Origin of the sequence: Modicisalibacter radicis, from assembly GCF_900961225.1 — a bacterium.
Lineage (GTDB): Bacteria > Pseudomonadota > Gammaproteobacteria > Pseudomonadales > Halomonadaceae > Modicisalibacter.
The window spans coordinates 1-57671 of the sequence record NZ_CAAHFN010000060.1 but is presented as its reverse complement, the minus strand read 5'-3'; the positions used below and the strand labels follow the sequence as shown (position 1 = coordinate 57671).

50 protein-coding genes, 4 tRNA genes and 1 riboswitch (1 of these 55 running past the window's edge) are annotated in these 57671 nt (G+C 65.9%); of the genes, 23 read left to right on the top strand and 31 right to left on the bottom strand.

The features are described from left to right. On the top strand, nt 1-1547 hold the 3' portion of the coding sequence (locus tag HR9077_RS09685; protein WP_136066804.1) for an electron transfer flavoprotein-ubiquinone oxidoreductase. The gene continues 97 nt to the left of window position 1, outside the view; 1547 of the gene's 1644 nt are visible here — the last part of the coding sequence; its start codon lies beyond the left edge, outside the window; its stop codon occupies nt 1545-1547. Nucleotides 1548-1565: 18 nt separating this feature from the next. Here HR9077_RS09685 and HR9077_RS09680 read toward each other — a convergent pair whose 3' ends face one another. The 15 genes from HR9077_RS09680 to HR9077_RS09610 form a co-directional block, all read right to left on the bottom strand. Then, entirely contained in the window at nt 1566-3788 is a 2223-nt protein-coding gene (locus HR9077_RS09680) for an ATP-dependent helicase (protein ID WP_136066802.1), read from the bottom strand. Next, entirely contained in the window at nt 3785-4351 is a 567-nt protein-coding gene (locus HR9077_RS09675) for a DUF1285 domain-containing protein (protein WP_136066801.1), read from the bottom strand. Before HR9077_RS09675 ends, HR9077_RS09680 begins: the two co-directional genes overlap by 4 nt. A 44-nt stretch (nt 4352-4395) precedes the next feature. Continuing rightward, nucleotides 4396-5235, bottom strand: a complete 840-nt coding sequence (locus HR9077_RS09670) for a TatD family hydrolase (RefSeq protein WP_136066800.1) — start codon at nt 5233-5235, stop codon at nt 4396-4398. Nucleotides 5236-5286: 51 nt separating this feature from the next. Further along, nucleotides 5287-5622, bottom strand: coding sequence for a PilZ domain-containing protein (locus HR9077_RS09665; protein ID WP_136066799.1), 336 nt, complete (start codon nt 5620-5622; stop codon nt 5287-5289). A 28-nt stretch (nt 5623-5650) separates the two neighbouring features. Beyond that, on the bottom strand, nt 5651-6637 hold the full coding sequence (locus HR9077_RS09660; protein ID WP_136066798.1) for a DNA polymerase III subunit delta': 987 nt from the start codon (nt 6635-6637) through the stop codon (nt 5651-5653). Next, entirely contained in the window at nt 6625-7269 is a 645-nt protein-coding gene (gene tmk / locus HR9077_RS09655; RefSeq protein ID WP_136066797.1) for a dTMP kinase, read from the bottom strand. The genes HR9077_RS09660 and tmk overlap by 13 nt, the downstream gene beginning before the upstream one ends. Nucleotides 7270-7281: 12 nt before the next feature. Beyond that, entirely contained in the window at nt 7282-8283 is a 1002-nt protein-coding gene (gene mltG, locus HR9077_RS09650) for an endolytic transglycosylase MltG (protein ID WP_136066796.1), read from the bottom strand. Between the two features lie 46 nt (nt 8284-8329). Then, entirely contained in the window at nt 8330-9148 is an 819-nt protein-coding gene (pabC, locus tag HR9077_RS09645; RefSeq protein ID WP_136066795.1) for an aminodeoxychorismate lyase, read from the bottom strand. Further along, the gene (gene fabF, locus HR9077_RS09640) at nt 9141-10379 is read right to left on the bottom strand and encodes a beta-ketoacyl-ACP synthase II (protein ID WP_136066794.1); all 1239 of its coding nucleotides are present in this window, start codon (nt 10377-10379) and stop codon (nt 9141-9143) included. The genes pabC and fabF overlap by 8 nt, the downstream gene beginning before the upstream one ends. A 207-nt stretch (nt 10380-10586) precedes the next feature. Continuing rightward, nucleotides 10587-10820 (bottom strand): acyl carrier protein, encoded by a 234-nt coding sequence (acpP, locus tag HR9077_RS09635; protein WP_031383713.1) that lies wholly within the window; start codon nt 10818-10820, stop codon nt 10587-10589. 100 nt (nt 10821-10920) lie between these two features. Continuing rightward, nucleotides 10921-11664 (bottom strand): 3-oxoacyl-ACP reductase FabG, encoded by a 744-nt coding sequence (gene fabG / locus HR9077_RS09630; protein WP_136066793.1) that lies wholly within the window; start codon nt 11662-11664, stop codon nt 10921-10923. 13 nt (nt 11665-11677) lie between these two features. Next, entirely contained in the window at nt 11678-12643 is a 966-nt protein-coding gene (gene fabD, locus HR9077_RS09625) for an ACP S-malonyltransferase (protein ID WP_136066792.1), read from the bottom strand. A 5-nt stretch (nt 12644-12648) separates the two neighbouring features. Continuing rightward, complete coding sequence (gene plsX, locus HR9077_RS09620; RefSeq protein WP_136066791.1) at nt 12649-13740, bottom strand: phosphate acyltransferase PlsX; 1092 nt, start codon at nt 13738-13740, stop codon at nt 12649-12651. 33 nt (nt 13741-13773) lie between these two features. Then, entirely contained in the window at nt 13774-13944 is a 171-nt protein-coding gene (rpmF, locus tag HR9077_RS09615; protein ID WP_136066790.1) for a 50S ribosomal protein L32, read from the bottom strand. 32 nt (nt 13945-13976) lie between these two features. Further along, nucleotides 13977-14504, bottom strand: coding sequence for a YceD family protein (locus tag HR9077_RS09610; protein ID WP_136066789.1), 528 nt, complete (start codon nt 14502-14504; stop codon nt 13977-13979). Nucleotides 14505-14622: 118 nt separating this feature from the next. On the opposite strand from HR9077_RS09610, the gene HR9077_RS09605 reads away from it, so the two are divergent. Then, nucleotides 14623-15210, top strand: coding sequence for a Maf family protein (locus HR9077_RS09605; protein ID WP_136066788.1), 588 nt, complete (start codon nt 14623-14625; stop codon nt 15208-15210). A gap of 106 nt (nt 15211-15316) precedes the next feature. Here HR9077_RS09605 and sppA read toward each other — a convergent pair whose 3' ends face one another. Genes sppA through HR9077_RS09590 form a run of 3 tightly spaced genes read right to left on the bottom strand, consistent with a single transcriptional unit; the run spans nt 15317 to nt 18083 of the window. Beyond that, nucleotides 15317-16393 carry a signal peptide peptidase SppA gene (gene sppA / locus HR9077_RS09600; RefSeq protein WP_136066787.1) on the bottom strand — a complete coding sequence of 359 codons (1077 nt, stop codon included), beginning with the start codon at nt 16391-16393 and terminating at the stop codon, nt 15317-15319. Next, nucleotides 16390-17091, bottom strand: a complete 702-nt coding sequence (locus tag HR9077_RS09595) for an HAD family hydrolase (RefSeq protein WP_136066786.1) — start codon at nt 17089-17091, stop codon at nt 16390-16392. Before HR9077_RS09595 ends, sppA begins: the two co-directional genes overlap by 4 nt. A gap of 35 nt (nt 17092-17126) precedes the next feature. Further along, complete coding sequence (locus HR9077_RS09590) at nt 17127-18083, bottom strand: RluA family pseudouridine synthase (RefSeq protein WP_136066785.1); 957 nt, start codon at nt 18081-18083, stop codon at nt 17127-17129. 706 nt (nt 18084-18789) lie between these two features. Between HR9077_RS09590 and rne the strand changes: the two genes are divergently transcribed. Continuing rightward, nucleotides 18790-22254: a ribonuclease E gene (gene rne / locus HR9077_RS09585; protein ID WP_136066784.1), complete on the top strand. Its 3465-nt coding sequence runs from the start codon at nt 18790-18792 to the stop codon at nt 22252-22254. Between the two features lie 106 nt (nt 22255-22360). Here rne and HR9077_RS09580 read toward each other — a convergent pair whose 3' ends face one another. Next, nucleotides 22361-23659: a M18 family aminopeptidase gene (locus HR9077_RS09580; protein ID WP_136066783.1), complete on the bottom strand. Its 1299-nt coding sequence runs from the start codon at nt 23657-23659 to the stop codon at nt 22361-22363. A 128-nt stretch (nt 23660-23787) separates the two neighbouring features. On the opposite strand from HR9077_RS09580, the gene HR9077_RS09575 reads away from it, so the two are divergent. After that, nucleotides 23788-25866, top strand: a complete 2079-nt coding sequence (locus tag HR9077_RS09575; RefSeq protein WP_136066782.1) for a carboxy terminal-processing peptidase — start codon at nt 23788-23790, stop codon at nt 25864-25866. Between the two features lie 88 nt (nt 25867-25954). Beyond that, nucleotides 25955-27700 (top strand): NAD-dependent DNA ligase LigB, encoded by a 1746-nt coding sequence (ligB, locus tag HR9077_RS09570; RefSeq protein ID WP_136066781.1) that lies wholly within the window; start codon nt 25955-25957, stop codon nt 27698-27700. A 56-nt stretch (nt 27701-27756) separates the two neighbouring features. On the opposite strand, the gene folE is transcribed toward ligB, so the two are convergent. Next, the gene (folE, locus tag HR9077_RS09565; RefSeq protein ID WP_136066780.1) at nt 27757-28359 is read right to left on the bottom strand and encodes a GTP cyclohydrolase I FolE; all 603 of its coding nucleotides are present in this window, start codon (nt 28357-28359) and stop codon (nt 27757-27759) included. 208 nt (nt 28360-28567) lie between these two features. Between folE and folK the strand changes: the two genes are divergently transcribed. Further along, nucleotides 28568-29005 carry a 2-amino-4-hydroxy-6-hydroxymethyldihydropteridine diphosphokinase gene (gene folK, locus HR9077_RS09560; RefSeq protein WP_136066779.1) on the top strand — a complete coding sequence of 146 codons (438 nt, stop codon included), beginning with the start codon at nt 28568-28570 and terminating at the stop codon, nt 29003-29005. 148 nt (nt 29006-29153) lie between these two features. Here folK and HR9077_RS09555 read toward each other — a convergent pair. The 5 genes from HR9077_RS09555 to HR9077_RS09535 form a co-directional block, all read right to left on the bottom strand. Next, nucleotides 29154-29229 (bottom strand) — tRNA-Asn (locus HR9077_RS09555). 28 nt (nt 29230-29257) lie between these two features. Then, nucleotides 29258-29333: transfer RNA gene (locus HR9077_RS09550), tRNA-Asn, on the bottom strand. A 28-nt stretch (nt 29334-29361) separates the two neighbouring features. Continuing rightward, a tRNA-Asn gene (locus HR9077_RS09545) sits at nt 29362-29437 on the bottom strand. Nucleotides 29438-29583: 146 nt separating this feature from the next. Further along, nucleotides 29584-29660, bottom strand: a tRNA-Met gene (locus HR9077_RS09540). Nucleotides 29661-29759: 99 nt separating this feature from the next. Next, complete coding sequence (locus HR9077_RS09535) at nt 29760-30713, bottom strand: choline ABC transporter substrate-binding protein (protein WP_136066778.1); 954 nt, start codon at nt 30711-30713, stop codon at nt 29760-29762. 226 nt (nt 30714-30939) lie between these two features. On the opposite strand from HR9077_RS09535, the gene betI reads away from it, so the two are divergent. The 4 genes from betI to HR9077_RS09515 all read left to right on the top strand — a co-directional run bounded on the left by betI (nt 30940) and on the right by HR9077_RS09515 (nt 37465). Continuing rightward, nucleotides 30940-31539 (top strand): transcriptional regulator BetI, encoded by a 600-nt coding sequence (gene betI, locus HR9077_RS09530; RefSeq protein ID WP_210725902.1) that lies wholly within the window; start codon nt 30940-30942, stop codon nt 31537-31539. A 48-nt stretch (nt 31540-31587) separates the two neighbouring features. Beyond that, the gene (gene betB / locus HR9077_RS09525; protein ID WP_136066777.1) at nt 31588-33057 is read left to right on the top strand and encodes a betaine-aldehyde dehydrogenase; all 1470 of its coding nucleotides are present in this window, start codon (nt 31588-31590) and stop codon (nt 33055-33057) included. Between the two features lie 84 nt (nt 33058-33141). After that, nucleotides 33142-34830: a choline dehydrogenase gene (gene betA / locus HR9077_RS09520; protein ID WP_136066776.1), complete on the top strand. Its 1689-nt coding sequence runs from the start codon at nt 33142-33144 to the stop codon at nt 34828-34830. 184 nt (nt 34831-35014) lie between these two features. Further along, complete coding sequence (locus HR9077_RS09515) at nt 35015-37465, top strand: acyl-CoA dehydrogenase (protein WP_136066775.1); 2451 nt, start codon at nt 35015-35017, stop codon at nt 37463-37465. Nucleotides 37466-37547: 82 nt separating this feature from the next. On the opposite strand, the gene HR9077_RS09510 is transcribed toward HR9077_RS09515, so the two are convergent. From HR9077_RS09510 to HR9077_RS09500, 3 genes are all read right to left on the bottom strand, one after another. Then, nucleotides 37548-37898: a septal ring lytic transglycosylase RlpA family protein gene (locus HR9077_RS09510; protein ID WP_136066774.1), complete on the bottom strand. Its 351-nt coding sequence runs from the start codon at nt 37896-37898 to the stop codon at nt 37548-37550. Between the two features lie 83 nt (nt 37899-37981). Continuing rightward, nucleotides 37982-38959 (bottom strand): NADPH:quinone reductase, encoded by a 978-nt coding sequence (locus HR9077_RS09505; protein WP_136066773.1) that lies wholly within the window; start codon nt 38957-38959, stop codon nt 37982-37984. An 84-nt stretch (nt 38960-39043) separates the two neighbouring features. Beyond that, entirely contained in the window at nt 39044-39616 is a 573-nt protein-coding gene (locus HR9077_RS09500; protein ID WP_136066772.1) for a hypothetical protein, read from the bottom strand. A gap of 273 nt (nt 39617-39889) precedes the next feature. Here HR9077_RS09500 and HR9077_RS09495 point away from each other — a divergent pair, with 273 nt between their 5' ends. From HR9077_RS09495 to HR9077_RS09465, 7 genes are all read left to right on the top strand, one after another. Further along, complete coding sequence (locus HR9077_RS09495; RefSeq protein ID WP_136066771.1) at nt 39890-40708, top strand: glycerophosphodiester phosphodiesterase family protein; 819 nt, start codon at nt 39890-39892, stop codon at nt 40706-40708. 68 nt (nt 40709-40776) lie between these two features. Beyond that, the gene (locus HR9077_RS09490) at nt 40777-41598 is read left to right on the top strand and encodes a motility protein A (protein WP_136066770.1); all 822 of its coding nucleotides are present in this window, start codon (nt 40777-40779) and stop codon (nt 41596-41598) included. Next, the gene (locus tag HR9077_RS09485) at nt 41591-42253 is read left to right on the top strand and encodes an OmpA/MotB family protein (RefSeq protein WP_136066769.1); all 663 of its coding nucleotides are present in this window, start codon (nt 41591-41593) and stop codon (nt 42251-42253) included. The genes HR9077_RS09490 and HR9077_RS09485 overlap by 8 nt, the downstream gene beginning before the upstream one ends. A 236-nt stretch (nt 42254-42489) precedes the next feature. After that, nucleotides 42490-42741: riboswitch (cobalamin riboswitch) on the top strand. A gap of 145 nt (nt 42742-42886) precedes the next feature. Then, on the top strand, nt 42887-44758 hold the full coding sequence (locus HR9077_RS09480; RefSeq protein ID WP_136066768.1) for a TonB-dependent receptor domain-containing protein: 1872 nt from the start codon (nt 42887-42889) through the stop codon (nt 44756-44758). Between the two features lie 202 nt (nt 44759-44960). Further along, complete coding sequence (locus tag HR9077_RS09475; protein ID WP_136066767.1) at nt 44961-46571, top strand: glucan biosynthesis protein; 1611 nt, start codon at nt 44961-44963, stop codon at nt 46569-46571. A gap of 85 nt (nt 46572-46656) precedes the next feature. Beyond that, the gene (locus HR9077_RS09470; RefSeq protein ID WP_136066766.1) at nt 46657-47730 is read left to right on the top strand and encodes a PA0069 family radical SAM protein; all 1074 of its coding nucleotides are present in this window, start codon (nt 46657-46659) and stop codon (nt 47728-47730) included. 32 nt (nt 47731-47762) lie between these two features. Next, entirely contained in the window at nt 47763-48056 is a 294-nt protein-coding gene (locus tag HR9077_RS09465) for a winged helix-turn-helix domain-containing protein (RefSeq protein WP_136066765.1), read from the top strand. Here HR9077_RS09465 and HR9077_RS09460 read toward each other — a convergent pair. Next, complete coding sequence (locus tag HR9077_RS09460; RefSeq protein WP_136066764.1) at nt 47974-49548, bottom strand: sensor domain-containing diguanylate cyclase; 1575 nt, start codon at nt 49546-49548, stop codon at nt 47974-47976. The two genes, HR9077_RS09465 and HR9077_RS09460, sit on opposite strands and share 83 nt — an antisense overlap. 387 nt (nt 49549-49935) lie before the next feature. Here HR9077_RS09460 and cobO point away from each other — a divergent pair, with 387 nt between their 5' ends. Then, the gene (gene cobO / locus HR9077_RS09450) at nt 49936-50535 is read left to right on the top strand and encodes a cob(I)yrinic acid a,c-diamide adenosyltransferase (RefSeq protein ID WP_136066762.1); all 600 of its coding nucleotides are present in this window, start codon (nt 49936-49938) and stop codon (nt 50533-50535) included. A 13-nt stretch (nt 50536-50548) separates the two neighbouring features. Here cobO and HR9077_RS09445 read toward each other — a convergent pair whose 3' ends face one another. Next, a complete protein-coding gene (locus HR9077_RS09445) occupies nt 50549-51436 on the bottom strand; it encodes a cobalamin-binding protein (RefSeq protein ID WP_136066761.1) in 888 nt (295 codons plus the stop codon). 180 nt (nt 51437-51616) lie between these two features. Between HR9077_RS09445 and HR9077_RS09440 the strand changes: the two genes are divergently transcribed. Next, complete coding sequence (locus HR9077_RS09440) at nt 51617-52420, top strand: SIMPL domain-containing protein (RefSeq protein ID WP_136066760.1); 804 nt, start codon at nt 51617-51619, stop codon at nt 52418-52420. A gap of 72 nt (nt 52421-52492) precedes the next feature. Here the strand turns inward: HR9077_RS09440 and serS are convergent, their stop codons facing one another. Beyond that, nucleotides 52493-53770: a serine--tRNA ligase gene (gene serS, locus HR9077_RS09435; protein ID WP_136066759.1), complete on the bottom strand. Its 1278-nt coding sequence runs from the start codon at nt 53768-53770 to the stop codon at nt 52493-52495. A 293-nt stretch (nt 53771-54063) separates the two neighbouring features. Here serS and HR9077_RS09430 point away from each other — a divergent pair, with 293 nt between their 5' ends. From HR9077_RS09430 to HR9077_RS09415, 4 genes are read left to right on the top strand one after another with little or no spacing between them, the layout of a single operon-like run. Continuing rightward, a complete protein-coding gene (locus tag HR9077_RS09430; RefSeq protein WP_136066758.1) occupies nt 54064-55062 on the top strand; it encodes a TRAP transporter substrate-binding protein in 999 nt (332 codons plus the stop codon). 50 nt (nt 55063-55112) lie between these two features. Then, on the top strand, nt 55113-55613 hold the full coding sequence (locus HR9077_RS09425) for a TRAP transporter small permease (protein ID WP_136066757.1): 501 nt from the start codon (nt 55113-55115) through the stop codon (nt 55611-55613). Next, entirely contained in the window at nt 55606-56886 is a 1281-nt protein-coding gene (locus tag HR9077_RS09420; RefSeq protein WP_136066756.1) for a TRAP transporter large permease, read from the top strand. Before HR9077_RS09425 ends, HR9077_RS09420 begins: the two co-directional genes overlap by 8 nt. After that, nucleotides 56883-57614 (top strand): FadR/GntR family transcriptional regulator, encoded by a 732-nt coding sequence (locus tag HR9077_RS09415; RefSeq protein ID WP_168380924.1) that lies wholly within the window; start codon nt 56883-56885, stop codon nt 57612-57614. The genes HR9077_RS09420 and HR9077_RS09415 overlap by 4 nt, the downstream gene beginning before the upstream one ends. Nucleotides 57615-57671 lie beyond the last annotated feature (57 nt).

The window sequence follows — 57671 nt, the reverse complement described above, 5'->3', positions numbered from 1 at the left end:
GCGTCTGCGTAGTCGAGAAAGGCTCCGAGGTCGGCGCCCACATCCTTTCCGGGGCAGTCTTCGAGACCCGCGCGCTGGACGAACTGTTCCCCGACTGGTCCGAGCGCGGCGCACCGCTGACGACGCCGGCAACCCACGACGACGTCTACCTGCTCAAGGATGGCGAGTCGGCGCAGAAGCTGCCCAACGCGCTGGTACCCAAGAGCATGCATAACACCGGGGGCAGCTCGCCGAATTACGTGATCAGCGCCGGCAACCTGTGCCGCTGGCTGGGCGAACAGGCCGAGCAACTCGGCGTCGAGATCTTCCCCGGCTTCGCCGCCCAGGAAGTGCTTTATGACGCCGATGGCGGCGTACGCGGCATCATCACCGGCGACATGGGCGTGGCCGCCGACGGCAGCGAGAAGAGCGGCCACATGCCGGGCATGGAGCTGCGCGCCAAGTACACGCTGTTCTCGGAGGGTTCGCGCGGCCATCTCGGCAAGCGCCTGATCGAGCGCTTCGACCTGGCCGCCGGCAAGGATGCGCAACACTACGGCATCGGCCTCAAGGAACTCTGGGACGTGCCCGCCGACAAGCATCGGCCGGGCCTGGTGGTGCATGGTTCGGGCTGGCCGCTGCCCAAGGACACCCAGGGCGGCTTCTTCCTCTATCACGCCGAGAATCAACAGGTCGTGGTGGGCCTGATCGTCGATCTGGCCTATGCCAATCCCTACCTCTCGCCGTTCGATGAATTCCAGCGCATGAAGCATCATCCGCTGATCAAGCAGTACCTGGACGGCGGTTCGCGGGTCGCCTACGGCGCCCGGGCGATTACCAAGGGCGGTCTCAACTGCCTACCCAGGATGGTCTTACCCGGCGGGCTGTTGATCGGCTGCGATGCCGGCACGCTCAACTTCGCCAAGATCAAGGGCCTGCACACGGCGATGAAATCGGGCCTGATCGCCGCCGAGACGGTCTTCGAGGCGATCGCCGACGGCGACGAAGGCGGCCGGGAGCTGAGCCACTTCATGACCCGCTGGGAGCAGAGCTGGGCCTACGCGGAACTCGAGGAAACCGCCAGCTTCGGCCCGGCGATCCACAAGTACGGCACCCTGCTCGGCGGCGCCTACAACTTCGCCGATCAGCTACTCGGCGGCAAATTGCCCAGGGTCCACGACACCACCCCCGACCATGCCCGGCTCAAGACCCGCGATCAGGCCACACCGATCGATTACCCCAAGCCGGACGGCAAGCTGTCCTTCGACAAGCCTTCCTCGGTGTTCCTGTCGAATACCAATCACGAGGAGGACCAGCCCTGCCACCTGAAGCTCGCCGATCCGGAGATCCCGATCCGCGACAACCTGCCGAAGTTCGACGAACCGGCGCAGCGCTACTGCCCGGTGGGCGTCTATGAGGTGGTCGAGGACGAGGCCGGCCAGCCGCGCTTCCAGATCAATTTCCAGAACTGCATCCACTGCAAGACCTGCGACATCAAGGATCCGGCGCAGAACATCACCTGGGTCGCCCCGGAAGGCGGTGGCGGACCCAACTACCCCAACATGTAAAGGAAAAGCCCCGGCCGGTCAGGCACGCTCGCCTGCCAGCCGCTCGAGCGGGGCGCGCGCGGCGATCAGGCGACGCCGCCCCGCCTGCTCGAAACGCACCTCGAGCACCGGACTGCGCGGATCGCCCTCGACGACGACGATCTCGCCCGGACCGAACACCGCATGCCGGACCCGTTCGCCGACGGCGAAGCCCATGCCCTGCACTGACGCGCCATATTCCGCGCCGGGGCTGGCGACCCGCGTGGCCGGTTCGACGCTCAGCGCCCGGTCCGCGCCGATGCGCTGCAGGTAACGCGTCACCAGGCTCGGATCGCCCACCTCGAGAGCGGTTTGCCCAGCGTCTTCTTTCGCCAGCGCGTCGGCGACGCGCTGGCAGTCCCGCCACGCGCTCTCCGCCAGAAAGCGGCTGGGGCGATGCTCGCCGCCGTCGTGAAGCATGAGCAGGCGCTCCTGAGCGCGGGTCATCGCCACGTAGAACAGCCGGCGCTCCTCCTCGAGGCGCTCGTCATCGATGGGGTTGTCGCGGCTGTAATGCGGAAAATCCTCTTCGTTGAGCCCCCATAGCGCCACCAGCGGCCATTCGAGCCCCTTGGCGCCATGTACTGTGGTGATCAACACACCGTCCTCGGCGCCTTCGACCCGGCGATCCAGCAGTTCCAGGAAGGCATCCGGCGCCTGGGTCAGTTCCTCGGCCTGCTCGATCAGGATATCCAGCAGCCGCACGTCCTCCTCGCCCTTCTCGCGCCGCGCCGCCGCCCGCTTGAGAACCTTCTCGGCGTCGAGTCGCTCGACCACCAGTTCAAGCAGCCGCGACGCCGGCATGTTGCCCAGCCGCGGCAATTCGCAGAGCAGCTCCCAGCGCTTCTTCAGATTTCGCCGCTGGATCGGCTTGAGCTCGGTCAGCAGCGGATCGTGACGCTCCGGCCAGCGCTGGCGCTCAGCGAGCTGCACGACCAGCGCCTGCAGGCGCTCGCGGGCGACGAACGGCGTCGGTTGCGAGAACAGCAACAACAGATGTTCGGGATCGTTGAGCAGCCGTGGTTGGCGGGCCAGGCGCAGATAGCCGGCCAAGGCCTGGACCAGCGGCAGCCGGAACACGAAGCGATCGTCCCGCGACAGGCGAAACGGGATGCCGGCACGCAGCAATTGCAACTGCACCGAGACCGACAGCGCCCAGCTGCGCACCAACACACAGCCCTCGGCGAGCGTGCGCCCCTCGCGCTGCCAGTCCTGCAGTGCCTCGACCAACCGCGCGCCGCCCTGGCCCACCGCCAGCGAGGTAGGCGGATTGCCCGGTGCGGCCAGGCACAGTTGATCGGGGCGCCGCCGATTGGCGCGAACGGCGTGGTTGGCGGACAGCGCCAGGGCATGGCCGTGGCGAAACGTGGTCGACAACGGATAATCGGTGGCTTCGCCGAAACTCGCGGTAAAGCGCTCGAGCATATAGTCCGGGCGCGCGCCGCGCCATTCGTAGATGCACTGGTTGGCGTCGCCGACCGCCATCACCGCCGCCCGGTTTCCGGCGAGCAGCGCCAGCAGGCGTTGCTGGGCCAGATTGATGTCCTGATACTCGTCGATGATCACATGATCGAGAAAGCCCTCGACCCGCGCGCGGGACTCGGCATCGCTTTCCAGGCAGCGCAGCGGCCGATACAGCAGGTCGGCGTAGGTCATGCCGCCGTGCTGCTCGAGCAATTCCTCCATCTGGCGAAAGGCTTCGACGAAGTGACCGGTATGCTCGCCCAGTTCGAGGCGTTCCCTGAGCACCTCCGGCGCTTCGAGTTCGGCCTTGACCATCTCGCAGAAATGCCCCAGGGCTTCGATGCGTTCGGGGTCGAGCGCGGCTTCGCGGGTCGAGGGATCGACGCCTTCGAGCGAGCGCATGGCAGCCTGGCGCAGCAGCTTCTCGCGCTGCCAGTCGGCGGCCAGCAACTGGCGTGGCGCGAGCCGCCCCCAGCGCGTCAGCGATTGCGTAAGACGGTGGCCGATGGAATGAAAGGTGCGCACCTCGGGCAACGCCTGGCCGGCGGGCGCCAGGGCCACCAGCTTGGCCGTGAAGTCCTCGCGCGCCGCGCGGTTGAACATCAGCACCAGCATGCGTCGCGCCGGAACGCCCGTGCCCAGCAGGTGCAGCACGCGCGCGACCAGCGTCGTCGTCTTGCCGGCGCCGGCCACCGCGGCGACCCGCGCATGGCCACCGGCGTGCTCGACGACCGCGCGCTGTTCGGCAGTCAGTCTCACGGCATCGCCTCGTCGAGCCAGCCGAGCGACTGCCAGACACCGCCACTGGTCAGTCCCAGGGCGATACCGCCGGACTGGCTACGCTGTTCGGCCCGCGCGATCAGACGATAATAGACGTTGCGGTTCAGGCGCGCGGCGAGCCCGAAGCGGATCGCGACTTCGGGCACCGGCTCGCCACGCGGTGTCTCGCTGAGCACGAGGCGGTGCTCGCCGCCGAGCGCGACCCGGTCGCCGACATTGGTCAGCATGTGCCAGACCGGCGTTGGTGCGTCGGTTTCGCTGCTCGCATCGGCATCGACGACCAGAAACGGCCGGTCCTCGACGCGAATGCGCCACTTCTCGACCGGCGTGACCAGGTAATGATCGCCATCCGCCTCGCGCCGCAGGATCGTCGACAGCAGGCGCACCAGCCGCGGCCGGCGGATCGGCTCGCCGTCGTGCAGCCACACGCCATCGGCACGTATCAGCAGATCCATGTCGCCGCTCAGCGCCGGCTGCCAACGCGCCAGCGGCGGTATCGCCCCCTCGCCATCGATATGATCGAACAGTGCATCCAGCGACATTCAACTACCTCCTTGCCGGGCCGGTTTGCGACGGGTCGGGGCTCTCAGCCATCGGCGCCGATCAGCTGCGCGTCGGTCAGCATCTGACGCACGTCCTCCGGCGCCTGGGGCACCGCGCCGCGAAACAGCCGGTAGAAGTTGGCGGTGGTCTGCATGGCGACTTCGTCGACGCTGATGCCCCGCTCGGCGGCGATGCACTCGGCGACTTCCACCACCCACTGGGGCTCGTTGGGCTTGCCGCGATGGGGCACCGGTGCCAGGTAGGGGCTGTCGGTCTCGATCAGCAGCCGGTCGAGGGGTATACGCCGCGCCAGTTCGCGCACCGCGCTGGCGTTGCGAAACGTCACGATGCCCGACAGCGAGATATAGAAGCCGTGGCGGACCGCCTCGCGGGCCATGTCGAGCTCCTCGGTGAAACAGTGCAATACGCCGCCCACCGCCGGATCGGTGTGACGCCGGATCAGCGCCAGCGTGTCCTCACGCGCCTCGCGGGTGTGCACGACGACCGGCAGCTCGAGCTCCCGGGCGGCGATCAGGTGATTCTCGAAGCGCGCCCGCTGCGCTACTTGGCTGACGCCCTGATAATGATAATCCAGCCCGGTTTCGCCGATCGCGACCGCCGCGTGACGCTCGGCGCAGGCCTTGATCGCGGCGACATCGGGTTCATTGTCGACCTGGTGCAGCGGATGCACGCCCGCGGCGATCGCCACGTCGGCGTGTTCGCGTGCCAGCGCCGCCAGGCCGGGGACGTCGTCGAGCGTCACCGCGATCGCCAGGAACTGGCGGACGCTGCGCCCGCGCGCGGCATCCAGCGCGGCGTTCAAGTCGCCCGCGTGGGCGTCGAGGTCGAGGCGATCGAGATGGCAGTGGGAATCGACGAACATGCAGAATTACTCGAAGCGGATGAAACGGAAATGTCAGCCGGTAGCCAACGTTCAGAGGGTGTAGGTCGGCGTGCCCTTGTCGAGCATCCCCGCCAGATGATTCTCGACGCGATCGCGCACGCGTTGATCGTCGGGGCTGAAATGCACACCGATGCCCGGGACCCGACGCCCGGACACGCCCGGCGGCGAGATCCACACGACCTGGCCGGTGACCGGCAAACGCTCGCTCTCGCCGGGCATGGTCAGCAATAGATAGACCGTCTGGCCCAGCACGTAACGGTCGCGAGTCGGCACGAACATGCCGCCCCGCTCGAGGGTCGGCATGTAGGCCGACAGCAGGGTCGACCTGTCCTTGAAAGTCAGTGAAAGCGCTTTCTGTTCGGCCATCGTCTCGAGCCTCCCGTGGCCCGTTGCATCAGGAACGCAACAGGGCGGACCAACGAACCAGCCAGGCTTCCAGCACCAGCTGCGGATTGGGGTTGCCGCCGGCGATCAGCAGCCGTTGCTGCTCACGGGCATAATCGAGCAGCCGGAACCAGTCACGGACGCGGGCATTCTTGACCGCCTGGCGATACAGCGGCAGCAGGTCGGGGTTGCGAACCTGGGCGGTATCGCCGGACAGACCCAGGCGAATCAGGTCCTCCAACCAGGCGATACCGTACCACAGGATGCGCTCGACGGCCTGGCGATCGAGCCGCGCGGCTTCGGCGATCGGTTCGCCACCGCGTACCAGCGAGTCGAACAGTTCCTGCAGGTCCTGGCGCAATCCGCGCGCCTCGCCGCCCGCCAGCTCGGCGGCCAGCAGTGGCAACCCACCGGCGACACGCATCCAGAAATCGCCATCCTGACCTTCGCCGAGGGTCTCCTCGAGCCACGCCAGGCTCAGGGTGCGCTCGGGAACGCCCAGCGCCCAGTGCTGACAGCGCGAACGAATGGTCGCCAGCATACGCGACGGGATGTCGGCGAGCAGGATGAACAGGGTACGCTCACCAGGCTCCTCGAGGCTCTTGAGCAGCGCGTTGGCGGCGGCCACGTTCATCGCCTCGGCGGGCTGCAGGACGATGACCCGCGCCCCGCCCTGCTGGGCGGTCTGGGCGACGAAGGAATTGACCTCGCGAATCGGGTCGATGCGAATCTGGCGCCGATTGTCGGCCGGTGCGACCCGCAGCAGGTCGGGATGATAACCGGAGGCCAGCATCCGGCAACTGTGGCACTCGCCGCAGGCGACGGCCCCCGGGCGGCGACACAGCGTGCGCGCCACCAGGGCGTCGGCGAGCTGCTGCTTGCCGATACCGTGCGGTCCGGACAGCAGCAGCGCATGCGGCAGGCGGCCATCGTCCTGCATGCCGCACAGGCGCTTCCAGATGGCGGCGTGCCAGGGCAGCGGCGTCAGGTGTTCCATAGCGACCACCTGGCCTGCAGCCGCTGGCGAATCTCGGCCTGCACCGCCTCCAGCGGCCGCGCGGCGTCGATGATCTCGAAACGCCGCGGCGCCGCGGCAGCACGCGCGTGATAAGCCTGGCGCACCGCCTCGAAAAACGTGCCGCGCTCACGCTCGAAACGATCGGGAGCGTTGCCGCGCGCGACCACGCGCTCCCGGGCCGCCGTCACCGGCATGTCGAGCAACAGCGTCAAATCCGGCTGCAGCGCACCCTGCACAAGCGCTTCGAGGCTGCCGATGCGCTGTCGATCGATGCCTCGGCCACCGCCCTGATAGGCGAAGGTGGCATCGGTGAAACGGTCGCAGACCACCCAGGCCCCGCGCTCGAGCGCGGGACGTATCAGCCGGGCGAGATGCTGTGCACGGGCAGCAAAGATCAACAGCAGTTCGGCGTCTTCGTCGAGCGGTTCGAGTTCATCGGGGTCCAGCAACAGCTCGCGGATCGCCTCGCCCCGCGGCGTACCGCCGGGCTCCCGGGTCGCCACGACCTCGAGACCTCGTTCGCGCAGAAACTCGCAGACCAGCGTGGTATTGGTGCTCTTGCCGACCCCCTCGCCGCCTTCGAGGGTGATGAAGCGTCCGCGTGGGTGCATTGGCACTCGCCCTCAGCGATTGAGAATGTAGCGCCGCACGGCGGCGTTGTGTTCGTCGAGCGTCTTCGAGAAATGGTGGCTGCCATCGCCCTTGGCGACGAAATACAGCGTCTCGCCCTCGGCCGGATGCACCGCCGCCTCGAGCGCGGCGCGTCCGGGCATGGCGATCGGCGTCGGCGGCAGCCCCTCGATCAGATAGGTATTGTAGGGCGAGTCGCGACGCAGATCCGCCCGGGTGATGTTGCCGTCGTAGTCCTCGCCCAGCCCGTAGATCACCGTGGGGTCGGTCTGCAGACGCATGCCCTTGGCCAGGCGCCGCGTGAACACCCCGGCGATCTCGCGGCGCTCGCCGTCGATGCCGGTCTCGCGTTCGATCAGGGAGGCCATTATCAGCGCCTGATAGGGTGACTCCAGCGCCAGGTTCTCGTCTCGCTGCGCCCATACCCTGTCCAGGGTGCGCTGCATGCGCCGATAGGCCTGGTCGAGGATCTCCAGGTCGCTGATTCCCTTGTGATAACGATAGGTGTCGGGGAAGAAACGCCCTTCGGGATGCTGGTCGGGGTGGCCCAGCTCGGCCATCACCTCGGCGTCGCTCAGGCCATCGGTGCGATGGGCCAGCTTGGCGGCGGAAGCCAACGCGTCGCGCATCTGCACGAAGGTCCAGCCCTCGGGAATGGTCAGCGTGTAGGTCACGACGTCGTCGCTGCCGAGCAGCCTCATCGCCTCGCGAACGCTCATGCCCGGCTCGAGCCGGAATTCGCCGGCTCGCAGCGCGGGCAGCTCCTGGGGATCGACCCGCTTGAGCAGCCGCAATGACCAGGTTTCGGCAATGACCCCGCGCTCGGCCAGATCGTAGACCACCTGGTTGAAGCCGGCCCCGCGAGGGACTTCGTAGACCACCGGCGCATCGATCGACAGCGGGCGGTCGAGCCGGGTCTGCCAATAGCGAAAGCCGGCGAATCCGGCCACCACCAGCACGACGGCCAGAACCAGGATGATTTTCAGCAAGCGCATAGAGAATCCTTAGTCGGCAAGCGGACGCTGCCCGGCGATCGGGCCGTCAGAAACGGGCGGGATAGCCGAGCAGCGCGTGGGCTTCCTGCTGCATGGCGCGAAATTCGTTGGTGATGGCCCACCGGCCGAGGGGTTCGCCCGATGCGCTTTGCAGCGCGACAACCGGCCAGAGGCCCTGCACCGAATTGCCCAGGCAGAACGCTTCGACCGTCGCCAGCGCCGCCGGCTCGAGCTCGACCTCGTCGATGGCGAACCGATCCAGCAGCGCGGCACGCAGCGTGCCGGCCACGCCGCAACGCTCGAGGCGCGGCGTCTGCCAACAGCCGTCGCGGCGCCAGAAGACATTCATGCTGGTGGCCTCGACCAACCTTCCGCCCACGCTCGTGAGCAGGCCTTCGGCGATGTCGGGGGATGTCCACTCGCGCCTTGCCAGCACGTTCTCGAGCCGGTTGAGGTGCTTGATGCCCGCCAGAGCCGGCTGTTCGGCAAGCCGCAGTCGACAGTGGCGAACCGTCACGCCGCGCTGCCAGCGCTCGAGACGCGGCTCGAACCTCGACAGATGCCAACGCAGACGCGGTTCGGACTCGACCGGCGGTTGATAGCCACGCCCGCCGCTGCCCCGGGTAAGGATCACCTTGAGCACCGCAAGTCCCGCCCCGGCTTCGGCGGGCAATGCCGCCAGCGTCCGCGTGTCGGGGACGGCCATGCCGAGCGCCTGACAACCGCGTTGCAGCCTTGCCAGGTGGTAGTCCCACAACAGCGGCCGGCCGTCACGCACCAGCACGGTCTCGAAGAGCCCGTCACCATAGGCCAGGCCGCGGTCGTCGAGCGGCACCCCGGCATCATGAGGGCCTGCGTCAGACACGCGAGAAGATCAGCGATCCGTTGGTCCCGCCGAAACCGAACGAGTTCGACAGGGTGTTCTTGAGGGTCATGTCACGCGCGGTATGCGGCACGTAGTCGAGAACGCAGCCTTCCTGGGGGTTGTCGAGGTTGATGGTCGGCGGCGCCACCTGGTCACGCAGCGCGAGGATGCTGAATACCGCCTCGACGGCGCCTGCCGCCCCGAGCAGATGACCGATCATCGATTTCGTCGAACTGACCGCGACCCTGGCGGCCGCATCGCCCATGACGCGCTCGACGGCGCGACTCTCGGCCAGGTCGCCGGTCGCCGTGGAGGTGCCGTGGGCGTTGATGTAATCGATCTGCGCGGGATCCATCTGGGCATCGCGAATCGCGTTGGCCATCGCCTGCGCCGCGCCGCGCCCATCCTCCGGTGGAGCCGTCATGTGATGGGCATCGTCGCTCATCCCGAACCCCTTGAGCTCGGCGTAGATGGTCGCGCCACGCTGCTTGGCCCGTTCATACTCCTCGAGCACCACGACCCCCGCCCCATCGGAGAGCACGAAGCCGTCGCGGTCGCGATCCCAGGGCCGACTGGCCGCGGCGGGGTCGTCGTTGCGCGTGGACAGCGCCCTGGCTGCGGAAAAACCGCCCAGGCCCAACGGCGTGGTCGCCATCTCGGCGCCACCACAGACCATCACGTCGGCATCGCCATAGGCGATCGTGCGCGCGCCATAGCCGATGTTGTGGGTGCCCGTGGTGCAAGCCGTGGTGATGGCGATGTTGGGGCCCTGGAAACCGAACTTGATGGCCAGGTTGCCGGCGATCATGTTGATGATCGAGCCCGGCACGAAGAATGGCGAGATGCGCCGCGCGCCGCCCTTGCGCAGGGTGTCGTGGTTATGCTCGATCATCGGCAGGCCCCCGATGCCGGAGCCTATCGCCACGCCGATGCGATGAGCATTGTCGTCATGGCATTCGATCCCCGCATCGGTGACCGCCTGGGAGGCTGCGGCGATGCCGTACTGGATGAACAGGTCCATCTTGCGCGCTTCCTTGGGGTTCAGGTAAGGACTGATGTCGAAGTCCTTGATAGACCCACCGAAGCGCGTATTGAAGCCGCTGGTATCGAAATGCCCGATCGAGGCTATGCCGCTCTTGCCTGCCAGGATATTGTCCCAGCTCTCCTTGACGGTGTTACCGACCGGCGTCACCAGACCCAGCCCGGTCACCACGACCCTTCTACGAGGCATCAGCTCTCCTCCAGATGTCCATAATGGGCACGCCTGCGTTTACCTGCCAGCGCTGCGCGCAAGTATACCCGAAGGCCATCGGCTATGCTGCCCATAAACGCGAAAGCCGCTCTGTTTCCAGAACGGCTTCCTCACGCGCAGGCGGTCGAAACCGCGCGTCACTTTCTCATACTGACTCTTTCATGCCGACTTGCTCATGCCACTTGCTTACTGATGAGCAACGACGTAATCGATCGCTTCCTGCACCGTGGTGATCTTCTCGGCCTCTTCGTCGGGAATTTCGGTGTCAAATTCCTCTTCGAGCGCCATCACCAGTTCGACGGTATCCAGCGAGTCCGCACCGAGGTCCTCGGTGAAGGAGGACGAGTTCTGGATGTCCTCTTCCTTGACGTTCAGGCGCTCGGCCACAACCTTCTTCACGCGCTCTTCGATGGTGCTCATTATGTCGTTACTCCTAGTGGTACATATCCGCCAGCTGGAAAACTGCCGGGTAGTTTATAGACGGCCCCCAATCGACGCAACCAAGGCATCGACAGCGACCTCAACGCATGTTCATGCCGCCATTGACCTGCAACGTCTCGCCGGTAATGTAGCCGGCGGCATCGCTGGTCAGAAAGCCCACCGCGGCCGCGATCTCCTCTGGCTGGCCCAGGCGGGACAGCGGAATCTGCTCGAGCAGCGCCTGATGCTGCGACTCGGGCAGCGACTCTGTCATGTCGGTGGCGATGAACCCTGGCGCCACGGCATTGACGGTGATCGCGCGCGAGGCGACTTCGCGGGCCAATGCTCGGGAAAACCCCTCCATGCCCGCCTTGGCGGCAGCATAGTTGGTCTGCCCCAGATTGCCCATGGTCGCCACCACGGAACTGATGCTGACAATGCGCCCGAAACGCGCCTTGGTCATGCCGCGGATACACGCCTTGCTGACACGGTAGACCGACTTGAGATTGGTATCGAGCACCGAGTCCCATTCGTCTTCCTTCATCCGCATCAACAGATTGTCACGGGTGATGCCGGCGTTGTTGACCAGGATCGTCGGCGCACCGAACTCGTCGCCGATCGCCTTGATCAAGGCGTCGACACTCGCCTGATCGGTGACGTCGAGACACCTTCCGGCGCCTTCGATCCCCTGTTCGCGGAGATCCGCATCGATGCGCTCGGCACCGGCATCGCTGGTGGCCGTTCCGACCACGATCCGCCCCTGACGCCCCAGTTCATGCGCGATGGCCCGGCCGATGCCGCGGCTGGCGCCGGTGACCAGGGCGATTCTGCGTTCGCTCGTCATAGTCGTTCCTGAATCAGTCATTGACTTGCTGGCCAGCCCTGTCGCGAGCCAGCTCGAGGGCCGCGCTCAGGCTATCGGGATCGTTGACCGCCAGCCCCTTGGCCCCCTTGGCGACGCGCTTGTTGAGCCCCGTCAGTACCTTGCCCGGGCCGCACTCGACGATAACCTCGGCACCCAGACCGGTCATTGCCTCGACACAAGCGGTCCAGCGCACCGGCTGGTACAGCTGTTCGATCAGTCGCGTGCGCAGGGTCTCGACATCGGCGTGGGCGTGGGCATCGACGTTCTGAATCACCGTGTAGCGCGGCGTCTTCAGCTCGATGTCCTTCATCGCCTCGGCGAGTCGCTCCGCGGCCGGCCTCATCAGCGCGCAATGCGAGGGCACCGAAACCGGCAGCGGCAAGGCACGCTTGGCGCCGGCCTCCTGACACAGCGCCACTGCCCGATCGACCGCCGCCTTGTTGCCGGCAATCACCACCTGCCCCGGCGCATTGTAGTTGACCGCCGACACCACGGCGCCCTGAGCGGCATCGGCGCAGGCCTGCTCGACCGCGGCATCGTCAAGGCCCAGGACCGCCGCCATCGCCCCCTCACCGGCCGGCACGGCCTGCTGCATCGCCTCGCCGCGAAGGCGCACCAGGCGCACGCCTTCGGCAAAGCTCAGCGCGCCGCCACAGACCAGGGCGCTGTATTCGCCCAGGCTATGCCCTGACATGACCAGCGGGCGCGGACCTTCCAGCTCCTGCCAGACTCGCCAGATCGCCACGCTCGAGGTGAGCAGCGCCGGCTGTGTGCAGGCCGTGGCATTGAGCGCTTCTTCGGGCCCCTCCTGCACCACGTGCCAGAGATCGTACCCCAAGGCCTCCGAGGCTTCTTCGAAGGTCGTTCTTACCACGCTGTAACGTTCGGCCAGCTCTCTCAGCATGCCCAGATGCTGGGAGCCCTGCCCCGGAAACACGAGGGCCAGGGATTGAGTCATGGCATTCACCTTTGAGGGTTGTATTCGTCGGGTATCGAACGGGTTGCCAACCCGCTATCCCCTGGACCGCACGCGGCCGACGGGATAGCGGACTGCTGCAGTTCATGAGCCAGTTGCGCGGGCAGATTGATACGCACCTCCTGCGCGGCTCGCGATACGGCAAAGGCAAAGCCCTGAGCATTGGCGCGGCCGTGACTCTTGATCACGATCCCCGACAAGCCCAACAGACTGGCCCCATTGTAGCGCACCGGATCGAGTTGGCGTCTGACCCGCAGCAAGGCCGGCCGGGCCAGAAGCGACACCAGACGACTTCCCCAATGGGCCGCAAACGTATCCTGGAAGCGATCGACGAGCATGCGCGCCAGCCCCTCGCTGGCCTTGAGCACGATATTGCCGACGAATCCGTCGCAGACCACGACGTCGGCGGCGCCCGTGAACAAGGCATCGCCCTCGACGAAACCGATGTAATTGAGCGTGGGCATGGCCCGCAGGACGGCATCCGCCTCGCGCACGCTGTCCGGGCCCTTGGTCGCCTCGACGCCGACATTGAGCAGCGCCACGCGCGGGCGCTCTATGGCGTCGACATGACGCGCCATGACATCACCCATGCGCGCAAAATCGACGAGCCGGCGTGCCGGCGCCTCGACGTTGGCACCCATGTCGACGACGTAGCAGCGACCCCCCTTGCCACTCGGGATCGCCGTGCTGATCGCCGGCCTGGGGATATCGGCCACCATGCCCAGCGCGCGACGCGCCAGTGCCATCAACGCCCCGGTATTGCCGGCGCTGACGCCCGCCTCGGCACGCCCCGAGGCGACCGCCTCGAGCATCATCGCCAAGCTGGAATCGGCGCCGCGACGCAGGGCCTGCGCTATCGGCGTCGACTGAGAGATCACCCCCGGCGCATGGCATAGTGTCAAGCGCCCGCCCAGCCCCTGCAGACGGCGCGGCAGGCGCTCGATCACCGCCTCGAGCTCGTCCCGGACCCCGTAGAGGTCGACACTGAGCCCGGGATCGTCACGCAGCGCTTCGACCGTTCCCAGAACGACAGCGCGGGGACCCAGATCCCCGCCCATTGCATCGATGGCGATACGCACGGCTACGCGAATGTCGCCGGGATGCGCTTCGTCTTAAACTTCGACGATCTTGCGGCCGCGGTAGAAACCGTCGGGCGCGATGTGGTGACGACGGTGGGTCGTTCCGGTTTCCTTGTCCTGAGCCAGGGTCGGTGCGGACAGGGCGTCGTGGCTGCGGCGCATGCCGCGCTTGGAACGAGTCTTGCGGTTCTTTTGAACTGCCATGGGGTAATACTCCAGAGCGTATCGAGGTTGATTCAGTGTTTGTCCTTCAACGTGCGCAGCACGTCGAAGGGGCTCGCGGGCGCCGATTGCGAAACTTCGGCGGCGTCACCGCTGACCAGCTGGTCCCGCGAGACGGCGCAGTGCGCCTCGTCGTGGTAGACCACCTGCGGCAGACTGAGGATGATTTCGTCCTCGAGTACGGGCAGCAAGTTGAGCTGTTCGTCTTCCACCAGCACCGGCTCGTAATCGCCGGGCAGCTTTGCCGCCAGCGAATCGCTGGTGACCATGCCCAGCAGCCAGTGGCTGTCGATGGCGACCGGCATCGGCTCGAGGCAGCGGCGGCAGGCGAGCTGCACGCCGGCTTCGAGCCAGCCTTCGATGTAGCGCCGGCCCTGGGCGTCGAGGCCGAACTGCAGGGTCACTTCGCAGTCGCCCTGCTGAGCCCCCGCCTCCTCGGCGAGGCGCGGCATCGCTGCCAGCGACACCAGCCCCTCGAGGCGTTGTCCGCTGGCGGCCAGCCGATAGGGTTCGACCTGCGTGGGAAGTCTAGTGGTCATCATAGGCGCGCAATAATAGGGATTCCCCCGGTGGCTGTCAAAGCGCGCATCGCGCTTGTGTACAGCATGCCGTACGACGCGGCAGACTAGCGACTCGAGCCCGTCACGACAAGGAGTTGCCATGACCCGCCTGGTTCTCGCTTCCGGTTCGCGCTGGCGGCGCCAGCTGCTCGACCGGCTCGGCCTCGCCTATACCTGGGAGAGCCCCGACATCGACGAGCGGCGCCAACCCGGCGAAAGCGCCGAGGCGCTCGTCCACCGGCTGGCGCTGGGCAAGGCCGAACGCGTCGCCGAGCGTCACCCCGACCACCTGATCATCGGCTGCGATCAGGTGGCGCTATTTGCAGGCGATATCCTCGGCAAGCCCGGCGACGCGGCCACCGCGCGCACCAACCTGGCTCGCTTCTCCGGCAATCGAGTAGGCTTTCTCGTCGGGCTGGCACTGCTCGATACGCGCCAGGCGAAGCACTGGGTCTGCCACGAACGTTACGACGTCGTCTTCCGCTCGCTCAGCGAGACCGAGATCGCCCACTACGTCGCACGCGAGCAGCCTCTCGACAGCGCCGGCAGCTTCCGCATGGAAGGGCTGGGCATCACGCTGTTCGAACGCCTCGAGGGCGACGACCCCAACACTCTGGTCGGCCTGCCGCTGATTCGCCTGTGCGCGCTGCTGCGCGAAGCGGGCCTCGACCCGCTCGGCGAGCCGTGAGCCGCCAAGAGCCCACGGAACCGACCGACGACGCTCTTCTATTGCGCCGCCATCGCAAGCCGGGTCGCTGATGATATTGGCGAAACCCGGCTCCTGGCGACGCCTCCTAAGGGGCCAGCTGATAGCGAACTGGCGAGGCGGCGCCGGACAGCCCCAGCCACTGCGCGGCGACACGCCCGAACTGGCGCGACAGGCGCTCGAAAGGATCCAGCCCGGGCGTATAGTCCTCCACCCGCACGTCGCCGAAGCGCTCGCGGGATAGATCATCGACGCTCATCAGGCCATCGATCAGCCCCAGCCGCTCGGCCTGTTCGCCGGTCCAGATCAACCCGGAGAACAACCGCGGGTCGTCGGCCAGGCGCTCGCCGCGACCGGCTTCGACGTCGTCGATGAACTGCTGATGGGTGGTCTCGAGCACCTGTTGCCAGAAGCGCCGCTGGTCGGGCTCTATACGAGTGAAGGGATCGAGGAAGGCCTTGTTCTCGCCGGCGGTGAACACCCGCCGCTCGACGCCAAGCCTGTCGATCGCCTCCTGCAGGCCGAAGCCGGCGTGGATCACGCCGATCGAACCGACCAGGCTGGCCGGCGCGGCGTAGATGTCACTGGCGGCGGCGGCGATGTAATAGGCGCCGCTCGCGCCGATGTCCTCGATCACCGCGTAGATCGGCTTGGCGCCCTGCTGCTGCAACCGACGCAGCTCGGCGTAGATGCGCTGCGACTGCACCGGACTGCCCCCGGGACTGTTGATCTCCAGCACCACCGCACTGACGGCGGGGTCCTCCCAGGCCCGGCGCACGCCCTCGAGGACACGCTCGGCGCTCGCCTCGCCGTGGGCATCGATGACGCCCTCGACGCGCACCACGCCCAGGTGCGGCCCGGCCGGGGCCGGCTTGTCGGCGGCGAAGAACAGTCCATAGACCGTCAGCGACAACGAGGCCAGGATCAGCGCCGCAAAAAAGAAGCGGAAGAACAGCTTCCAGCGCCGCGATCGGCGCTGCTCGACGAGCACGCCGGTCATCCAGCGATCCATCATTTCCAGCTGCTGCAGGCGCTGGCGCTCGCGCAAGGCCTCGGCGTCCTCGCCCTCTCCCGCTCCCTGCGGCCGCTCGTTCGCCCGGTGTCGCTGGCCCGGCGGAATCTCGGGGCCCTGGGTCCATTCGTCGTAGCGCTCGTCGTCGCTCATCTCACGCTCCCGTTTCCATCCATTGCACACGAACCGACCGACGGGGCGCCCGCATACAGCCAATCGATGACCTCGGCGAAACACGTCGCCGTATGAACCGGCTCACAAGCCGCCAGGCGCTCACGGGCATGCACGCCGTAGGTCACGGCCAGACCATCGATGCCCAGCGCACGCGCCATCTGCATGTCGTATTCCGTATCGCCGACCATTAGCGCCGCGCCTGGCGCGACCCCGAGCTCACCGAGCAGCTCTTCGAGCATCCGCGGGTCGGGCTTGGAACGCGTCTCGTCGGCGGTGCGGGTGGCGTGGAACCAATCGCGACTGCCCGTCGACGCCAATGCCCGCTCGAGCCCGCGCCGGCTCTTGCCGGTCGCCACGGCCAGCCGCGGCCCCTCGGCACCGCGCAGGCGGGCGATCCCCGCCTCGACATCCGGGAAGAACGCCGTGGGCACCTGGTCGGCGCTGACGAAGTGCTCCGAGTAACGCCGCCGCAGCGCTTCGGCCTGGTCCGCCGACATTCCCGGACACAATCGAGCGATCGCTTCCGGCAGCCCCAGGCCGATGATGTCGCGAACACTGTCGCGACTCAACGGCGACCACCCCACGTCACGCGCGGCAGCCTGCATGCAGGCGACGATGCGTGCCTCGGAATCCACCAGCGTGCCGTCCCAATCGAAAATCACCAGCTGATAGCGCAAGCCATGCCTCCCCCACTTTCGTTGCCGGTTGCCGGTCACCGGTCGTCGACCTGGGCGCGCGCCCGTGCGAGCACGCTTTCGAGATCGTCGCCCAGCGGCGCGCGGATACGCACCGGCCGGCCGCTATTGGGCTCGGGGAACTCCAGCGAGGCGGCGTGAAGAAACAGCCTCTCGAGCCCCAGACGGGTCGCCAACTGATGGCTCTGGCGACTGCCGTACTTGTCGTCGCCGAGCAGCGGGTAACCGGCGTGCGCGGCGTGCACGCGAATCTGGTGGGTGCGCCCGGTCACCGGCTCGGCCTCGACCAGCGTCACGCCCGGCAGGGCCTCACGCACCGCGAAACGCGTGCGCGCCACCTTGCCGTCGGGGTCGACCCGCACCCGCCGCTCGCCGTTGCCGGCGTCGAAACGGTCGAGTCGGGCACTGACGAAATCGCGCCTGACCGGCCAGCGCCCCTGGACCAGCGCCAGATAACGCTTGTCCATCTTGTGCTGCTTGAGCGCCGCATTGAGCGTGAGCAACGCCGGACGCGACTTGGCCAACAGCAGGCAGCCGGAGGTGTCGCGATCGAGACGATGCACCAGTTCGAGAAACTCAAGATCGTCGCGCACCTGGCGCAGCGCCTCGATCAAGCCGATCTTGACCCCGCTGCCGCCGTGAACGGGCAGCCCCGAGGGCTTGTTGATCACCAGCCAGTCCGGCCCCTCGACGAGCACGCTGCCGGCCAGCAGGTTGCGCAGGTTGTCGCTGACCTCGCGCACGGCCTCCTCGGGCGCCATGCGCAACGGCGGAATACGCACCAGGTCGCCCTCCGCCAGGCGGTAGTCGGCCTTGATGCGCTTCTTGTTGACCCGCACCTCGCCCTTGCGAACGATACGGTAGACCAGGGTGCGCGGGACCCCCTTGAGGCGCGTATGCAGGAAATTGTCGATGCGCTGCCCCGCGTGGGCCGCGGTTATCTCGACCCATTGAATGTCACGCCCTTCGGCCATTCGGCCCCCTCATGTCATCGCCCATCGTGGCCGGCCGGCAGTCATGCGGCCCGCCGCAAAAGCCGCCATTCTAACCCAACGACGCCGGCTCGGGGTCAATTGCTGCCCTGTCGCTTTACTGTTATATTCCAGAATCGCTCGAACAGGCTGACAGGCCTGTTTTCAGCGCCTGCACGACCCACACGCAGGCCGGAGCGGCAAACACGGCGACCAAGGCCACGCCTTCCGCCAAAGCAGTGAAAGCGAAAAGACGACGCCACGCCCGAGCCCGGGTCGATCCCACCAAGATAGGGACGGCCGCGCGCCACGGGGATTACCAACACCGTGCCGGAGGCCGGCGTCGGCGAATCGAACAATGCCAGGTGTCTGGCGGTTGTCCGCAGGGCCGGAAGGGAAGCATCAACGACCCACCGAGACATGTCCTGTCGCCGCCGCGTACTCAACATGATCTTGCAGCGACGATTCATCATCGCTGACGACGCATACTCGACATGCGCTGAGCACAGCACGAGCAAGAAGCGGTTCGCCGTCGCCGACGCACAAGGAATCGCTGGCTAGATAGACGTGTGGCAGGCCGTGCGCCGCGTACCACGCCGAGGCAGGGAGCCAACCCCCTCCCGGCGCGCGTCGCGGCCGAACCGCACCGACATTGCAGCAGCGTTGTCCCCAGGCCCGCCTACCGGTGCGAGCCAACTAGCGAGACAACATGAAACGGATGCTCATCAATGCGACCCAGCCCGAAGAGCTGCGCGTCGCGCTTGTCGATGGACAACGCCTGTACGACCTGGATATCGAATCCGGCGCCAGAGAACAGAAGAAAGCCAACATCTATCGCGGCAAGATCACCCGCGTCGAGCCCTCCCTCGAAGCCGCCTTCGTCGATTTCGGCGCCGAGCGTCACGGTTTCCTGCCGCTCAAGGAAATTTCCCGCGAGTATTTCAGCAAGGATCCATCCGGTCGCCCCAATATCAAGGAGGTGATCAAGGAGGGTCAGGAAGTCATCGTCCAGGTCGACAAGGAGGAGCGCGGCAACAAGGGCGCCGCCCTGACCACCTTCATCAGCCTGGCCGGGCGATTCCTGGTGCTGATGCCCAACAACCCGCGTGCCGGCGGCATCTCGCGGCGCATCGAGGGGGAGGAGCGCGCCCAGCTCAAGGACGCCATGGCGGACCTCACGCTCCCCGACAAGATGGGCGTGATCGTTCGCACCGCGGGCATCGGCCGCAGTGCCGAAGAGCTGCAATGGGACCTCGATTATCTCGTGCAGGTCTGGGAAGCGATCACCGAGGAAGCCGTCAAGCGCAGCGCGCCCTTTCTGATCTACCGGGAATCCAACGTCATCATCCGCGCCATGCGCGACTACCTGCGCCAGGATATCGGCGAGGTGCTGATCGACAGCCCCGAGATCCATCAGGAGGCACTGGGTTTCATCCGCCAGGTGATGCCCTCCTACCAGCAGAAGATCAAGCTCTACGCCGATGACGTGCCCCTGTTCTCGCGCTTCCAGATCGAGAGCCAGATCGAGACCGCCTATCAGCGCGAGGTCAAGCTGCCATCGGGCGGCTCGGTGGTCATCGACCATACCGAGGCGCTGGTGTCCATCGACATCAATTCGGCACGCGCCACCCGTGGCAGCGATATCGAAGAAACCGCGCTGCAGACCAATTCCGAGGCCGCCGACGAGATCGCCCGCCAATTGCGCCTGCGCGACATCGGCGGCCTGGTGGTCATCGACTTCATCGACATGGGGCCTGCGCGCAACCAGCGCGAAGTCGAAAACCGCATGCGCGACGCCCTCAAGCTCGACCGTGCGCGGGTGCAGATCGGCCGCATTTCGCGCTTCGGCCTGATGGAGATGTCGCGTCAGCGCCTGCGCCCCTCGCTGGGCGAGACCAGCGGCGTGGTCTGCCCGCGCTGCGACGGTCAGGGCACCATCCGCGACGTGCGCTCGATGTCGCTGTCGATCATGCGCCTGATCGAAGAGGAGGCGATGAAGGAGCGCAGCGCGCAGATTCGCGCCATCCTGCCGGTACCGGTCGCCACCTACCTGCTCAACGAAAAGCGCAGCACCCTCGCCGACATCGAGAAGCGTCAGGAGGTCAAGGTGGTGCTGCTGCCCAGCCCCGACATGGACACGCCGCACTACGATGTCCAGCGTCTGCGCGACGACCATCTCGAGGACGGCGACGAGGCCAAGTCGAGTTTCGAGCTCTCCACCGAGACCGAGGTCGGCAAGGAGCCCGACCTGTCGCTCGCTCAGCCCGTCCAGCGTACCGAGGCGGCCGTCAAGTCCGTGGCCCATACCGCCCCGGCGCCCTCCTCGCTGCAGCAGCCGCAGGAAAATGCCGACCCAGCGACGCCGGCACCGACGCCGACGCCGACCAGGACACCCGTCGAGGCGGCTCCCACCGGACTCGTGTCACGCTTTTTCAAGGGCCTCGGCAAGCTGATCGGCACGCCCGAGGAAGACACCGCCACCGTTCGCGGCCAGGCCCGGCCCGAGCCCCGCAGCGATGCCCGCGGCGAAAAGAGCGCCGCTCAACAGCGCGGCGCGGCGGATAGCGACGACAGCGATTCGAGCAACCAGCGTCGCGGCAACGGCAATCGCCGGCGCCGCTCGGAAGGCGGCGATAATCGCAACGACACACGCGGCGACAAGAGCGGCGCGCGCGCGGCGGCGACGGACAACGGCAACGAGCGCAGCGCTAGTGACGCCAGAAGCGGCAACCGCAAGCCGGCGGCACGCCAGGAACGCACCAGCGGCGACGACGCCGGCTCCCGGCGCGGTGACAAGCCCGACGGCAGGCGCAGGAACGAGACCAAGGGCGACAACCGTACCCGCGGCGACAAGCCGAGTGATGCCAAGAGCCGCGACAATGCCAAGGCCGGCGAGGACAGCGGCAAGCGCGGCAGCGCCACCAAGCCGGGGCAGAACGACAAGCCGAACGATGCCGGCAAATCCGCCGATGGCGACCAGCGCGGCAGTGACGCCGCCCGCCGCGAGGATGCGGCAGAGAAAGCCGCGGCTGATGACAAGCCCAAGCGCACCCGCAACAACCCGCGCCAGCGCAGCCGCAAGCACGCCCTGAATCCGGCCGCGGTCGCCGAACAGGAACGCCTGCAGGCCGAGGCTCAAGCGCAGGCAGCCTCGCCCGGCAGCGCCGATGACCAGGGCGCCGCGCCGGCAGCTCAGGCCGGCGACGCGACCCCGACGCCACAGGCAACGGCTGCAAGCAGCGAGGGTGCCGAGGGAGCCAGCAACCCCGAGGTGACCGAGCAACCGGCAGCGGCCGGCGATCCGCAAGCCTCCCGGTCTGCACAAGGCGAGCAAGCCAGCGCCGAGCGAGCGACGTCCGAGGGCGCCGAGGCGTCCACCCCTCCGGTGCGGGAAGATGACGCCAAGGAGGACGAGGCCAAGGGTGGCGAACCCAAGCGTGCGAAATCCGGACGCGCCCGGCGCTCGACAAAGCCCGGGACAACCGGGTCGAACCATCAAGGCGACGGCGAACCGGCTACCGACGGCTCACCCGCCACCCTCGACACGACGCCGCTCCCCGCCGATACAGGGGAAACGGCCGGGCAAGCCGGAGAGGACCCGCAGAGCGAGCCGTCCGAGGCAGCAATCCGGACCGACACGGCGCAAGCCCAGGCGGATTCCGACGAGTCCCCCGTGCGCCCTGCCTCCTCGGTCGAGGCGACGCGCGACGACCCGCGACAGGCCGTGACCGATGCGGAGAGCACGTCGGAGGGCGACGTCTCGGCCGATGACGCCTTGCACGCGCCGGCGACGCAAGCCGACGGACAGCCGGCCACCGCCGAGTCCGGCACCGACGAGGACGAAGCCCGCCGCGGCGTCGCCCCGGCGACTGACGTTGCGTCCGCACCGGCCGGCGGCGAAGAGGCCGCGCCGTCCCCTGCCGGTCGGGATGAAGCGATGGATTCCGACGCCACGCAGTCGACGGCTGACGACGGGGACACTCGCCAGGCCCCCGCGCAAACGATGCCGACCGAGACCAGCGCCGCCGATCAGGGCCCGAGCGACGAGGCCGAAGCCGAAGCCGAAGCCGAAGCCGGAGAGCATGCCGCGCGCCGCCGTCAGCGTCGTCGCGCGCACAACGATCCGCGGGTGAAGCGTCGCAAGGAGAGCGGCCAGACCGAAGACAGCCACTGACCCGCGGATGGCGTCGTCAGGCGCCGAAGCCGCAAAAAAGCCCGCGACCTGAATGGTCGCGGGCTTTTTCGTGGCGCCTCCGGCAGCCAGGGGCGATATCAAGCCATCACGTCAGGACCCGACGATCGACGAAGGTAGTCAGCGCCCGGATCAGATAGTCGATATCGTGACTGCCGGCGGTTTCGCGGATCGAATGCATGGCCCATTGCGACACCCCCACGTCGAGGGTCGGCACCCCCAGTTCGGTCGCGGTGAGCGGTCCGATCGTGCTGCCGCAGGCCATATCGGCGCGCGACACGAAGGTCTGCACCGGCACGCCCGCCTCGCGACACAGCTCGCGGAACAAGGCCGCCGTTTCGCTGGTCGTGGCATAGCGCTGGTTGGCATTGACCTTGATGACCGGCCCACCGTTGATCCTCGGTCCGTGTCCCGCATCGTGCTTGTCGGGGAAGTTGGGGTGCAACGCATGGGCGTTATCGCAGGAAATCAACCGCGAGGCCTGGATCAGTCGCGCGAAGCCCTCCTCGCCGGCCTCGCCACAGTGCGCATTGACCCGGCGCAACACGTCGCCGAGGAACGGTCCCTGGGCGCCGCTGGCGCTGGCGCTGCCGACTTCTTCGTGGTCGTTGGCCACCAGCAGCGCCCCCTGGGAGCCATCAGCGTTGATCAGCGCCTCGACGCCGCAGAAGCATGACAGCAGGTTGTCGAGCCGCGCGCTGGCGATCAGCTCGCCGTTGATGCCCACGCAGCTGGCGCCCTGCATGTCGTAGAGACACAGTTCGAATGCCAGCACCTCGACATCCTCGAGATCATGCTGTTCATAGAGCCAGCGATTGAGCAGACTCTCGAAGCCGGTTTCGGTCCCCCCCTGCCACAACACCGGTGCCATCTGGGTCTGGGCATTGAGCGCGCGACCATTGTTGGCTTCCCGGTCGAGATGGATCGCCAGATTGGGGATCGTCGCAATGGCGCGGTCGATATTGATCAGCACCCCCTGGGTACGTCCATCGGCGCGCCGTACATGCACGCGCCCGGCCAGCCCCAGATCGCGGTCGAACCAGGGGGCCAGCAGGGCGCCGCCGTAGACCTCGACCCCGAGCTGCAGCCAATCGCGGCTGGACTGGGCGGCATTGGGCTTGAGCCGCAATCCGGGACTGTCGGTGTGGGCACCGATCATGCGCAGCGCTTCCAGCTTGCCGGCCGGCAGCTGCAGGGCGATCAGCGAGGAATCGTTACGCGTTACGTAAACGCGATCGCCCGGGGACAATGTCCACGCCTGGGTCTCGTCCAGACGTCGATAGCCAGCCCGCTCGAGACGCCGCGCCATGTTGGCCGTGGCGTGCCAGGGGGTCGGCGAGCGCTGGAGAAAGGTCAGAAGGCGTTCCATGGTCGGATCTTGGGGCATGCTCGTACTCATCTTGGGTCTGTGTATGGCGATACAGGCTGCTACAATGCCGAATCGGCTCGTGCCCGCCTCGCTCGCGCCGGTCATCTAGGGAATCGAGTGTACATGAAACCGGGAGTGCTTCATTGATGAGCCTGATTGCAGCCATTCAGCGCGGATGGGTCCTGTGCTTACTGTTCGCGTTGGGTGTACCGGCATTCGCCGGCCCGACCCCGAGCCCCACGGATGCCCAGCGACAGGCCGCGATGGAAGTCGCCGAATCGCTGACCTATGGTCACTATGCCGATGTCGAACTCGACGATGCCTGGTCGCAACGTGCCTTCGACCGTCTGCTGGACGTGCTCGACCCGCAACGCGCCTATCTGCTCGAGCGTGATATCGCGGCCTTCGATGATCTGCGCGACGCCCTCGACGAGGCGGTCAGCGACGGTCGACTCGAACGGGTCTACGCCCTTTACGAACGCTACCAGTCGCGGCTGGAATCGCGCCTCGAATGGCTGCTGGCACAACTCGAGAATGGCCTGGATTTCGATTACACCGGCAACGAACGCCTGGTGATCGACCGCCAGGACGAACCCTGGGCCGGCAGCGAGGAAGCCCTCGACCAACTGTGGCACAAGCGCCTGAAGAACGCCGCCCTGTCGCTCTCGCTCAGCGACCAGTCGAACCAGGAGGTCAAGGACACGCTCGTAGAGCGCTACGAGGGGCAACTCTCGCGGCTGCGCCAGACCAATCCCGAGGACGTTCTCGAACTGTTCATGGCCGCCGTCACCGGCACCATCGATCCCCATACCGAATACTTCTCTCCACGCCAGGGCGAATCCTTCGACATCCAGATGCGCCTGTCGCTGGAAGGCATCGGTGCGCTGCTCCAATCCGAAGGCGAATATGTCAAGGTCTCCAGCCTGGTGCCCGGGGGGCCCGCCGACAAGAGCGGCGTCCTGCAGCCGGCCGACCGCATCGTCGGCGTCGGCCAGGGAGAAAGCGGCGAGATGGTCAACGTCGTCGGCATGCGCCTGGACGATGTGGTCGAGCTGATTCGCGGGCCCAAGGGCACCACCGTGCGGCTCGACGTCATTCCCGCCAAGGCGGTGGACGTGACCCGCTCGCACGTGGTCAAGATCGTGCGCGACACCGTCAAGCTGGAGGACCAGGCGGCCAGCAGCGAAGTCATCGACATCGAACGCGAGGACGGCAAGCATCGTATCGGCGTGATCAAGGTGCCCACCTTCTATGTCGATTTCGATGCCTGGCAGGCCGGCGAAGAGGACTATCGCAGCTCGACCCGCGATGTCGCCAAGGAGATCGACAAGCTCAAGGCCGCCGATGTCGAAGGGATCCTGCTCGACCTGCGCAACAATGGCGGCGGTGCACTCCAGGAAGCCAATTCCCTGGTCGGCCTGTTCATCGATCGCGGCCCGACCGTGCAGGTCCGCGACGCCCAGGGTCGCATCAGCCTGTACGGCGATACCGACAGCGGGGTCGCCTATGGCGGGCCCCTCGGCGTCCTGGTCAACCGCCTGTCCGCCTCGGCCTCGGAGATCCTCGCCGGGGCGATCCAGGACTATGACCGCGGCCTGATCATCGGCAGCCAGACCTTCGGCAAGGGCACCGTTCAGACCTTGAGCGATCTCAGCCACGGCCAGATAAAACTGACCCGCGCGAAGTTCTACCGCATTTCCGGCGAGAGCACCCAACTGCGTGGCGTCGCCCCGGACATCGCGTTCCCCAGCCTGGTCGATCCCGACATGATCGGTGAGAGCAGCCTCGACAACGCCCTGCCCTGGGATACCGTGCGTGCCGTCCAGTACCGCGAGTACGGCAATCCCGGCCGCTACCTGGATACGCTCGAGGCGCGTCACCAGGCGCGTATCGACCAGGACCCCAACTTTACCTACCTCGAGGAACAGGCCGCGCTGATCAAGACCCTGCGCGACCAGCAGACCACCGTCAGCCTCAACCGCGAGCAGCGACAGCGCGAGATGGACGCCCAGGAGAGCGAGCAACTGGCACTCGAGAATCGGCGGCGCCGGGCGCTGGGTCTCGAGCCGCTGGATCATTGGGTGGAAACCCGGGACAGCGCCATGCAACGCGGTGGCGAGGATGACGAGGGAAATGACGAGACGGCCCAGCCCGTCGACCGGGCCCAGGTGATCGAAGGCTCCGAGATCGTCCTTGACTACGCCCAGCTCAGCGGGGCCAGCTAGGGACACCAGGCCGCCCCGCGAACCGCTCGCGGGGGCGGCACGGGCAGCCGCGCTGCCCGGCGACAGATGAGTCAAAAGGGAGGAGCGCATGCCGATCCGTCACGCTGCCCGAACGCTGGTCTGCGCCGGTATTGCCCTGCCCTTCACGCTCGGACTCGTCCAGGCCGACGCGACGGACTGCCCGAGCGGCCCCCCTGCGCAGCGCCAGGCGGCGCTCGCCCAGTTGACGGCGCGTATCGCGCAATGGGATGACGCCTACTATCGGGACGGCGAGCGGCTGGTCGAAGACGGCGTCTACGATGCCGCCAAGCGTCGCCAGCTCGCCTGGCAAGCCTGCCTGCAACGGATCGGCGACAAGCGCGATAACAGGATCGCGGATCGCCCCGGAACACCCGAGGCGGCACATCTCGTCGCCCACCCCATCGTCCAGACCGGCCTGAACAAGGCCGACTCACGCCAGGTCGTGGCGAATTGGCTGGCGCGGCGTGCGGAGCGTTCCGTATGGATCCAGCCCAAGGTCGACGGCGTCGCCGTCACCCTGGTGTATCGGGACGGCACGCTCCGCGCGGCAATCAGTCGTGGCGATGGCGTGCGGGGGCAGGATTGGCTACCCCAGGCCAGACGCATCGCGGCCATCCCCGAACGGTTGAGTGACGCGCCAGGTCGCGTGGTCCTGCAGGGTGAACTCTATGCCAGGCGGCCCGGCCACGTACAGGCACGCGACGGCACCGACGGCGCGCGCTCGGCGGTCATCGGGTTGATGGCCCGGGAGCGGCTGGACGAGCCCGCGGCGGCCTCGATCGGCCTGTTCGTCTGGGACTGGCCGGACGGACCGGCCGAACTGCCCGCCCGCAACGAACAGCTCGCCGCCTGGGGATTCAGCGAGGCCAGGGACTATTCACTCCCGGTCGCTACGCTCGACGAGGTCGTCGCCCAGCGCCAGGCGTGGTTCGATGCTCCCCTGCCCTTCGCCAGTGACGGTATCGTGCTGCGTCAGAGCCGGCGACCTCCCGCAACGACCTGGCGGCCCGAGCCGCCAAGCTGGGCGCTGGCCTGGAAATACCCGGCCCAGCGCACGCTCGCGCTGGTCGAGGCAATCGATTTCTCGGTAGGTCGCACCGGGCGCATCACCCCGGTCGCCGAACTCGCCCCGGTCACTCTCGGCGACCGCACGGTAAGTCGCGTCAGCCTGGGTTCACTCGGCCACTGGCGGGAACTCGACGTGCGCCCCGGCGACCAGCTCAGTGTGGCACTCGCGGGACTGACCATACCTCGGGTCGACGGCGTCGTGCTCAGGCGCCGGCCGCGCCCGGCGATCGACGCCCCCGCGGCCGACGATTACGGCCCGTGGAGTTGCCTGACGCCGAGCCCCGGCTGCCGAGAGCAGTTCGTCGCCCGACTGGACTGGTTGTCGGGCGATCAGGGTCTTGACATGACCGGCATCGGCGAAGGCACCTGGCGGCAGCTGGTGGAGAGCGACCTGGTCGAGGGTCTGCTCGACTGGCAAACCCTCGATCGAGCGGCACTCGAGGCGCTGCCAGGTGTCGGCGAAACGCGTGCGGCACAGTGGCAGGCGACGTTCGACGCTGCGCGTCGACGACCGGCCATCGCCTGGCTTCACGCGCTGGGGCTGCCGCCGGTCGATGACGACGTGCTAAGGCAGGCCAGCCCCGAGCTGAGCCTTGCCGAACTGAGGCAACGCACCGTCGCTCAATGGCAACGCGCCGACGGTATCGGCCCGGTACGCAGTGAAGCGCTCTGGCGGTTTCTGCACGATCCTCGGACAGCGCCCCTGCTCGAGCGCCTGGTGGCGGAGAACCACCTCCCGCCCTGAGCCTGCCCCGACATCGCACCCGAACGACGAAGATGCCGCCCGCCCGGGCACTGATTTCAGGTATTGGCGAGCGGATCGCCGCCGGAAAGGCTCAGCATGCGCAGAAACTCGCGGCGCGTTGCCGGATCCTTGCGGAAGCTGCCCAGCATGCGGCTGGTCACCAGGCTCGCCCCGGGCTTGTGGATGCCGCGCGTGGTCATGCATTGATGGGAAGCTTCGATGACCACGCCGACACCCAGCGGCTGCAGCACGTCGTGAAGCGTATCGGCGATCTGGACGGTCATCTTTTCCTGGATTTGCAGGCGCTTGGCATACACTTCCACCAGTCGCGCCAGCTTTGAAATCCCCACCACGCGTCGATCGGGAATGTAGCCGATATGCGCCTTGCCGATGATCGGCGCGACATGATGCTCGCAATGACTCTCGAAACGGATGTCGTTCATCACGATCATCTCGTCGTAGCCCTCGACCTCGGAGAAGGTGCGTTCGAGGATCGCGGTCGGATCGGCGTTATAGCCGGCGAAGAACTCTTCATAGGCACGCACGACCCGCGCCGGGGTATCCAGCAACCCCTCTCTATCGGGATCGTCACCGGCCCACTGAATCAAGGTGCGGACGGCTTGTTCCGCCGCTTCGCGACTGGGAGGATTCGCTGACATTCCAATCCCTCATTGGATCAAACAGGTTCGAGTACCGGCCCCGCCAGGCGTGCCGCAAAGGACGGCGGCGCCAACGTCGGCAAGCGGACCGACCGTAGCACAAGCGTGCCAAAGCATATCATGGTCAGTGCATCTGCCGCGCGGACCGAGCGCTTGACACGCCACCCCGCTACACAGTCAGCTAGGCGGGCAACGCAAAGGGACCACCATGCAATCAGCCGAACATCAATGTCTAATTTCCGTGGGATCCAATATCGAACCACGGCAGAACATCACCCAGGCGCGTGCCATTCTGGCCCGGGAATGCCGCCTGATCGCCAGCTCGACCATCATCGAGACGACGCCGGTCGGCTTCCAGGAGCAGGCCAATTTCCTCAATGGCGCCTTTCTGGTCGCCACGACCCTCGACCAGACGGCCTTCCGCGACTACCTCAAACGCCTCGAGGATCGCCTGGGCCGCGTCCGTGGACCGATAAAATCGGGGCCCCGGACGCTCGATCTGGACATCGTGGCGTGGGACGGCCGGGTGATAGACACCAGCGGCCTGGAGAACGACTACGTTCGAATTCCCGTCGACGAGGTGCTGGCCATGGCCGACCTGACCCTGGAGGGCGACGAAGCGACGACCCCGGCGACTCGGCGATAATTGAAGGCCGCTGAACGAAAGAACCGCCCAGCGATGGCCGGTTCACGGGCCACCCGGACACGACGAATCAGGAAGCGGAAGACGACGGGAAACAGGGGGAATTTCGGCTACAGTCGAACAAGCGCCGGAACAGGCGCGCCGGCCCGATTGGCTCCCCGAGCAGGACTCGAACCTGCGACCCAATGATTAACAGTCATTTGCTCTACCAACTGAGCTATCGGGGAACGACATAGGCTGACTTCGGCGGGAGGTTGGCTCCCCGAGCAGGACTCGAACCTGCGACCCAATGATTAACAGTCATTTGCTCTACCAACTGAGCTATCGGGGAATCGCCGAATTGTGGTGCACGAGTCGTTTGGCTCCCCGAGCAGGACTCGAACCTGCGACCCAATGATTAACAGTCATTTGCTCTACCAACTGAGCTATCGGGGAACTTCTCGAACACGCGGCGTAGTATACGGATCGAGGATCGCGCGTCAAGGGCTTGGCACTCGCCCCCGCCGGGCGGCCGACATGAAAAACGCCCATCGGCAGAACCGATGGGCGTTTTACGGTCCGCAGAACCCGTCTGCGCTAACTGGTGGCTACGCCCTGATTCGAACAGGGGACCCCATCATTATGAGTGATGTGCTCTAACCAGCTGAGCTACGTAGCCATGCCGGCCCGGGATTCATCGCGACAGCTCGCGACAACCGCCAGCGGGGGCGAATTATGCACGCGGGCCGCCGCCGTGACAAGTCCCGGGCAGGATGCCTCATTCGCCGATGTTCAGCGCCTGCTTGACCGCCGGCAGGCCCGCTTCGCCGTCGACGGTGGTGACCCCGTCAAGCCAGGCGTCGAGTACCTGGGGGTTGTCCTGCAGCCAGCTACGCGCCGCGGCCGAGGGCTGCTCGCCGTCATCCATGATCGCGCCCATGATCTGGTTTTCCATCTCCAGCGTGAAGGTCAGATTCTCGAGCAACCGACCCACGTTGGCGCACTCTTCAACATAGCCGCTGCGGGTATTGGTGTAGACCGTCGCCCCACCCAGGTCCGGGCCGAAGTAATCGTCGGCGCCCTTCAGGTAGGCCATGTCGAAATTGGTGTTCATGGGATGCGGCTCCCAGCCCAGGAAGACCATCCACTCGTCGTTGACGGTCTTGGCCTTGAGCTCGGCGAGCATTCCCGCCTCGGAGGAGTCCACCAGTTGCCAGTCGCCGAGACCGAAGGCGTCATCGTCGATCATCTGCTGGATGATCATGTTGCCGTCGTTGCCCGCTTCGATGCCGTAGAGACGCTGGCCGAACTTGTCGGCGTGATCGTCGAGATCGGCCACCGACGTCACCCCGGCATCGCGTACGTACTGCGGCACCGCCAGCGTGTACTTGGCCCCCTCGAGGTTGGCCGCCACCCGATCGACCTCGCCCTTGTCGATATAGGGGTCGCTGATCGATGCCATCGAGGGCATCCAGTTACCCAGGAAGATGTCGAAATCGCCGTTCTTCATGCCCGAGTAGGCGATCGGCACCGAGACCGTGTCGCTGGACACGTCATAGCCGAGCCCGTCCAGCACCTCGGTGCTCAAGGCCGTGGTCGCGGTGATGTCGGTCCAGCCCACCTCGGCGAAATGGACGCTCTGGCAGCTTTCGGGAACGGCCGCCAGGGTCAGGGGAGAGGCAACGACCAACAGGCCACCTGCGAGCATTTTGATTGATGTCTTATCGTGCATTGACTATCTCCTGCGTTTAGAGCCGGCCACCAGAAGGGTGACGGGCAGTCCAATAACGCTCATTTATGCGATACTCGACTTCACATTCCACTATACAATATATTTTTATTGATTGAACGTTCAATAAAAGCACTGCACACTAGCGCCCATCAAGGCCTGGAGCGAAGGGTTGCTCTCTCGACGACCGTCACTCAGCCTGGGGGAGCCAGCAGAGGAGAAATGCCCGGTGCCCAAAGTCGGAATGGAACCGATTCGTCGCCAGCAACTGATCAAGGCCACCATGGAAGCGATCGACGAGGCCGGCCTGGCCGACGCCACCGTGGCACGCATCGCCAGGCGTGCGGGGGTCTCGGCCGGCATCATCAGCCATTACTTCGGCGGCAAGGACGGCCTGCTCGAGTCGACCATGCGCCAGATACTCAAGGACCTGGGCGTGGCGGTGGCCAGCCGCCGCGCCACTGTCGCCGAGAACACGCCACAAGCGCATATCCGCGCCATCATCGACGGCAACTTCGACCGCAGTCAGGTCAATCCTTCGGTGATGAAGACCTGGCTGGCGTTCTGGGCATCGAGCATGCATCAGCACGACCTGCAGCGCCTGCAGCGGGTCAATGACCGACGGCTGTATTCGAACCTGTGCAGCCAGTTTCGCCGTTGCCTGGACAAGCAGGACGCACGCCGCGCCGCACGCGGGCTGGCCGCGATGATCGACGGCCTCTGGCTGCGCGGGGCGCTGGCGCCGGAGGGCCTCGATGTCGACCGCGCGCGTCGCCTGGCCTATGACTATCTGGACGAGCAGTTGGCCGAGCGGGAGTGTCTCGCCTGACCGGCGACTCGCTCGACCCTGGTCAAACGCACTCACGGAGAACATTCAATGGCAACTTTACAGACCCAACAGCTCTACATCGGTGGACGTCGGGTGGACGCCACGTCCGGCGAGACCTTCGACACCATCAACCCCGCCAACGGCGAAGTACTGGCAAGCATTCAGCAGGCTTCGCAGGCGGACGTCGACGATGCCGTCGCCTCGGCCCGCGAAGGCCAGAAGACCTGGGCGGCGATGACCGGCCTCGAGCGCAGCCGCATCCTGCATCGTGCCGTCGCTTTGCTGCGCGAACGCAACGACGAGATCGCCCACCTGGAGACGCTGGACACCGGCAAGCCGATCAGCGAAACCATCAGCGTCGACATCGTCACCGGCGCCGATACGCTGGAATATTACGCCGGTCTCGCCCCGGCCATCGAGGGCCGGCAGATTCCGCTGCGCGAGGACTCCTTCGTCTACACTCGCCGCGAACCGCTCGGGGTGATCGGCGCCATCGGCGCCTGGAACTACCCGATCCAGATCGCCTGCTGGAAAAGCGCCCCGGCACTGGCCGCCGGCAACGCGGTGGTCTTCAAGCCCAGCGAAGTCACCCCGCTGACCACCATGATGCTGGCCGAGATTCTCACCGAAGCCGGCCTGCCGGATGGCGTCTTCAACATCGTCCACGGCGATGGCCGGGTCGGCGAAATGCTCACCAACCATGCCGGCATCGACAAGATCACCTTCACCGGCGAAGCCGGCACCGGCAAGAAGGTCATGGCCGCCGCCGCCGGCTCGACGCTCAAGGACGTGACCATGGAGCTCGGCGGCAAGTCGCCGCTGATCGTCTTCGACGACGCCGATCTCGATCGCGCCGCCGACGCCGCGATGATGGCCAACTTCTACTCCAGCGGTCAGGTCTGCACCAACGGCACCCGGGTCTTCGTCCACCGCTCGGTCAAGAGCGCCTTCGAAGCCAAGATCCTCGAGCGCGTCAAGCGCATCAAGGCCGGCGATCCGCTGGACGAGACCAGCAACTTCGGCCCGCTGGTCAGCTTCGACCATCTCGAGAAGGTGATCGGCTATCTCGAAGCCGGCAAGCGGGAAGGCGCCCGCCTGCTGATCGGCGGCGAGCGCTGGGTGCACGACGATTACGCCAAGGGCGCCTGGGCCGCACCGACGGTGTTCACCGATTGCCGCGACGACATGCAGATCGTCCGTGAAGAGATCTTCGGCCCGGTGATGTCGATCCTGGTATTCGACGACGAGGACGAGGTGGTGCGTCGCGCCAACGACACCCACTACGGGCTGGCGGCGGGACTGTTCACCGAGCGCCTGAATCGCGCCCACCGTGTCATCCACCGCCTCGAGGCCGGCATCTGCTGGATCAATACCTGGGGCGACTCCCCCGCCGAAATGCCGGTCGGCGGCTACAAGGAATCGGGCATCGGCCGCGAGAACGGCCTCTCCTCGCTCGACCAGTACACCCAGATCAAGTCCATCCAGATTGAAATGGGGCCCTTCCCGGCCGTCTTCTGAAGCCCGCATCCAAGGGCCGGACCGCCAGACCTGGTCCGGCCGAAATAACGCGTTACGCTGGAAACGACAAGAGGAGGGCCGCTCATGACGCAGGCTCGCGAATACGACTACATCATCATCGGTGCCGGTTCGGCCGGCAATGTGCTGGCCACCCGGCTCACCGAGGACGCCGACGTTCAGGTGCTGCTGCTCGAAGCCGGCGGCCCGGACTATCGTTTCGACTTTCGTACCCAGATGCCGGCGGCGCTCGCCTATCCGCTCCAGGGAAAGCGTTACAACTGGGCCTTCGAGACCGACCCCGAGCCCTACATGAACGACCGCCGCATGGAGTGCGGGCGCGGCAAGGGCCTGGGCGGCTCGTCGCTGATCAACGGCATGTGCTATCTGCGCGGCAACGCACTGGACTACGACAGCTGGGCCAGGACACCCGGGCTCGAGGACTGGAACTATCTCGCGTGCCTGCCCTATTTCAAGCGCGCCGAGACTCGCGACATCGGCCCCGACGACTATCACGGCGGCGACGGCCCGGTCTCGGTGGCCACGCCCAAGCCGGGCAACAACGAACTCTACGGCGCCTTCATCCAGGCCGGTATCGAGGCTGGCTATCCAGCCACCGAGGACGTCAACGGCTACCAGCAGGAAGGCTTCGGGCCGATGGACCGCACCACCACGCCCAACGGCCGTCGCGCCTCCACCGCACGCGGCTACCTGGACATCGCCAAGCAGCGACCCAACCTGACCATCGAGACCCACGCGCTCACCGATCGCATCCTGTTCGAGGGCAGGCGCGCGGTGGGCGTGGCTTATGCCCGCCAGGGCCGGCCCCAGGAAGCGCGCGCACGCCGCGAGGTGCTGCTGTGCGGCGGCGCCATCGCCTCGCCGCAGATCCTGCTGCGCTCCGGGGTGGGCAATCCCGAGCACCTCGAGGAGTTCGACATCCCGCTGGTCCACGAGCTGCCGGGCGTCGGCGAGAATCTCCAGGACCATCTGGAGATGTACATCCAGTACGAGTGCACGAAGCCGATTTCGCTCTACCCGGCGCTCAAGTGGTACAACCAGCCCAAGATCGGTGCCGAATGGCTGTTCAACGGCACCGGCATCGGCGCCAGCAACCAGTTCGAGGCCGCCGGCTTCATCCGCACCAACGACGCCGAGGAGTGGCCCAACCTGCAGTACCACTTCCTGCCGATCGCCATCAGCTACAACGGCAAGAGCGCGGTCCAGGCCCATGGCTTCCAGGCCCACGTCGGCTCGATGCGCTCGATGAGCCGCGGGCAGATTCGCCTGACCTCGCGGGACCCCGAGGCCCCACCCAGCATCCTGTTCAACTACATGTGTCACGACAAGGACTGGCAGGAGTTCCGCGATGCCATCCGCATCACCCGCGAGATCATCAATCAGCCGGCAATGGACGCGTACCGCGGCCGCGAGATCTCGCCCGGGCCCGACGTGCAGAGCGACGCCGAACTCGACGAATTCGTCCGCCAGCACGCCGAGACCGCCTATCATCCCGCCGGCTCCTGCAAGATGGGCCATGACGACATGGCGGTGGTCGACGGTGCCGGCCGGGTTCACGGCCTCGAGGGGCTGCGCGTGATCGACGCCTCGATCATGCCGCTGATCACCACCGGCAACCTCAACGCGCCGACGATCATGATCGCCGAGAAGATGGCCGACAAGGTCCGCGGCAAGGAGCCATTGGCCAAGGCCGACGTGCCCTACTTCGTCGCCGGCAACACGCCGGCCCGCGGCGCTCCCGAACGCCACGCCTGACGGCAGCCACGCTTTCCCCTTGTGCCCCGCCCCGCGGGGCTTTTTGTGCGCATCTCTCCGGGTCGGCATGGCCGTCGGGGGCAGGGCTAGTCAGCAGGCGACAAATCCACTAACCTTGGCTTATTCAAACAACTGTTCGAACACGGTTCCGCCAGCTCTACGCTGCACGCCCCGGAGATTCTCCATGATCGAAACCCTGCTCATCGTCCTGGCCGTCGTCGGCCTGATAATCGTCATGCAACGCGAAGCCGGCGCACTGGCCGCGGTCGCCGTCCCCGGCGTACTGGGCCTGGTCGGACTGCTGGCCGGCGCGGCGGTCACCGGCGTCGTCCTGCTGCTCGCCGCCGCCGCGATCGCCGCCTGCGGGCTGCCGGCATTGCGCCGGGCCTGGCTGACGCCACGCCTCTTCGCGGCCTTCAAGAAAGCCGCGCCCAAGGTTTCCGACACCGAGCGTTCGGCGCTCGAGGCCGGCACCGTCTCCTGGGACGGCGAACTGTTCTCGGGGCGCCCGCAGTGGCAGCGCCTGCTCGACTATCGCAACGATGGCCTTAGCGACGAGGAACGCGACTTCCTCGAGCACAAGTGTTCGGTGGCGGCGGGGATGTGCAACAGCTGGGAGATCGCCCGCGAGCGTGCCGACCTGCCCGAGGCGCTGTGGAACTACCTGCGCCAGGAAGGCTTCTTCGGCATGATCATCCCCAAGCAGTACGGCGGCCTGGGCTTCTCGGCCAAGGCGCAATCCGCGGTGCTGCAGAAGCTGGTGGTCAACGAGACGCTGATGATCTCGGTCGGCGTGCCCAACTCCTTGGGGCCGGGCGAACTGCTGCTCAAGTACGGCACCGAGGAGCAGAAGAACCATTACCTGCCGCGGCTGGCCGACGGCCGCGACATCCCCTGCTTCGGCCTGACCGGGCCGCGGGCCGGCTCGGACGCCACCTCGCTGCCCGACGTAGGCGTGGTGTGTCGCGGCATGCACAACGGCGAGGAGGTCCTCGGCCTCAAGCTGACCTTCGAGAAGCGCTGGATCACCCTCGCCCCGATCGCCACCGTGGTCGGTCTGGCGTTTCGCATGTTCGACCCCGACAAGCTGCTCGGCGACGAGAGCGACCTGGGCATCACCTGCGCCTTGATCCCCCGCGACACGCCGGGAATGGAGATCGGCCGCCGTCACCATCCGATCGGCAGCCCGTTCATGAACGGCCCGATCGTCGGCAAGGACGTGTTCATTCCGCTGGACTACATCATCGGCGGCCCCGAGATGGCCGGCCACGGCTGGCGCATGCTGGTCGAGTGCCTGTCGGTGGGACGCTGCATCACGCTGCCCTCGGGCGCGGCCGGCGTGGGGCGTTATGCCGCCGGCTGGTCGGGCGGCTTCACCCGCATCCGCCGCCAGTTCAATGTACCGGTCGCCGAGATGGAGGGCGTCCAGGAACCGCTGGCACGCCTCACCGCGCATGCCTACATAGCCCAGGCCGCAGTGATGCAGACCGCCAACCTGATCGATCACGGCGTCAAGCCCTCGGTGCCCTCGGCGATCCTCAAGAGCCAGCTCACCGAATTCCAGCGCAGCATCCTCGGCGACGCCATGGACGTACACGGCGGCAAGGCGGTGACCCTCGGGCCACGCAACTATCTGGGGCTGGGCTGGAGCGCGGTACCGGTGTCGATCACCGTCGAGGGCGCCAACATCATGACCCGCAACCTGATGATCTTCGGCCAGGGGGCGATCCGCTGCCATCCCTACGTGCTCGAGGAACTCGCGGCCAAGGACAACGACGACCGGCAGGCCTTCGATCGCGCATTCTTCCGCCACGCCGGGCTGATCTTCGGCAACGCCGCCCGTGCCCTCACCCAGGGCCTGGGCCTGTCGCGGCCGAGCGTCCCCTTCGACGAGGTCGCCACCCCCTATGCGCGGGACATCGCGCGCCTGTCGGCCGGTTTCGGGCTGTGCGCCGATGCTGCCATGGCCAGCCTGGGGTCGAGCCTCAAGAAGCGCGAGATGCTCTCGGCACGCCTCGGCGACGTGCTCTCGAACCTGTACCTGGCCTCGATGCTGATCAAGCAGTGGCACGAGGACGACAACGTCGAGCACGAGGCGGCGCTGTTCCACTACAGTTGCCGCACCCTGCTCTACCGTGCCGAGCAGGCCTTCGTCGAACTCTTCGACAACCTGCCCAATCGCGCTCTGGCGAAGGCACTGGCGGTTATCGTACTGCCGCTGGGGCGCAAGTGGCACAAGCCCGACGACGCCCTGACCCGGGAGATCGCCCGGGCGATCTCCACCGCCACGCCGCTGCGCGACAAGCTGATCGCCAACACCTGGAGCACCCAGCAGGAAGAGGAGCAGGACAACCCGCTGGCTCGCTACAACGCCCTGCTCGCCGACTATCCGCGCGCCGAGCCGCTGTACCGGGCGATCAACAAAGCCTACGCCAAGGGCGAACTGCCGGCCGAGGCGCTGCACCCCGAGCAACGCCTCGAAGCAGCGCTGGAGGCCGGCCTGATCGATGACGACGACGCCAACTTCATGCGCGCCTATGAGCGGGAAGTGCTGGAGATGCTCACTGTCGACGACTTCGCCTTCGATGCCTTCGCCACCGAGAAGGACAAGGTGGTCTGGCACGCGGCCGGCTGACCGCGCTCACCTTTGCATCGACCCAACCCAACGCCCCGGCCATTTGGCCGGGGCGTTGTATTTTGCAGTGCAGGGTAAAGGACTAGCGCACCACCTCGATACGCACCGGCGCGGTACCGCTCTCGAGCATGCCCAACCGCTCGGCAGCCCGCCGCGACAGATCGATGATGCGCCCCTCGGTGAACGGGCCGCGATCGTTGACGCGTACCGTCACCCGGCGCTGGTTGGCGAGATTGGTGACCCGTACGCGGGTATCGAACGCCAGGCTAGGGTGCGCCGCCGTCAACGCCGCGGCATCGTAGCGTTCGCCGCTGGCGGTACGCCGGCCCTGGTAGACATCGGCGTAATAGGCTGCCACGCCCCGCTGGGTCTGGCCGATCGCTTCCCCCGACGATGGCCCCTGGGTGGCGCACCCGGCCAGCAGGCAGGTCAACGAAAGCCCCGCAAGGACCCGCCAGGGCCATCGATGAGCAACGGCGGGCGGGCGCGAGGGCGCCCCGCTCCTCGCGACCCCCGTCACGGCAGCAGCACGGTCGAGCCGGTCGTCTTGCGCGAGGCCAGCGCCTGCTGGGCCTCGCCGGCCTTTTCCAGCGGGAAGCGCTGGGCGATGTCGACCTTCACCTGGCCGTTTTCCAGAACCCCGAAAAGATCCCGGCACATCGCCTCGAAGCGTTCACGGGTATCGGCGTAGCCGTTGAGGCTCGGTCGTGTGGCGAACAGCGATCCCTTCTGGTTGAGGATGCCGATGTTGACGCCTTCGACGGCCCCCGAGGAATTGCCGAAACTGACCATCAGGCCGCGTTTCTGCAGGCAGTCGAGCGAGGTTTCCCAGGTGTCCTTGCCCACCGAATCGTAGACCACCGGCACCATCGCCCCGTCGGTCAGCTCGCGCACCCGCTCGACGACGTTCTCGCGGGTGTAGTCGATGGTCGCCCAGGCGCCATTGCTGACCGCCAGCTCGGCCTTTTCCGCCGAACCGACGGTGCCGATCAGCTTGACGCCCAGCGCCCGCGCCCACTGGCAGGCGATCGACCCGACCCCGCCGGCGGCGGCATGGAACAGGATCGTCTCGCCGGGCTCGACGCGGTGGACCTGGCGCAACAGGTACTGGGTCGTCAACCCCTTGAGCATCGATGCCGCGGCGGTCTCGAAGTCGATGCCGTCGGGCAGCACCACGACCTTCTCGGCCGGCAGCACGTGCAGCTCGGCGTAGGCGCCCAGCGGTCCCTGGGCGTAGGCGACGCGATCGCCGGGTTGCAAGTGAGTGACGCCTTCGCCGACCGCGTCGACGACACCCGCGCCCTCGGTGCCCAGCCCGGAAGGCAGGCTCGGCGCCGGGTAGAGGCCGGTGCGGAAATAGATGTCGATGAAGTTGAGACCCACCGCGTGATTCTTGACCCGCACCTCGCCGGCCCGGGGTTCGCCGGGATCGCCATCGACGTATTCCAGGACCTCGGGATCCCCGGTGCGGGAAAACTGAATTCGCTTGGCCATGACGTAACGCTTCCTTTATTGATCGGTCGGGATCGCCTCACCTTACAAGCGCACGGTGGGCAAGGCCAGAAGCCGTCGCGGCCGCTACAGCGTCGCGGGGAAGTTTTCCAGGCCGGTCACGAAGCGCTGCTTGTAGCCGTCGAACACCTCGCGATCCTGCTTGAAGGACTGGATGATGGCGCCCTGATCGAACCCCAGGCTCTGCGGCAGATCGTCGGGACCCGTGGCAGGATGCCTGGGCCCCAGACCGACACGCAGCCCACGCGGCTCGTCGAACCAGCGTTCGATCCCGCAACGCGTGAACATCGCCTGCTGATCGGCGTCGCCGGCATTGACCCGTAGCGGGGCCTTTTGCGCCAGCTCGCTGACCAGCGCCTCGGCGGGCTGGATGATGCTCTCGCTGGGCAAGCCGCGCAACATCGCCAGTTCCATGCTGCGACCTTCGGCGTCGAGCACCAGCAGCGCCAGCGCCACCGGCCGGCCGTCGCGATCGGCCAGCGCCAGCACCTGGGCCGCTTCCTGACGCATCAGGATCCCCAGGGTGCCGGCGAAGCTCGCCAGCGGCGCGATGCCCGCCTCGCGGCCGAACACCTCGACGCACAACCGCGCCAGGCAGGCCTCGCGCAGGGCCTTGTCCTTCACATTGACTACTCTCATCGCTTCTCCGCTCGTCGGACCCTCACTGGCGTCGCAGCCTAGCATATCGTCGCCTTTCCTTTCGCCGCTTTCCTCCCGATGGGCATTGGTCACGCAACGGCAAGAAATGCGCTTCACAATGCACGTATCGCCTCTCTTCGGCACGTCTCAAGCGCATCTTGCCGGCGCCCGTCGTCATGAAGAGGTGATACGCTGTTGCTGTCTGCCGCTTACGACCCGATCTCACGCGACGCAGACAGCGGCCGAACGACGCCATATGGGAGGGCGCCCGACATGACTGCCAGTCTACCCGACACGCCTGTTTCGCACCTCGATGCCAGTCGCGGCGCGGTTCATGCCGCCCCACCGGCGCTGATCGCCCATCGCGGACTGTCGGCCCACGCCCCCGAGAACACCCTGGCCGCGGTGCAGGCGGCCCATGATGCCGGCTGCCGCTGGGTCGAACTCGACGTCCAGCTGCTCGGCGATGGCACCCCGGTGATCTGGCACGACAGCGGATTGAAGCGCTGCACCGGGGTCGGCGGTCGCCTGAATCGGCTCGACCTGGCTGCGGCCCGGCGGCTCGACGCCGGTCGCTGGTTCTCGCCGGCGTTTGTCGGCGAGGGCATGGCGACCCTCGAGGAGATGCTGGCGCTGATCGGGCGTCTGGGGCTGGGCCTCAACCTGGAGCTCAAGGTCGGCCACGGTCGCGATGCCGAGGCACTGGTCGCCGCCGCCCTTCCGCCCACGCTGGCTCGCCTGCCCGCCGAGCGGCTGATCGTCTCGTCGTTCGATAGTCGCGCGCTGCGTGCGGCGCGGCACGTTCAGCCGGATGCGCGATGTCTGCGCCTGGGGCTGCTCTACGACAGGGTACCGCGCAACTGGGCAAGACAGGCCCAAGCGCTCGACGCCTATAGTCTGCATGTCGACTGGCGGCGCCTGAAACCGACGGTCGCACGTGCCATCGCCGCCAGCCCCTATTGGCTGCTGTGCTACACCATCAACGATCGCGAGGTCTATCGCCGGTTGCGCGACTGGGGCGTACATGGCGCGATCAGCGACGACCCGCTCCAGCTTGACCTGGGTCAAGCCGAACGGGTTGGCAGCGATTAAATAATCAAGCCAACCATCACCTTGCCGATAGACAACAGTAAGACCCGTCCTTTCGGCAAGGAGCCTACATGAACGCCTCGACTCTGATCGGCATGCTGGTCAGTTGCTTGTTACTCGCCTGCGTATTGCTGTTCACCGCCGAATCACCTGACAGCTTCCTCAACCTGCCCGGCCTGGCGATCGTGCTCACCGGTACGCTGGCGGCCACCTTCATCAGCTACCCACTGCGCGAAGTGATCCGCGTGGTGCGCCTGGTGGGCATCGTCTTCCACCGCGAGAACACCTATGTGCGCGACGACATCGACGAGCTGGTCAGTCTCTCGCGGCTGTGGTTCAAGGGCGACGTACGCGCCGTGGAGCGGGCCCTCGAGGGGGCGCGCAACCCTTTCCTGCGCACCGGCGTACAACTGGTGATCGCCAATACCAAGGAAAGCGAGATCCTCGATCTATTGCGCTGGCGTATCGCCCGGCTCAAGGCGCGCGAACACGCCGAAGCGCAGATCTTTCGTACCATGGCAGCCTATGCGCCGGCATTCGGCATGCTCGGCACCCTGGTCGGGCTGGTCAACATGCTCGAAGTAATGGAACAAGGCGGGCTTGCCGAGATCGGTCCGCGCATGGCCGTGGCGCTGCTCACCACCTTCTACGGCATCCTCCTGGCCAATCTGGTATTCAAGCCGATCGCCGTGAAGCTCGAGCGGCGCACCGAGGAGCGGCTGATCGCCATGAACATGGTGCTGGAGGGGATTGCCCTGATTTCCAAGCGCCGCCTGCCGTCGTTCATCGAGGAAACCCTCAATTCGTTCATGGCCACCTACCAGGACGAGATCCGCGACCCGCCGCAGACGTCGGGCCCGGATGCAACCGCAGGGGCCGGCGTTCATGACTAGTCCACGCCCCGACGACCTGTTCGCCTCGGGTCACGGCGAGGGAGAGGACGAAAGCTGGCTGACCAGCTATCTCGACGTGCTGACACTGCTGATCACGCTGTTCGTGCTGTTGCTGGCGCTTTCGGGCAACCAGCCCGGCGACGCCGATGCGACCGGGACCACGGCCCTCAGTGCATCAGGCGCCGCTGCATCGACCGCGGGATCGCGGACCAGCGGTATCCAGCCGCGCCAGACGGGCCTGCTGCCCCATCTCGACGGGGTCAGCGTGTCGCGCAGCCAGGAAGGCCTGAACCTGCGTATCCAGGATCATCTGCTGTTCGCCAGTGGCCAGGCCACGCTCACCGAGGCTGGTCGACAGGTACTGCGCGGGATCCTTCCGCTACTCGAGAGCACCGCCGGGGCGATCTCGGTGGAAGGCCATACCGACGACGTACCGATTCATACGCCGCGCTACCCCTCCAACTGGGAACTTTCCAGCGCCCGGGCGAGCGCCGTGCTGCGCTTTCTGGACAGCCAGGGGGTGGCCATCCAGCGTCTGCGCGCGGTGGGCTACGCCGCCACCCGGCCGCTCGCCGACAACCATGATCCCAGCGGTCGTGCCACGAACAGACGCGTGGAACTCGTCATCCACGAGGCAAAGTCGGGCCCAGACTGAAGCCGCGGCAGCGTCAGGCGGCCGCGGCGTTTTTTTCGAGTTACTTAACACAGGTTAAAAGCAATAGGCGTTGGCTGTGCCACTGTTAGGGTGTTGAGCATGGACAAGCTCAACGGGACAGCATGGATGCACAGCGCGACGCCCGGTCAGGGACGACCGGGCTTCTTGCTGACCGGAACACACGGCCGGTCATGGCCCAGCCAGCGTTGACTTGCCCGCCCCCTGCCCGCAGAATCCCCGACCGTCGAGACACGGGTGCTCGGGAAGCGGGTGAGACCCCCGCACTGCCCCCGCAACGGTGTTCGCGTTCTATCGATAACGGGTTCGACGCCGCAACTGGCAGCCGCCAAGTGCGCCGAGTGAACCGAAACAGCCACTGCCCGCCCGGGTGGGAAGGCGTTATCGTTGGCGAGGTGACAGACGCAACACGTCTGGCCACTTGCCTCGCACGCGTCAGTCCGGAGACCGGCCTGCGTCTCTTCACTGGCTGATGCGGAGGGCTTCGCCAGTGACGACCGGCGTGCGTGGTCACTTCTCCCTCAATGCGAGCGATCGCGTCGCGGCCCTGCCTGGGCTGTCGTCACCCTGTGTCCTCCTCATCGCGTTCAACTTTGCGCGCTTGAGGACAAGTCGATGCACTACAAGAAATACCCGCTCTGGCTGGTTGCCGGTCTGGCAACCACCCCGTTGATCAACACCGCGCAGGCCGAGCAAAACCTGAACCCCGTCCAGGTGACGGCCAACCGCCTGCCGCAGTCGCAAGCCGACGTGATGGCCAGCACCACCGTCATCGAACGCGCGGAGATCGAGCGGCTTCAGGCCGACTCGGTGGTCGAACTGCTGCAGGCGCGCGCCGGTATCGAGCTGACCCAGAACGGCGCACCGGGCGCCCAGTCGAGCCTGTTCCTGCGCGGCAGCGAATCCGATCACACCCTGATTCTCGTCGACGGTGTGCGCATCAACTCGGCAACCAGCGGCGGCGCCAGCCTGGAATTCCTGCCGCCAGCGGCCATCGAGCGTATCGAGATCGTGCGCGGCCCTCGCGCCGCAGCCTATGGCGCCGATGCCATCGGCGGCGTCATCCAGATCTTCACCCGCAACACCCGGACGCGCGGAACCCAGGCCAGCCTGAGCGCCTATGCCGGCAGCGACGATACCTACCGCCAGAACGCCCGACTCGCGATCGGCGACACCGACACCCGGCTTCATGCCACGCTGTTTCATCGCGACGGCGATGGCTTCAACGCCACCCGCGACGACGCCAGCGGCGAACGTGACGGCTTCGCACGCGAGGGCGCACAACTCGGCTTCTCGCAGCGCCTCGGCGCCGATGCGCAGCTGTCGCTGAATGCGCTGCGCCAGAATGTCGAAACCGACTACGACAGTTGCTATCGCAGCGGCGATTTCCTCGCCCCGGAGTCGGCGGACTGCGTCTCCACCGGCTATCTGCAATCCTTCTCCGGCCAGCTCGATGTGGCTTTGGCCAGCGACTGGGACATGGTCCTCACCGCCGGGCATTTCGACGAACAGCGCGAGGAGCGCTATGCCGGCGAGCGCCAGAGCCTGACCGAGACTCACCGCGACGAGCTCGGGCTCCAGCACCGCTTCAGCCACGAGAACGGCATTGACGTGCTGGGTGTCGACTATCGTCGTGACGACATCGATTTTGCCAATCGCGCCGGCGCCGAATACCAGCGCGACAGCCGCGAGAACGTCGGCGTCTACGGCCTGATACAGCGTCAGTACGCTGCTCATGAACTATCGGCATCGCTGCGTCACGACGACGACTCGCTGTTCGGCGACGAGACCACCGGCAGCCTCGGCTACGCCTATCACCTGAGCTCGACGCAACGGCTCGGAGCCAGCTACGGTACCGCCTTCAAGGCACCCAACCTGAGCGACCTCTACGGCACTTTCAGCCCCAACCCCGATCTCGATGCCGAGACCTCGAAGAACCTCGAGGCCTTCTGGGCCTTCGACGACATGACCTGGAATGCGCGTGTTACCGCCTTCGATAACCGCATCGACGACCTGATCGTCTACACCGGCACCTTCCCCGACGACAGCTATTACAATGTCGACGAGGCACGCATCCGGGGTATCGAATTGACCGGCGGCTGGCGGGGCGAACGCCTGAGCACGCAGCTTGCCGTCACCGTCCAGGACCCGGAGGTGCGGCGCTGGTCCGACGACTATGCGGGTATCGGCCGCGGCGATCGCCTGCTCAGCCGTGCCGAACGCTTCGCCCGCCTGGACGTCGATTATCAGCTCAACGACGCCTGGCAGGTCGGCTCTACCCTGCTGGCCTTCAGCGAGCGCACCTCCTATGGCGGCGCCGAGGTGGGTGGCTATGGCCGCCTCGACCTGCGCACCGCCTGGCAGGTCACGCCGATGATCGAACTTTCCGCCAAGCTCCAGAACGCGCTCGACAAGGACTACCAACTGGTCGACGGCTACAATACCCAGGATCGCTACATCGAAGGGGGCATCACCCTGCGCCTGTAGTTCCCGACCTCAGCTCCTCGACATCGACGGCATGCATGGCATGGGTAGCCCGCGCCATGCATTACCGGCATTATATCCTGGTCGTTAACAGGGGTTCGCTAGCGGATGCAGCCGGGCGCTTTCGTCCGTTTGCCACGCTTCGGACTGGTTGTACGCGCACCTATGCGGTGCATGGACCCATCTCGTTCCAGGGAAGAGCACGATGAATCGACGTGATTTCCTCAAGGCCACCAGTGTCCTGGGCAGCGCCTTTTTGCCCATTTCCACGGTACTCGCCGCTGTCGACGGCGCCACCAAGACCATCGGCCCCAGCGAATCGTTCAGTTTTGCCTGGCTCAAGGGCCTGGCCCGGCATATCTCGAACCAGGCCAGCGAAGGTGCCAAGCCCAACCTGCCACCCGAACTCCAGGGCATGAGCTGGGACGAATACCAGGCGATCAGCTTCAGCAAGGACCACGACATCTGGGCGGACAACGAGCAATCCCGCTATCGCGCCGAGCTTTTTCACCTGGGGCTTTATTTCAAGAAGCCGGTCAAGATCTACGAGATCGTCGACGGTCAGTCCCGGGAAATCGCCTACGATCCCTCGCTGTTCAACTACGGCAAGTCGGGCATCGACGGCGAGAAGCTGCCCGAGGATCTCGGCTTCGCCGGCTTCCGCCTGTTCCACAAGGACGACTGGCAGCGCGACATGATGGCTTTCCTCGGCGCCAGCTACTTCCGCGCCGTCAGCGACTCCATGCAATACGGCATGTCGGCCCGCGGCCTGGCGATCGACACCGGCCTCGACAGACCCGAGGAGTTCCCCGACTTCACGCGCTTCTGGCTCGAGCAGCCCGCGGACGGCAGCGATGTCGTCAACGTCTATGCACTGCTCGAATCCGACAGCATCACCGGCGCTTACCGTTTCGCGATCACCGTCAACGACGGCGTGGTCATGGAGATCGACTCGGCGCTCTACCCGCGCAAGCCGATCGAACGCCTGGGCATCGCCCCGATGACCAGCATGTACATGGTCGGCGAGAACGACCAGCAGGCCAACTGGGACTGGCGCCCCGAGATCCACGACTCCGACGGCCTGTCGATGCATACCGGCAACGGCGAGTGGCTGTGGCGGCCTTTGGTCAACCCGCCGCAGCTGCGCTTCAACGCCTATGCCGACGAGAACCCGCATGGTTTCGGCCTGCTCCAGCGCGATCGCGATTTCGACCATTACCAGGACGACGGCGTGTTCTACGATCGCCGGCCCTCGGTATGGATCGAACCCAAGTCCGATTGGGGCAAGGGCTCGATCCAGTTGATCGAGATTCCCACCCTCGATGAAACCTTCGACAATATCGTCGCCTTCTGGAATCCCGACGAGCCGGTCCAGCCCGGCAGCGAGATGCTCTTCGGCTATCGCATCTACTGGCGCGACCGTGCTCCCGCCCAGACCGACCTGGCCCGCTGCGTGGCGACCCGTACCGGTATCGGCGGCGAAGTCGGCAAGGCCCGCGAGTACTTCAGCTGGCGCTTCGTGATCGACTTCCAGGGCGGCCCGTTCCCCTTCGACGCCGATCAGGATGTCGAGGTCGTGCCGGTCATCGAGAACTCCGCCGGGCGTATCGAGATCACCTCGGCCCGTCCGCTGGACGCGATTCAGGGCTACCGGGCGATGTTCGATGTGGTGCCCCCGGACGAGGGCACCGAACCGATCAACCTGCGGGTCTACCTCAAGGCCGGCGACAAGCCGCTCACCGAGACCTGGATCTACCAGTGGTCACCGCCGCCGGCCGACGACCGCGAACTGCACAACCCCGGCCATCTACTGTAAGAGATCCCGGACCAAGTCTGATTGACGTTGTTGCATTTTCAGAACCCTCTATACTGTATATAAATACAGCATAGAGGGTTGCGCCATGGCCATCCGCCAACCGCCTCGTCCCCGCAAGGGGCGCGGCGCCACCTACGATCCACCCAATCGCTTCGCCCCGTCCGCCAGCGAAGCCGTCGACGACGGCTGGTGGCAGGATGACGTGCCCGAACGCCTCGCCACCCTGGTCAGCGACGAGGCGAGCAGGAGCGCGCTGTCATGGAACCGCTCCCCCGACCTGCCCTTCGACCGCTCGCTGAATCCCTACCGCGGCTGCGAGCACGGCTGCATCTATTGCTATGCGCGGCCCAGCCATGCCTACTGGGATCTGTCGCCGGGCATCGATTTCGAAACCCGACTGATCGCACGCACCGGTCTCGTCGAGCGGCTCCGCGAAGAGTTCTGCAAGCCAGGCTATGCGTGCCGGCCGATCAACCTGTCCGGCAATACCGATTGCTACCAACCGCTGGAAGCCGAACGCGGCACCACCCGGGAAATCCTGGAGCTGCTCCTGGAGTGCCGGCATCCGGTGGTCCTGGTCACCAAGGGGGCGCTGATACTGCGTGACCGCGAGCTGCTCGCCGAAATGGCCGCCAAGCGCCTGGTGCGTGTCTTCATCAGCCTCACCAGTCTCGACGCAGAACTCAAGCGAAGCCTGGAACCGCGCACCGCCTCGCCGCAGGCGCGCCTCAAGGTCATGCGCGAATTGAGCGCTGCCGGGATTCCCGTGGGAGCCCTGCTGTCACCCATGATCCCGGGGCTCAACGACCACGAACTCGAGCGCCTGCTGGAAGCCGCCTGCGAAGCCGGCGCAAGCACGGCCGGCTGGACATTGCTGCGGCTGCCCCACGAGGTTGCCCCGCTGTTCGAGGATTGGCTCGCGCAGCACTATCCTGAGCGAGCCGGCAAGGTCATGAGCCTGATTCGGCAATCGCGGGGCGGCGCCGACTACGATTCGCGGTTCGGCCGACGCATGCGCGGCGAGGGCGTATTTGCCGACATGCTGGCACAGCGTTTCCGTCGCGCCAGCCGCCGGCTGGGGCTCGCAGGACGAAGCGATGACATGCTGGATTGCCGGAACTTTCGCCCACCCCACCGTCAGGGCGACCTGTTCGGTTAACATGGTCGATCACTATCGACCGGGCACTATCCATGGCAACCAGCAAGACTCGCACCAGCTTCTACCGGCGTCTGTACGTCGCCTACCTGATCGACCGGGGCACGGCCAGCATCCCGGCCATTACCCGGGCCACCGGCATGCCGCGCCGTACGGCCCAGGACACGCTGAATGCGCTGGCCGAGCTGGATATCGATTGTGTCTTCGAACAGGCACCCGGCGAGCGTCACCAGATCGGACGCTACGTCATTCGCGACTGGGGGCCGATCGACAAGCGCTGGGTGGCCGACCACCAGCAGCGACTCCGTACGCTGCTGGGCTACCCCTGAAACCACCGCCATGCACGATCACCCGATCGCCCCCTGCGTACTTGGCTTGATACATGCACTCGTCGGCGGCGCTGAGTAACGCGCGAGACGTCTCGAAGCGTTTACCGAAACCCTGCGTGGCGACGCCGTAAGACGCAGTGACGGGCAGCCCCGTTACCGATAGCGTGTTCCAGGCTGCAACCCTCAGCTCATGGCGAATGTCGTCGACGAAGCTGCGCGCCTGACTGGTATCGCGATCACCCAGCACAATCACGAATTCTTCGCCGCCATAGCGTCCTACCTGCGCGCCCGCCACGGCGCAGCGGGTTTCGAGGAGCCTGGCCAGCCGGCACAGAATCTCGTCGCCGAACGTATGGCCATGGGTGTCATTGAGCGCCTTGAAACGATCGAGATCGATGAACACCACCGACACCCCCCGCGACGCGGCGTCGAAGGCCGCCTGCAACGTCTCTTCGAGGTAGCGGCGGTTGCCCAGTTGGGTAAGCGGGTCGCAGCGCACCTGTCGACTCAGCGATTGCTGCTGTCGTTTGAGCGCGTCGATCTCCTGTTGCTGACGTATCAGATCCTGCTGCAGCTGCGCGTTCTGTTCGGCCAGCAGCTGCTTCGAGAGGTGCAACAACCGCTGGCCATCGAGTCGCTCCGGCGGGGTGATGGCATAGAGGGCAGCGACCCCGGGAAGCTCCTCCTGCAGGGCCAGCATCGCTTCCACCAAGGTCGGCGTATCGAGGCCGAACACCTCTTCGATTTCCCCCAGGGCACCGCTCAGCGCGCTCTCGCCCTGCAGCCAGGCATCGGCCAGGCCGCCTGACGCTCTCACACAGCTGCCGGCTCGGTCCTCGTCGGTCTCCGCCGCTTGCAGGGGCTGGTGACTGGCGCCGATCCAGGCCACCGTCCGTTCGGACAACCGCCAACGGCGCGCCAGCCAGGCACCCACGACGGCGTGATCGACCCCGTACCGGTCACGTTCCAGCTCGACCAGTTGCGCATGATCCTCGGCGCGCGCACACAATGCTCGATAGTGCTCGGCATCGCTGGCATGCAGCGCAAGCATGCCGATATCCTGCAACAGGGCGGCGGTGAACAGTACACCACCATCCACGGCCCCCTCGAGCGTGGCCGCCAGCCGCCGGGCTATCAGCGCACTGATCAGCGAGCGTTGCCAATAGTCGTCGAATGTCGTGCCCGGGCCGGCTTCGCTTGTCGTCGCCGAGGCCAGACTACAGCCCAGCGCCATGGAAAGGGTTCGCTCGACGCCGATGCGATTGATCGCCTCTTGAAGATGCTCGACGGGCCGGTGGCTGGTATAAAAAACGCTATTTGCCAACGATAGCAGGCGTGCCGAAAGAGCCGGATCACCATTCAGCACAGCAACGATTTTCTGCAGGCTGACATCAGGATCGCGTGCCAACTCGATGACCCTGAGCACGACCGAGGAGGGAGATGGCAGCGTTCTGCACTGCTCAAGCGAGTCGCGAAGTGCGTCGGGTATCAAGCGAAATCTCCTTTATAAAGAAGGCATGAGTCTCATGAGGCCCTTCGCGCCGTACCTATCAGTCGCTCTCCTGCCGAAAAGCAAAAAAGGGATACGGGGCCTTGGCAGCACTCGTATTCATGCCAGCCAGACGGTACCGCTCGCCATCCATTGCGAGGCGTTATTTTCACTATTCGCTTGTTAAAATAGTTACCTTTTACGTTGAATACGTCAACATAAAAAAATCCATTGCTGGCGAATCCCGCAAGGCATTATCGTTATTTAAATCCCACAGCACGAACATGGGTTATGAAGCACCAGGCGATATTCTTCAACGCATTGAAACAATCGTTTTAAATCCAACACTTTACACATGACGAACGATCATCGGGATCGGAGGGAGAGAGCATGTCGGAACGGAACGCACGCCACCGGCAGTCGATGCAAAAACTCAAGACCCATGTCGATGAGCGCGTCGCCGCGGCGACCGAGCAGTGCGGCCTGCTCATGGTCTTCACCGGCAACGGCAAGGGCAAGACGACGGCGGCCTGGGGCACCGTGACCCGCGCCCTGGGGTACGGCTACCGGGTCGGCGTGGTTCAGTTCATCAAGGGGCTATGGGAGTGCGGCGAACGCGAGCGCCTGGCCGATGACGCCAACCTCGAGATCGCGGTCATGGCGACCGGTTTCACCTGGGAGACCCAGAACCGCGACAGCGACATCGCCGCCTGCCGGGCCGTCTGGGGCGAAGCCGAGCGCATGCTTGCCGACCCCGGCACCTACCTGGTCGTGCTCGACGAGATCACCTACATGCTCAAGTTCGGCTACCTGGATTTCGCGACGCTCAAGCAGGCACTCGATAATCGACCGCGCGAACAGACGGTGATCGTCACCGGACGCAATGCCCATCGCGACCTGCTGGCCATGGCCGATACGGTGACCGAGATGCAGGAAATTCGCCACGCGTTCAACAGCGGCATCCAGGCACGCCGCGGCATAGATTACTGAACCGGCCACGCAATCACCCCGGCCCGCCGCGCTGCACCGCCCGGCGCAGCGCGCTGCACACCTGGGCCATGGCATCCAGCAGCCGCGGACCCGGACGGCTGATCCAGTCCGGCTCGAGGGTATACAGCTGGCCGCTGGCGACCGCCGGCAGCAGCGCCCAGCGTTGCCAGGCAGCCTGCCAGTCGTCATCGCGCGAGGCGCTCAAGATGACCGTGGGCCGTGCGGCGATCAGCGCCTCGCGGCCGATCTGCGGCACCAGCACCGGCTGCTCGGCGAACAGCGCCACCCCACCGCAGCCGCGAATCACCTGGCTGACGATATGCCCCCCGGCCAGCGTCGTCAGCGGATTGGTGCCCAACTGATAGAAGACCCGCGGCGGCTGGTCGAATGTCTGGCCGAGGCCCGCCAGGCGCGCCAGATAGACCGCCGCCCGATAATCGCCACGCCGAGCCTGTCCGGCAAGCCGGCCCAGGTCGCGCAGATTGTCGGCGACGTCGGACAAGGCCCGAGGCTCGCTGGCATAAAGCGGGATCTCCAGCTCGCGCAGGCGCTCGACCAGCGCATGGGGCGTCCCGCTCGCCCAGACCACCACCAGATCCGGCTTGCGTGCCAGCACCGCCTCGAGGGGAACGCCACGGTAGTTGCCCACCCGCGGCAGCTGACCAGCCGCCGCCGGGTAATCGCTGCCGTCGATCGCCCCGACCAGCGCATCGCCCGCGCCCACCGCATAAAGCATCTCCACGGCATGCGGCGCCAGCGCCACGATACGCTCGGCCGGCCTTTCCAGGGACACCCTGTCGCCGTCGTCGTCGATTACGGTGATGGCCGCAGGCGCCTCGCAGGCCAGGCCCACTCCGAATGCCAGCGCGATGACGCCCATGACGCCGCGTGTAAGTCTCATGGCCACGGCTCTACTCTCTGCTCGGGTCCGGTATCTTCGCCTGGTCGCCTGGCCGAGTCGGCCCGTCGAAGAGCCCCCTTAACGGGGAAACAATGTGCAACACTGGCACACAACGGGAACCGTCGCGGCTCGCAGCGATCCCTGTCTTCACCCCTGTTCGATTCACTGCAAGGAGGCTTCATGCCACTACGCCACACCCCCGCCCCACGACGCCAGCCCCGAGCGCTGCTCGCCACCCTGCTGTTCGTCGGCCTGCTCGGCGCCGCGGGGGTATCCCAGGCGCAGGCGCTTCCCGGCGAAACGCCCGGGCATCGCTTGCAGGTCCAGGCGCAATCCGAGCTGCGCGTGGCGCCCGACATGGCGACGCTCGATGCCCGGCTGTGGGAGCGCACCCCCAGCGTCGCCCAGGATGGCAGCGAGCAAGCCGATCCCGAAGCGCTGAGCGAAGCGCGCGACAGGCTGGAAACGCGGACCGGCGAACTGATCCGCCAGCTCGAGAACCAGGGCATCGACAGCGCGGCGATCAGCGCCGGCTCGCTGAGCGTGCGCCCGGACTACATTCAGCAGCCTGGCCAGAACGGCGACTCCGGCCAGACCCTGGTGCGCACCCAGCTCGAACGGCCGATCAGTCTGCGTATCGACGACCTGTCGCGCTTGCCGACGATCCTCGATGCGCTGACCCAGGCCGGTGTCGATGCCCTCGATGGCGTCACCTACGACCTCAAGGATCGTGACGCGGCCACCGACAAGGCCTTAAGCCAGGCACTGGAGAAAGCCCGCCACAAGGCCCGACTGATGGCCGAGACCCTGGACATCCAGCTCGGCAGGGTCGTCCAGGTCGAGGAGACCGGGGCGCCGCGCTACTCGCCGCAGATGATGTCGATGCGCAGCGATGCCATGGAGAGCAAGGCGGCCCCCGAGTATCGCCCCGGCGAGATCACCCTAGACGCCAGCGTCCGAGTCGCCTGGGAGATCGAAAATTAAGCAGCGAGAACCGGGCCACGAGCTGCGAGCCAAAGGCGGAGACGCTCGTAGCTCGTAGCTCGTAGCTCGTACTCAGGCATTGATTGCATCAAGCCCGCCCAGGTAGCCGCGCAGCGCCTCGGGCACCGTGATCGAGCCGTCGGCCTGCTGGTAATTCTCGAGCACCGCCAGCAGGCAACGCCCCACCGCCAGGCCCGAGCCGTTGAGGGTATGCAGCAACTGCGGTTTCTTGGCCGCCGGGCTGCGGTAGCGCGCCTGCATGCGCCGCGCCTGAAAATCCTCGCAGTTGGAGACGGACGAGATCTCCCGGTAGGTCTGCTGGCTGGGCAGCCAGACCTCGATGTCGTAGGTCTTGCTGGCACCGAAGCCCATGTCGCCGGCGCACAGCGTGACCACCCGGTAGGGAAGCTCGAGCGCCTGCAGGATCGACTCGGCATGCCCGCGCATCTCCTCCAGCGCGGCGTAACTGGTCTCGGGCTCGACCATCTGCACCATCTCGACCTTGTCGAACTGATGCTGGCGAATCATCCCGCGGGTGTCCTTGCCGTAGGCGCCGGCCTCGCTGCGGAAGCACGGCGTATGCGCGGTCAGCCGGATCGGCAACGCCGATGCCTCGACGATGGTGTCGCGGGCGAAGTTGGTCAGCGGCACCTCGGCGGTGGGGATCAGGTAGTAGTCGCTGTCGCCCTCGAGACGAAACAGGTCCTCGCCGAACTTGGGCAACTGGCCGGTCCCGGTCAATGAATCGCTGTTGACGATGTAGGGCACGTAGCACTCTTCATAGCCATGCTCGAGGGTCTGACGGTCGAGCATGAACTGCACCAGCGCACGATGCAGGCGGGCGATGGGACCGCGCATCACGGCGAAGCGCGAGCCGGTCAGCTTGGCGGCCATCTCGAAGTCCAGATAGCCCAGCCTGGCGCCCAGATCGACATGATCCTGCACCGCGAAATCGAAGGTCCGCGGTGTTCCCCAGCGGTGCAGCTCGACATTATCGGACTCGTCGGCGCCCGCGGGCACGCTCTCGTGGGGCAGGTTGGGCAGACTGGCCAGCAGCGCGTCGAGCTCCCCGGCGACGTCGTTCAATTGCGCCTTGGCCGCGTCGAGCCGCTCGCCCAGGTCGCTGACCTCGGCGAGCAGCGGCTCGATCGCCTCACCGGCGGCCTTGGCCTGGCCGATCGCCCGGGAGCGGCTGTTGCGCTCGCTCTGCAGCTGCTCGGTCTCGGTCTGAAGGTCACGACGCCGACGTTCGAGCGCCTCGAACGCGGCCGTGTCCAGGGTGAAGCCGCGCAGGGCCAGGCGTTGCGCAACGTGGTCGAGCTCGCTGCGAAGCAGCTTGGGATCGAGCATAAGAGCCTTTCCATTGACGAATAGCTATCGGAACAGCCGTCCCGTGCGAAGCACCGGTAACCGCGACACAGCAGACGGCGAAACGAGCATTGTAAAGAATTCGTCGGGAGCGAGCCACGCGCTCCTCGCCCCATACCACCAACCATTTCGCAAGGCAATTATCCATAGTGTTTATATCGAGCGCTTCGCATATACGTTAGTGTACAATCCGTCAGACATATATGCGACATTTTCTCATATTCGCATAATTCATCGGACAAACTTAGGCACACACCCTCTACAAAGGCTCCACGATGATCCTGAAAGCGAAGCGATCCCTGCTATCCAGCCTGATCATGGTCAGTACCCTGGCTGTAGCCAGTCAGGCACAGGCAACCACCTCCATCCGCCTGGGCTGGACGACCGCAGATAGCGAAGTCGACCCCTACGCGATCACCGCACACTACTTCGCCGAAGAGCTGGAGAAAGCCGCGCCGGATGAATTCGACGTCAAGTTCTTCCCCAACCATCAGCTCGGCGACGACACCGAAATGCTGCAGGGCATGCAACTGGGCATTCTCGATGCCGGCGTCATTACCGGGACGCAGATCAGCACGCTCGACACGGCTTTCCAGCTCAACGACCTGCCCTTCCTCTATGCCGACAGCGAACAGGCTCACGAAGTGCTCGACGGCGAGATCGGCCAGACACTGATGGACCGCCTGGAATCGCAAGGCATCGTCGGACTGGGTTTTGCCGAAGCCGGCTTCAGGAACACCATCAATAACGTACGCCCCATCCAAAGCCCCGATGACTTCGATGGCATCAAGCTACGCGTCCAACCCAGTGACCTTTATATCGCCAGCTTCCGCGAACTCGGTGCCAACCCGGCTCCGCTGGCCTGGAGCGAGGCGTTCACCGCGGTACAGCAAGGCACCGTCGACGGCCTGGAAATCCCGCTACCGGTGATTTATGCCAACAAGTACCCCGAAGTCACGCAGTATCTCTCTATGACCCGGCACACCTACAATGCCCTGGGACTGCTGATCTCCAAGCAGACCTTCGGGAAGTTGTCCGACGAACAGCAGGAAATCGTCCGTCAGGCCGCCGAGAAGGCGATCGCACGGCAGCGCGAGACGGTGGCCAGCAACAACGAAAGGATCCTCGAGCAGATCGAGAGCCAGGGAATGGAAGTCAACCGTGTCGAGGATGTCGCGGCGTTCCGCGAGAAGGTCGCGCCCGTCTATGAGAACTACCGCGACAAGATCGGCGGCGACCTGCTCGATCGCGCCCTGCAGATCACCGCTCAGTAAAATCCCACGGCCCGGCCTGGCGCCGGGCCACCGGCCATGGATCCCCCTTCATGTATCGCCATCTCGACGAAGCCAGTCGTATCCTGGCCAGCGCGACCAAGCTTCTGGGCGCTATCGCGGCGTTGATAATGATCCTCACGTTACTGTTGGGCGTCTTTTATCGTTATGTGCTGCAAGACTCCTTGTCCTGGTCCGATGAGGTCGCGCTGCTGGCCGCTTCGTGGACGGTATTCCTGTTTGCCAGCGTGCTGGTGCGTCACTTCGAACACGTCCGGGTCACGCTGCTGCTCTCGTTGCTACCCGATCGCCTCTCCGGGTTTCTGGAGCGCCTGAACGTGTTGCTGGTACTGCTTTTCGGGGTAGCCATGATCTGGACGGGGTATGGGTTCATGGAGTTCACCGCCAGCCAGGTCTCGCCGGCGATACGTTATCCCTTGTGGGTCAAGAATGCGGCATTACCGGTCAGCGGCTTACTGATCAGTTTTCACGCCGTCGTGCTGATGATCCGCCCTCACTCCCTGAACGACCTGAGGAGCACGGAACATGGGTGAAACGGGCCTTGTCCTCACGCTGGGCCTGTTTGGCCTGCTCGCCGTCGGCGCCCCCATCGCGATCGCGCTGGGCCTGCTGACCCTGATCGGCATCTGGATGGCGGACCTGAATCCCCTGATCGCGGCCCAGCGCTTCATCGCGGGCAGCAGCTCGACGGCGCTGCTGGCCATTCCCGGGTTCATCCTCGCCGGTGAGCTGATGGGCGCGGGAGGTCTCTCGCGTCGCCTGGTGAAAGTGGCATCGGCCTTCGTAGGCCACCTCCCCGGCGGCCTTTCGATATCCACGGTCGGCGCGGGAACTTTCTTCGGTGCCATTTCCGGTTCGGCCCCGGCAACCACGGCGGCGATCGGTTCGATCATGATCGACGAGCTGGAAACCCGAGGTTACAAGCGCGGTTATGCGGCCGCCCTGGCTACCGCCGTGGGCCCCCTGGGACAGATGATCCCGCCCTCGATACCGATGGTGATCTGGGGCGTGCTCTCCGAGGAATCGATCTCCCAGCTGTTCCTCGCCGGCGTGGTCCCGGGCCTTCTCGCCGCCGCCGGCTTCTGCGTGATCAGCGTCGTCTATGCCAAGCGTCAAGGCATCCAGGGGCAGCCGCGCGCTTCGCGTGGCGAGATTCTCCACGCCCTGCGGGATGGCATCTGGGCCCTGTTCGCCCCCATCGTCATTCTGGGGGGCATCTACGGCGGTATCTTCACGCCGACGGAAGCGGCGATGGTCGGTGCATTGTACAGCGCCATCATCGGGGTGTTCGTGCATCGCGACCTTCAGCTGCGGCAACTGCCCGGCCTGCTGATCAACGCCATGCGCACGACCGCCGTGATCATGTTCATCATCGTCACGGCCTATGGATTCGCCTGGGTCATCGCCAGCGAACAGCTCCCCACCCGGATCACGGAACTCATCCTCGGTCTCACCAGCAACCCGCTGCTGCTGCTGCTCTTCATCAACCTGCTGCTGCTGGTGCTGGGTGCCGTGATGGACAACATCTCGGCCATGGTCATCATGAGCGGCGTGCTCATCGGGATCGGCGCACAGATCGGGCTGGATCCCATACAACTGGGCGCCATGGTGGTGATCAACTTCGCCGTCGGCATGGTGACGCCGCCACTGGGTTATTCGATCTTTGTCGCCTCCTCGGTCAGCGGCATGAGCATCGAGCGCATAGCCAGGCATCTGCTGCCCTTCCTGGCCGTCCTGCTCATCGTCGTGGGGCTGATCGCCTACGTGCCGGCCGTGACGCTATGGCTCCCCGGGCTCGCCGAATGATGCAGACGCGACAGCCCCCCACCTCCGGCGCTCGGCGCGGTCAACGCCTGTCGGCCAGGATCGTCGCCACGCTGGAGCAGGAAATCCGCGACGGTCTTTACCCACGAGGCTCGCAGTTCCCCACCGAAGCCAAGCTCATGGCGCGATTCGGCAGTAGCCGAGCGGTGATCCGCGAGACAATCGCCGAGCTGCGTCGTGCGAACCTGGTGGTCACGCAACAGGGCAGCGGTACCTACATTGCCACGGCGCTGCCCGAACGTCCGGTCTTTTCGATGACGGCGGATGCCGTGGACCAGCAGGAACTGCGCTACATCTACCAAATGCGCCGCGAGGTCGAAGCCGGCGCAGCGGCACTCGCCGCGATCCACGCCACGCCTCAGGAACAAAGCGATATCGCCCGGGCCCTCGACCGGCTGGCCATCAGCCTGAAACAGGGCGATCCCGGCGACAAGCACGACCTGGCGCTTCACCAGGCCATTGCCAACGCGACGGGAAACCACTACTTCTCCGATTTCATTGACTTCTGCTATAACCGGATGTCGACGGCAATCAGCACGGCTCGCCACAATTCGGCTCGCGATGCGACGCTCGAGAACATTGCCCAGGTTGAACACCACAATATCGTCGACAGCATCCTCAACCGCGAGCCCGAAGAGGCCCGTGCGGCGATGCGCCTGCACCTGACCAATGCCATGCGACGTCTCGGACTTCAGCCCCCCATCGGATAGGCATGCGACAATGCACAGACCCGACATACCTGGCCCCGACCCCCGTCTCTTATACAC

Coding starts and splice junctions, on each gene's coding strand:
- HR9077_RS09675 (WP_136066801.1), bottom strand. CDS start 4,351: ATGTCGCTGGATGCACTGTTCGATCATATCGATGGCGAGGGGGCGATA.
- HR9077_RS09670 (WP_136066800.1), bottom strand. CDS start 5,235: ATGTTCGTCGATTCCCACTGCCATCTCGATCGCCTCGACCTCGACGCC.
- HR9077_RS09665 (WP_136066799.1), bottom strand. CDS start 5,622: ATGGCCGAACAGAAAGCGCTTTCACTGACTTTCAAGGACAGGTCGACC.
- HR9077_RS09660 (WP_136066798.1), bottom strand. CDS start 6,637: ATGGAACACCTGACGCCGCTGCCCTGGCACGCCGCCATCTGGAAGCGC.
- tmk (WP_136066797.1), bottom strand. CDS start 7,269: ATGCACCCACGCGGACGCTTCATCACCCTCGAAGGCGGCGAGGGGGTC.
- mltG (WP_136066796.1), bottom strand. CDS start 8,283: ATGCGCTTGCTGAAAATCATCCTGGTTCTGGCCGTCGTGCTGGTGGTG.
- fabF (WP_136066794.1), bottom strand. CDS start 10,379: ATGCCTCGTAGAAGGGTCGTGGTGACCGGGCTGGGTCTGGTGACGCCG.
- acpP (WP_031383713.1), bottom strand. CDS start 10,820: ATGAGCACCATCGAAGAGCGCGTGAAGAAGGTTGTGGCCGAGCGCCTG.
- fabG (WP_136066793.1), bottom strand. CDS start 11,664: ATGACGAGCGAACGCAGAATCGCCCTGGTCACCGGCGCCAGCCGCGGC.
- fabD (WP_136066792.1), bottom strand. CDS start 12,643: ATGACTCAATCCCTGGCCCTCGTGTTTCCGGGGCAGGGCTCCCAGCAT.
- rpmF (WP_136066790.1), bottom strand. CDS start 13,944: ATGGCAGTTCAAAAGAACCGCAAGACTCGTTCCAAGCGCGGCATGCGC.
- HR9077_RS09610 (WP_136066789.1), bottom strand. CDS start 14,504: ATGATGACCACTAGACTTCCCACGCAGGTCGAACCCTATCGGCTGGCC.
- HR9077_RS09605 (WP_136066788.1), top strand. CDS start 14,623: ATGACCCGCCTGGTTCTCGCTTCCGGTTCGCGCTGGCGGCGCCAGCTG.
- sppA (WP_136066787.1), bottom strand. CDS start 16,393: ATGAGCGACGACGAGCGCTACGACGAATGGACCCAGGGCCCCGAGATT.
- HR9077_RS09590 (WP_136066785.1), bottom strand. CDS start 18,083: ATGGCCGAAGGGCGTGACATTCAATGGGTCGAGATAACCGCGGCCCAC.
- rne (WP_136066784.1), top strand. CDS start 18,790: ATGAAACGGATGCTCATCAATGCGACCCAGCCCGAAGAGCTGCGCGTC.
- HR9077_RS09580 (WP_136066783.1), bottom strand. CDS start 23,659: ATGCCCCAAGATCCGACCATGGAACGCCTTCTGACCTTTCTCCAGCGC.
- HR9077_RS09575 (WP_136066782.1), top strand. CDS start 23,788: ATGAGCCTGATTGCAGCCATTCAGCGCGGATGGGTCCTGTGCTTACTG.
- ligB (WP_136066781.1), top strand. CDS start 25,955: ATGCCGATCCGTCACGCTGCCCGAACGCTGGTCTGCGCCGGTATTGCC.
- folE (WP_136066780.1), bottom strand. CDS start 28,359: ATGTCAGCGAATCCTCCCAGTCGCGAAGCGGCGGAACAAGCCGTCCGC.
- folK (WP_136066779.1), top strand. CDS start 28,568: ATGCAATCAGCCGAACATCAATGTCTAATTTCCGTGGGATCCAATATC.
- HR9077_RS09535 (WP_136066778.1), bottom strand. CDS start 30,713: ATGCACGATAAGACATCAATCAAAATGCTCGCAGGTGGCCTGTTGGTC.
- betB (WP_136066777.1), top strand. CDS start 31,588: ATGGCAACTTTACAGACCCAACAGCTCTACATCGGTGGACGTCGGGTG.
- betA (WP_136066776.1), top strand. CDS start 33,142: ATGACGCAGGCTCGCGAATACGACTACATCATCATCGGTGCCGGTTCG.
- HR9077_RS09515 (WP_136066775.1), top strand. CDS start 35,015: ATGATCGAAACCCTGCTCATCGTCCTGGCCGTCGTCGGCCTGATAATC.
- HR9077_RS09505 (WP_136066773.1), bottom strand. CDS start 38,959: ATGGCCAAGCGAATTCAGTTTTCCCGCACCGGGGATCCCGAGGTCCTG.
- HR9077_RS09500 (WP_136066772.1), bottom strand. CDS start 39,616: ATGAGAGTAGTCAATGTGAAGGACAAGGCCCTGCGCGAGGCCTGCCTG.
- HR9077_RS09495 (WP_136066771.1), top strand. CDS start 39,890: ATGACTGCCAGTCTACCCGACACGCCTGTTTCGCACCTCGATGCCAGT.
- HR9077_RS09490 (WP_136066770.1), top strand. CDS start 40,777: ATGAACGCCTCGACTCTGATCGGCATGCTGGTCAGTTGCTTGTTACTC.
- HR9077_RS09485 (WP_136066769.1), top strand. CDS start 41,591: ATGACTAGTCCACGCCCCGACGACCTGTTCGCCTCGGGTCACGGCGAG.
- HR9077_RS09480 (WP_136066768.1), top strand. CDS start 42,887: ATGCACTACAAGAAATACCCGCTCTGGCTGGTTGCCGGTCTGGCAACC.
- HR9077_RS09475 (WP_136066767.1), top strand. CDS start 44,961: ATGAATCGACGTGATTTCCTCAAGGCCACCAGTGTCCTGGGCAGCGCC.
- HR9077_RS09470 (WP_136066766.1), top strand. CDS start 46,657: ATGGCCATCCGCCAACCGCCTCGTCCCCGCAAGGGGCGCGGCGCCACC.
- HR9077_RS09465 (WP_136066765.1), top strand. CDS start 47,763: ATGGCAACCAGCAAGACTCGCACCAGCTTCTACCGGCGTCTGTACGTC.
- cobO (WP_136066762.1), top strand. CDS start 49,936: ATGTCGGAACGGAACGCACGCCACCGGCAGTCGATGCAAAAACTCAAG.
- HR9077_RS09445 (WP_136066761.1), bottom strand. CDS start 51,436: ATGAGACTTACACGCGGCGTCATGGGCGTCATCGCGCTGGCATTCGGA.
- HR9077_RS09440 (WP_136066760.1), top strand. CDS start 51,617: ATGCCACTACGCCACACCCCCGCCCCACGACGCCAGCCCCGAGCGCTG.
- serS (WP_136066759.1), bottom strand. CDS start 53,770: ATGCTCGATCCCAAGCTGCTTCGCAGCGAGCTCGACCACGTTGCGCAA.
- HR9077_RS09430 (WP_136066758.1), top strand. CDS start 54,064: ATGATCCTGAAAGCGAAGCGATCCCTGCTATCCAGCCTGATCATGGTC.
- HR9077_RS09425 (WP_136066757.1), top strand. CDS start 55,113: ATGTATCGCCATCTCGACGAAGCCAGTCGTATCCTGGCCAGCGCGACC.
- HR9077_RS09420 (WP_136066756.1), top strand. CDS start 55,606: ATGGGTGAAACGGGCCTTGTCCTCACGCTGGGCCTGTTTGGCCTGCTC.
- HR9077_RS09415 (WP_168380924.1), top strand. CDS start 56,883: ATGATGCAGACGCGACAGCCCCCCACCTCCGGCGCTCGGCGCGGTCAA.